The sequence below is a fragment of the Joostella sp. CR20 genome (assembly GCF_038433465.1).
Taxonomy (GTDB): domain Bacteria; phylum Bacteroidota; class Bacteroidia; order Flavobacteriales; family Flavobacteriaceae; genus Galbibacter.
Window position 1 is genome coordinate 1 of record NZ_JAESVF010000012.1, and the last position, 57,671, is coordinate 57,671.

A 57,671-nucleotide genomic window follows, 5' to 3' on the forward strand; every position below is an offset into this window, starting at 1 on the left:
AAGAATATAAAAAAGGGTAGCAATTAATTTTGCTACCCTTTTTGTTTTGTGTTACTTCTTCATCAATTATTTCCCAAAATCTCAACCTTTCGTCAAACTGAACTTGATTCAGTTTCTCATCATAAATAAAGCTAATTTTTGAGATTCTAAATTAAATTCAGATTAACGATAATTATGTGTTTTTCAATCATTTCATTTTTGTCTTGACACAAAAACGAAGCAAAAAACTCAAGACTGATTTAAAAAGTATCAAAAAATCTACGGAAACAACCTCCACACATTTAAAGAACTCGCTTCGCTCAAAAAGCTTTTCGTCAACCTGAACTCGATTCGGGTTCACACTAATATGATGAGATTCTGAATCGAATTCAGAATGACGTTTTTACATCCCCCTAGCCCCCTTCAAAGGGGGAGTTTGTTGTTCGTTGTTCGTTTTTTCGCTTATCCCTTATGGCTTATTACCTTCTAGCTCCCATAAACATATAATTATTAAAATCGAATCGAACTCAGATTTATAGGATAGTGTTTACTCCATTTTCAGAATAATAAATTCGGAACGACGGTTAATATCGTGTTGTTCTTCTGTACAATGTACACCATTGCTACACTCGTTTAACAACCTCGATTCTCCGTATCCAATTGCACTTTCAATACGTGTTGAAGTAATTCCTTGAGAAATAATATAGTCTCTAGTGGCTTTGGCTCTTTTGTCTGAAAGCTCCATATTATAAGCATCGGGACCTCTAGAGTCGGTATGCGATTCAATTTTAATAACCATTCCAGGATATTCCTTCATTATTCCAACAACCTTATCGAGCTCTACAGTAGCTTTGTCGGTGATATCCCATTTGTCAAAATCAAAATAAATAAGTCCGATTTTAATTTTCAATAAGCCATTTTCTTCCACAATTAAATTATGTTTTATTTGAAGCGGAATTTCATTTACAAAGGCATTTTCGTTGGGTGTAATAAACGCTTTTTCATCGCCTTCATAATCGTCTTTTGTAACCGAAACTCTATAAGAAGTTTCACAAGAAATTGGCGTTTTAAAAGTATATGCTCCTGTCGTTGTAGATACAGTGCTATCCAACACTTTTTCTCCCATGTATAATTTAACTGTTGCGTTTGCTTCTGGCGTGCCATTGGCAACATTTACAACCGTTCCTTGCACTGTTTGCGCACATTTTTCATCTCTTTGGAAAGAATATATATCGTCGTCTCCTGCGCCTCCTTCTCTGTTGGAAGACACATAACCACGTTGTGTTTTTTCATCTACAACATAAGCAAAATCATCAGCTTTACTATTTAATGGTCGTCCGAGATTTACAGGTTTTGAGTAATTTTCTTCTGAAATTTTTGCTTCAAAAACATCGAGACCTCCATAACCTAAATGTCCATCAGAAGCGAAGTAAATTTTATTTTCAGTAACAAAAGGAAACATTTCACGACCACTCGTATTAATTTCACTGCCTAAATTTTTAGGTGCAGAAAAAGTTCCGTCACTTAAAATATCAACCACATAAATATCCGAACCACCAAGTGTTCCTGGCATGTCTGAGGTAAAATATAATTTCTTACCATCGGGACTTAAACTTGGGTGTCCTATCGAATAATCGTCGCTGTTAAATGGCAATTCTTCAATATCTTTCCAACTGTTATTATGAGATACAGCACGGTAAATTTTAAGGTTATTGCTTCCGTTAGCATCACGTTTTAAACCGTCTTTTAAATAATTATTTCTGGTGAAATAAATTGTATCAAATCCACGTGTGAAAACTGCTCCGGCCTCATGATATTTACTATTAATAGCTTTTGAAAACGATTTTACATTGACTAAATCTGTGCCCCCAGGAACCGTATCTGCAATAAATAAGTTGAGATAAGGTTGGTCATTCCAATGGTATTTGCGAGTCGTAAAAATACTTGAATCTCTCGTAGATGCAAAAACCACATGGTTGCCATAAAAAGCAGCTCCAAAGTCTGAAAACTTGGTATTGCTCGACAAATTCGTCACATAAAACTGAGGTTGTAAATTACGAAGTGCATCAATAAGTTTATCGTTATCCTTCAATTGATCAACATTAAAAGAAGAATCGTTTAACTTTTCAGCATAAATTTTCATAAGTCCTTTTGCAAGTAGGTAATCGCCTGTTCCTTCTAAAGACTGAATGTATCGAAACGCATAAACAGGCTCGATTTCATTTTCATACTTCGAGAACAATTCTTTATACCACTTGGCAGCGTTTTCCATATCCGAATTAAAAAAATACGAATCGCCTAAACGCATTAATGTTTCTTTTGAAGTATCTCCGTGTTTCACCGCATTTTCATATTGCTCTGCAGCTTTTTTATACCAATACCTATCAAAATTTTTATCAGAAGTTCTACTTTTTTCTTGCGCAAAAGTTAGTGCACTTACAAAAGTAAAAAAGGTAATTACTATTTTATTAAAGTACTTCATACTTAAAAGAATCGAGGTGATTTTAATTTTTCTTTATCTGATTTAAACTCAAAACGAACAAATATTTCATGTGTTCCAGAGCTATAATTTTTTAAATTGGTGGTCGTCATATCGTAGGCGTAACCTAAACCTATTCCGTCGGTAATTTGTATTCCGAACAAGCCACTAAACGAATCGCCCCAACGGTATGCTGCTCCTAAGCTCAAACGCTCGTAAAACAAGAAGTTCGCTGAAAAATCGGCAATAACAGGGGCTGCAGGCACATATTTCACCATAAAAGCTGGTTTGAATTTTACGTTGTAACTCAAATCGAAAATACGTCCTCCAATTAGATAAAAATGAATACGCTCTACTCCTATTTCTTCCTCAATATCGTCGTAATGATCTTCAGCAAAAAAGTTTGGAACCGAAAGCCCTAAATAACCTTTTGAAGTATGATAATACACTCCTGCCCCAATTGTTGGATAAAACTTATTGATATCACCTTGAAAAGCAACATCTGGATTTTGGTAATTTCCTTTACTAAAATCGGCATCGAAAAATCGACCTCCTGCTTTTAATCCAAAAGATAAACGCTGATCGTCGTTATTTAAACGTACAGTATATGAGAAATTAGCATCGATATACAACTCGTTCGTAGGCCCTAATGCATCGTTGATAATATTAAGTCCTAAGCCAACATTTTTTCCAACAGGCGTATCAAACCCAAAAGTTTGCGTTTCTGGAGCACCTTCGAGTCCAACCCACTGTGTACGATACAAACCTATTAAAGACATATGTCCGCGAGAACCTGTATACCCTGGGTTAATTGTTGTAGTGTTGTACATGTATTGTGTGTACTGCGGTGTTTGCTGCGCAAATGTTGCAGCACTACAAAATAAAGCTACCGTTATAAGTATATATTTAATATTTTCCTTCATTCTAATGCTTGTATTGTTTGGCACTTATTATTGTCTATTTATTAATGTATAACCATCCAGAGATAGGTTCTGAACCATCTTTTAAATCTAAAATATAATAGTAAGTTCCTATCGGAAGTACTTTATCTGTAGATTTTCCATCGGTTGTTCCGTCCCAATCATTATTATAACCATCTTCTGCGTGTACTAAACTACCCCAACGGTTGTAAACTTCAAGGCGGTTTCCTGGATACTGATTAATACAATCAATATAGAAGAAATCGTTTACACCATCTCCGTTTGGAGAAAACTCATTGTAAATAGTTAAACAGTTTGGATCGATAGTAGCCTGTGCGCTATCGTTATCTGGATTGATATCTAATTGATCTAAATAAGCCAGTGATACTACGTTTACATAATCGTTTACATCGAGTACTGTAGCGGTAATTGTTAAGGTTGCACTTGCATTTCCGGTTAACGAACTTATAGTCCAAATGCCTGTACGCTCATCGTAAGTACCAGAAGTTGCCGTAGCATTTACAAACTCATAACCGCTTGGTAAGTTATCTTCAATTCCTATATTGGTAGCTTCTGTTGAACTTAAATTACTAGCCACCATGGTAAAGACAACATCCGAACCAATAGTTGGTTGGGTTTTGTCAACCGATTTTTCTAAACCAATATCAACACTCATTACATTTACCACAACACTTGCTTCATCGTCGTCGGCAATGCCATCATTTAAATCATCTACTGTTTCATCTGAAGTTACATCACTGTCTGGATCTTCAGTATCACTTGCAGTAATAAGTGCCCAGTTGGTAAAGTCTTCTACATTTCCTGTAGGTTCGTTTACGGTAGCCGAAATGGTTAATACTTCTGTATTTCCATTCACTAAAGTTTGGTTTAATGCCCAAACTCCTGTGTTGGCGTTGTAAACTCCCGCAGTTGCAAAAGATTCTACATAGGTAAATCCAGCTGGTAATTTATCGGTTACTTCAATCCCCGCAGCATCGCTTTCGCCACTATTGGTAACTTGAATTGTAAATCGAATTGTTTCACCAACATTTGGCATACTGTTATTCACTTCTTTTGTAAGTGAAAGATCGGCTTTAGCTGTTGCAAACGGACTCACAGATGCTTGGTCGTCTTCCTCAGGATTGTTATTATTTGGTGTTGAATCTGGATCGAAAGTATCTAAACCTACCAATTCGGCAGTGTTTGTATAACGCCCACTGCTTAACACTTCCGCAGTAATCGATAGCGTTTCAATCGCTCCATTTAACATTTCTCCAATCGTCCAACTTCCTGTATTGGCATCGTAAGTACCAACGGAAGCTGTCGCGCTAACAAAACTATATCCAGAAGGTAATAAATCGTTTACTACCACACCTGTTGCAGTACTTGGCCCATCATTAAGCGTCGTAATTGTAAATTCAATTTCATCGCCCACAGCTGGGTTTGTATTGTTTACTTCTTTTAATACTGAAATATCCGTTTCAACTCTGGCAACTATTTGCGCTTGATCTTGGTCGTTTTCATCAGGATCGTTGTTATTTGGTGTTGAGTTGATATCTTCTTCATTGGCAGCAGTTACTTCCGCAGTATTTAAATACGTTCCTTCAACTACTTCCACCGTAATATTTAATATAATTTCAGCATCACTTGCCAAACTTCCTACTGTCCAAATTCCGGTAGTACTGTCGTAAGTTCCTCCACTATCATCAGAAACATATACATATCCGTCTGGCAACATATCGGTAACTTCTACCCCGGTTGCTTCGCTAGGACCAGCATTGGCAAGCGTCAATGTAAACACAATTTCTTCTCCCGTATTGGCGAGTAATTTACTAACCGATTTTTGTAACGAAAGATCTATCTGCGGAACTGGAGTTACCAATACTTCAGCATAATCGTCTTCTGATGTTTCTCCATTTGCTGGCGTTGAATCTGGATCGTTATTTGCTGAAGTGCTAACTTCCGTAGTATTTAAATACTCATTGGTAGTTCCTGATGAAGGATTTACACTCGCAACGATTGTTAAAGATTCTGAAGCGCCACTGATGATAAGTCCGCTAAGCGTCCACACACCTGTTGAAGCATCGTAACTTCCATTTGTAGCTGTGCTTCCGATAAAAGTAAATCCTGCCGGAAGCATATCGTTAACAGTAACTCCTGAAGCAACTCCAGGGCCATCGTTGGTAAGTGTTAATGTAAATTGAACATTTTCTCCCACGTTTGGCATATCGTTATCTACTACTTTGATTAACGATAAATCGGCTGCACCTACAGGAACAATTGTAACTGTAGATTGATCGTTTTCGCTTTCTATACCATTATCTGGCGTAGAATTCGGATCGGTATTATCTAAAGCAGTTAATTCTGCTGTATTGGCATAGTTTCCAAGTATGCGTACTCTTGCTGTGATGGTAAGCGTTTCAGTAGCACCATTTGCTAAATCGCCTACTTCCCAAACTCCAACAGTTTCATCATAAGTTCCAACAGATGTTGTTGCGCTAACAAAATTCAATCCGCTAGGTAAAACATCTGTAACGATAACTCCTGTTGCATCGCCAATATACATTCCTCCGTTTGGATTGTTGTATACTGAAATTGTATACGTAACCTCGTCTCCTACTGTTGGATTCATATTATCTACCACTTTTTCAACTTCGATGTCTACTGGTGTTCTTGGTACAATTGTTTGTTGCGAATAATCATCTTCATTTACATCGCCATTTGCTGGCGTAGAATCGGTATCCTCTTGATCGGCCGCAGTAACTTCAGCAACATTTAAATAGGTTCCAGAAGTATTTACGGTAACATTTATTTGCATGTACACTGTTTCATCTACAGCAACAGTTGGAATTGTCCATGTGCCTGAAGTTTCATCATACGTTCCGGTTCCGGTAGCAGAAACAAACGTATATCCACTTGGCAATGCGTCTGTAACTTCTACATTTGTAGCTTCATTTGGACCATCATTTGTAATGGCTAAAGAGAAATAAATTTGCTCTCCAACATTTGGCACCAACTTACTAACTAATTTTTCTAAAGAAAGATCGATTAATGAATTCGGTGTGATTTCGGCACTATCAGAATTGTTGGTTAAATCTGGATCTGTTTGATCGGTTGCAGTAATTTCAGCAACGTTTACATAGTCTCCAGTAGCCTGAACTCTCGCTACAATAGTTCCGTTAATCGTACCTCCAACAGGAATTTCTTCTCCTAAAATCCAAATTCCCGTAGTATCGTCAAAAGTTCCTGTTCCTGTTGCTCCAACAAATTCATATCCGCTCGGAAGCATATCGGTGACTTCAACTCCAGTAGCAATAGCCGGACCGTTATTTGTAACACTCACGGTAAAACTCACCAATTTCCCAACATCTTGTGTCGTTACATTAACCGTTTTGGTTAAGGCAACATCCGCAGGGAATTCTGGAGTTACAATTAAAGTATCGTAATCGTCCTCGGTATCGTCGTTATTTGCAGGTTTCGAGTCAACATCATTTTGATCTTGATCGGTAACTTGTGCGGTATTCGAATAATTTCCAGTAGTGTTTACAGTAGCTTCGATAATTAAAGTTTCTGTTGCGCCTGCTGGTAAATCTCCAACAACCCACGATCCTGAATTCTCTTCGTAAGTTCCTACAGATGGCGTAGAACTCACATAAGTAAATCCTGAATTTAACTTATCTGAGATTACAACTCCTGAAGCATCAACAATAGTTTCTGTTGAATTTACATCGTTGTTAGAAACTGTAACCGTAAATGTAACCGTATCGCCAACTGTTGGCATTGGGTTATCAACCGTTTTAGTAACTTCTAAATCAATCAACGTTGGATTTGGTGTTACTTGTACTTCCGCGTAATCATTCTCTGTAGTTACACCGTTATTTGGTGTCGAATTGATATCATCTTCATTTACAGCATACACCTCTGCTTTGTTTAAATAATTTGCAGAAACTAAAGGATCTTCATATAAAAGTACTTTTGCTGTAATTTCTATTGCTGAAGCTGTTCCTCCAGCGGTTAAAGTACCAACAGTCCAAATTCCTGTGGAAGCATCATAGTTCCCTCCGCTATTATCTGAAACATATTCAAATCCTTCAGCTAATAAATCTTTAACAGAAACATCGGTAGCATCGCTTGGTCCAGCATTTGTAACCGAAACTGTAAATACCACTTCATCTCCAATATTCGGCGTAGCGTTATCGACAGTTTTTGTTAATGAAAGATCTACTAACGGAATTGGCGTAACACCAACTTCTGCATAATCATCTTCACTTGTATCAGCATTATCTGGTGTAGAGTCGCTATCTGGAAAATCGGATGCAGTAACTTCGGCAGTATTTAAATATTCTCCCGTAGGGTTTACAGTTGCAGTAATTTGTAAATATTCCGATTTGTTCACTCCTAAATTGTTGGACAATGCCCAAACACCAGTTGCATCGTCGTAACTTCCATCGGTAGTTACAGCGTTTACAAACGTATATCCGCTAGGTAAAACATCGGTAATTTCAACACCAGGAGCAGTTGTTACTCCTTCGTTTAAAATAGTTAAGGTAAATATTACTTCGGAATTAACTTCTGGATTAGCAACATTTACAGTTTTTGATAAGTTTAAGTCAACCAAAGGCTCAACAGAAGGATTCACTTCATCTTGATCATCCTCTGTTGGATCGTTATTTCCAGGAGATGAATCGATATCTGTTTGATCTACGTCTGTTAATCTTGCAACGTTTACATATTGTTCTTCATCAGCAACAGCCACTACATCTACAGTGATAGTAAGTGTTTCAACTTGTCCAATTGCCAAATCTCCAACCAACCAAGCTCCATTAGAAGTATCGTAAGTACCTTGACTTGCAACTGGTGCTGTTGCTGAATACGTATACCCTGCTCTTAATTGGTCGGTAACTTCTACTCCTGTTGCATCAATAGTTCCTGTATTTGTAACAGAAACCGTAAAAGTAACTTCATCTCCAGGATTCACTGGAGTATTTGTAGAAGTGTACGTTTTGGATACTTCGATATCTACATAATCACCAACAAGGCTAATTTGTGCAAAAGCAAAGTCGTCTTCTAAAGGTTTATCGTTATCTGGTGTAGAATCTGGATCAAACTGATCGCTCGCTGTAACCTGCACTCTATTATAATAATTTAGTAAACCTCCATTTCCAGGCTCAACAGTTGCTTCATAAGTAAGCGTTTGACTTCCTCCGTTTACAATATTTAGATTTGTCCAAATTGCTGAATTTCCAGACATACTACCTCCGTTGTTTACAGCAGTAAGTGTATATCCTGCTGGCAGATCATCTTGAATAGCTACCCCTGTGGCATTGCTTGGACCATCATTGGTAACAACTACGGTAAAAGTAACAGTATCGCCTATAGAAGCACTTGTTGGAGATACGCTTTTCGTAACACTTAAATCGGCCATTTGAGGCGTCACCACTGCACTATCTTCATCATCCTCACTTTGATCTCCATCGTCGTTATCTGGTGTACTATCACTATCCAATTGGTCAGCTGCTACTACTTGAGCTATATTTAAATATTCATCTAAACCACCAGTTGGCGCTAACACTTCAGCAGTAACAGAAGCTGTCAATGAATTTCCTGCTGGAACAGCAAAGTCTCTCCAAATAATTGTATTTCCTTGTTTTAAACCACTATTATTTATGGTTTTAACAGCATAACCTGCTGGAATATAATCTTCCACAGTAACGCCTGTAGCATCTACATCACTTTCGTTTGTAATAGTTAATGTAAAAGTTATAGTTTCACCTACATTTGGTGTGGTGGTATTTACAGTTTTCGATAAACTTAAATCGGTTAACGCAATTGGCACTGTCAAACTAGCTTCATCGTCGTCGTCAATTCCATCGTTTAAATCATCTTCACTAGAATTCGACGAAGGATCACTATCTGGATCGGCACTATTAGAAGTTGTAATTTCAGCAACATTGGTATAATTAGTTCCTGTACTATTTGGTGATGCCGAATAAGTTAAACTATTTGTAAATCCATTACTTACAGATAAGTTAGACCATGTAATTGTTTTATCTCCAGCATTGTAAACTCCATTATTAGAAGCTGTTCCTGTTATAAAATCATATCCATCTGGAATGGTATCTTTTACTGTAATATCACTTGCATTACCCGGGCCGTTATTTTTCACAAACAATCTAAACCCTACGCTTTCGCCAATATTAGCTTGTGTATGCGAAGCAGATTTTGTGAGTTCTAAGTCGGCTTGAAGAACAGAAATAGTTACGGTATCTTCATCATCATCGGCAATTCCATCAGCTAAATCATCTTCAGTAAAACCAACCTCAGGATCACTATCTGGATCTACTTGATCGGAACCAGTAATAAGCGCTTTATTTTCGTATGGCCCAGTTTTATTGATAGTAGCATCGAAAGTTACTGTTTTTGTTTCTCCTAACGGAACAGAAAGTCCTTCCCAACGAATTGCAGAATTTCCTGAATAATAAATTCCACCATCTGAAATTGTTCCTGAAACTACATCATATCCTGCTGGTAAAGCATCGGAAACTTCAACATTGGTAGCATCGGAAGTTGACCTTGCAGGATTGTTAAACACTTCAATAGAAAAAGTTACCACTTCCCCTGGAGAAACCATTGTTTTGGAAGCCGTTTTGGTAAGTTCTAAATCGGCACTTCCAATAATTTCAACTCTTACAATATCTGAAGCGTCTTCACAAACTCCGTTTGAGATTGTCCAAACGAAATAATAGATTCCTTTTTCTGTACCTGTAACTGTGGTATTTGGATTATTAACACCCGTAAATACAGCTTCATTTGGTCCCGAAAGTTGAGACCAAGCGCCTGTTCCAACTGTTGGTGTATTTGCTGCCATTACTAAAGTTGTAAACTCTGCAACAGTTTGATTTGGGCCAGCTTCTGCTGCCGTAGGGCTTGCAGAAACTTCAACTATTACGGTATCACTATCTGTACAACCTCCACGCTCGGTAGTCCACATAAACTCATACGTACCTGCAACCAAATTTAATACCGAAGTATTTGGGTTGTTTTCATTTCCAAAAGTTGGAGTATTTGGTCCACTAACAACACTCCAAGTTCCTACGGTTGTAGTATCGTCAACTGGAAAATCGGTAGCATCTAGGTTTGTTGTGGTTGTAGTATTTGGTGCTTGTAAACACAGTTCTTGATCTGGTCCAGCTTCCGCAGTAAAAGGAGGTTCGTCTACAAAAGTAATATCGACTGTATCTTCTGAAGGCGCACAGCTAGTTCCTTCGCCTGAAGGAATTGTAGAAACTGTCCACTTTAGAGTATACGTTCCTAAAACAGTAATATTTGAAATTGTAGTCGTTGGAGAATTCGGACTGTCGATAACTGCTTCTCCGCCAGAAGGATCAACTTCAAACGTCCACAATCCCACTCCTGCTGTTGGTGTTGTAGCACTCATTTGCGCTGTAAGCACACAAGCATCGTCTTGATCGGCACCTGCATTGGCTGTAGATGGCGCTGGAAAAACTGTTAAACGAATAATATCTGATTCTGTAGTACAATTTCCAACACTAAAATTCCATTCTAAAATATAAAACCCTGGAACATCTAAACCTGTAATTGTTGTATTTGCTGAAGAAGCATCTGTAAAACTAGCAGAAGCTCCATCGGGCTGAAACGAAATTCTCCACTCGGCAGTAACTCCATCTGGTGGTGTATTTCCGTTTAAAGTATATGTATTTACAGGAGATAAATCTGCCTGACACACTTGATCGTCTGCTCCTGCATCTGGAGAGTATTCTGGCGAACCGCTATTGGTAACTGTAATTTGGTCTGAACTTATACATCCTTCAATATCGGTTGTAAATTCAAAAACATATTCAGTTCCAGGTTCAATTTGTGCATTGGCAAGGTGACTATTAAACGGACTTTGAATAATAACAGCATCATTTCCTGTTGTTGAAACCTGTGTCCAAGTTCCTGTAGAACCTGCTTCCGCTTGTAATAAAACATTGGTTGCATTACACAATTGCTTGTCTGAACCTGCATTGGCTGGAGTCCCTATGGTAACAGTAACATCATCAGTACTAGCAGGACAGTTAGGGTCTCCTTTAATAGACCATCTAAAAACATACACGCCAGTTATCAACCCAGTAATAGTTGTAGAAGGATTGTTAACATCGGTTATTGTTGGGCTAACAGCTGGACCAGAAACAAGTGTCCAACTACCAATTTCAACATCTTCGTCAAAACTATTTGCTGACATTGTTACTGAATTACCTCCGTCGCAAACTGTTTGATCTTCACCTGCATTTGCTACTGTTGGCGGAATTCCAACATTTATTGTTACTTGATCGGAAGCTGTAGAACAGTTTCCTGATGCTACTGTCCATTCAAAAACATAAGTTCCTGAATAGGTAAAAGTTACTTCGGAAGTCGGACTTGTTTCATCTGAAAAAGTATAACCTCCAGATCCGTAAACTTGCGTCCACTGCCCTTCTCCATTTGAAGAAGTAGCTGCCATTGTAAATGTTGTTGCACAATCTTCTTGATCGGGTCCAGCATCGGCACTTGCAGCGTTATCAATTGTTATTAAAACATCATCAACTGTTGGCGCGCATCCAGTAGCTGCACCTATTGTCCATGTAAAAGTATATTCTCCATTTTCGGTAACAGTAACTGTAGCACTCGGATCGTTTACATCTGAAATCGTTGGGCCAGCTGGTGAAACTGTCCAAATACCTGTTTCTCCAATTCCTGGAGTATTTCCTTCTAATTTAAAACTTTCGGTTCCTGCTTCGTAACATCTATCTTCTCCTGCTACTGCTTGAGTCGGACTCACACTATCTCCAGTTGAAATTTGTACTTGATCTGAGCCAGAACTAATACAAGAACTACTGTTATTGGCTACAGTCCACTCTAAAGTATAAGTTTGATTGGTATCGTCAAAACCAGTGGCTGTTGTATTTGGATCGTTTACATCAGCAAAAACAACTGTCTGTGGTGCTCCATCATCTACTTGCGACCAAGTTCCTGTTTGTCCAGCATCTGGCTCACTCCCCGACAAGGTTACTTTTACACCCGTACATATATCCGATTGACTTGCGCCAGCATCTACATCTTCATCGATAATCGTATCAGAAACAATAACTTCTACATCCGATTGAGAAGATTCATCTGGATCGCATGCTCCTCCTGCCGAAGCCACCAAATATCTAAACACATATTTCCCTGGTTCTAAACCAGAAATAGCTGTAACTCTCGCAAACGGATTCAAAATATTTGCTTGGTTTGGTCCGCTTACCTGCGACCATACGGATTTACCTGATTCAATTTCATTTCCTGTTAAAGCTGTGGTGGTTACCCCACAGTCTAAAATTTGCCCTGTACCACCATTTGAAGGCGTAGGAGCTTTGGAAATGGTTACATTGATTTCATCTGTAACAATATCACATTCAGATAAAATATTTCCTGTTACTCTTCTTCGTAACGAAATTGTATAAGTCCCAGATTTTTCAAAAGTCAACTCCAAAGGAGAAGAATCAGAAAAACTTTGATAATCGGTTGGATAGTCAAAAGCCAATAAAGGTCCGCTTACTATACTATATTCGTTAGAACCACTACCCGTAACCGTAAAAGGTATTTCAACAGTTTCTAAACCGCAGGCAGCAATAATATCCATACCTCCGTTTGCTTCAATCGACAAATTGTTGTCATTATAACTTACCGTTACAGTGCTCGATGTACTACAACCCGTATTATCATTATTAATTATATATCTAAATCTATATGTATTGTTGTATGACAAACCTGTTACCAAAGTAGTAGGACTATTTGGATCGGTTATAGTTGCATCTGGCCCTTCTATTTGAACCCATTCTACAGTTTCTCCAGCAAAGTCAGGAGTATTTCCAACTAAAGTAGTTTGTGTAACGCCTGTGTCACAGAACACTTGGTTTCGATTTTCAGCAGAAGCTTGAGTAACATCTTGCGTAGCTCCTTCAACTGTAATAGTTACCATATCCGAACCAGAAACACAAGGACCATCTACAGTCCATCTAAAAACATAAGTCCCTTCAAAAAGTCCGTTTACCGTTGTTGTGTTACTATTTGGGTCGACAATATTTGGCTCTCTAGTACCACTTACAAACGACCAGGTCCCTTGTTGTCCTCCAAGTCCGTTTCCTGCAAAACTCCCTTGAAGATTAGTCGATTGAGATACTGTATAACAGCTATTTAAAACTTGATCTGGACCAGCATCAACTGGTTCCACACCACCATAATTAACAATTGTTATTTCGTCGTAAGTTTCACAACGCAATCCTGGAGCATATTCAGGACCTGTAATTGTCCATCGTAAAGTTGTAGATCCAGCACTTCCTTGTCCAAGCGTAATCGTTGTATTTTCATCATTTGTATTATTGATAGTAACTCCAGCATCATTCCCTCCAACAACACTCCACTCTCCTACTTCTCCAACATTGGCGGGTGCATTTCCTGTAATAACAATCGAACCAGAACTATCTGGACATGATTCTACATCGCCTCCAGCATTGGCAATAGTTATATTTTCTACTGAAATTGTAATTTCTTGAAAAACGTCATTTCCATCGCTACATGTTGCACTGTATCGAAACACATAATCGTTTCCTCCCGTCATTCCCGTAATAGTTGTATTTGGGTCGGTTGGATCTGTAATTACTACGGAAGGTCCTCCTGCTTGCGACCACACTGCACTATCGCTTAAATTTCCTGAAGACGATCCCGATAATTGATACGATGTAGCATCGCCACAAATAGTTTCATCGATACCAGCATTTACAGAACAATCTTGAGCAGACGCTGTAAATACAGAAAAGAAAATAAAAATTAATGAAATTATTCCGTTAGAACATTTAATACGTTTTTCAAACATTAAAAATAAATACGAAATCAAAGAGTAGAATTTAACCATATAGCTAGTATTAATCTATCCGCTAGAATTTATATTACTGAAATTAATAAAATAATTATAATCTTCTTACAAAAAACACATTACTTTCTATGATATATGCAATCAACGTTCAAAAATGCTGATTATATATCAAAAAAAGTGTTTATAGTTTAGGGGAGGAAATTATTTTGCAGGTATAAATTTAGGTAATTTTAACATCTTATTATAATTTCGAGTCGTTTTTTAAGTATTCTACATTATTATATTTGAAAAATATTCAACGCTAAACAAATTATCCTAACATGAAAAAAATCTTTTACGCGGGGTTAGCACTTACATTTGCTTGTAACAGCGCCCAGCAAAACAACAGTAGCACCAACAATAACACTTCCGAAGAAGTTTCGGATAGAGTTGGTTATGAAAAAACAATTACAGAGCAAGAACTTAAAGACCATTTATACATCTATGCTTCCGATGAGTTTGAAGGAAGAAACACAGGAGATGAAGGTCAGAAAAAAGCTGTTGAATATCTAAAGAAAGAATACGAAGCGCTAGGCATCCCTCCTGCGCAAAGCAATGGGAGTTATTTTCAAAAAGTACCGCTTGAGGTGAGCGGAGCGCCATCTGGTAGCATCACTGTTGGCAACAACACTTTTAATTTAGGTGAAGGTGTTATTACATTTTCTTTAGTAACAAATCAATCGTACGACATTGTTTATGCTGGTTACGGTATTGATACTGAAAAATATTCAGACTATAAAAATATCGATGTAAAAGGAAAATACGTACTTATAAAAATTGGTGAACCGCAAACAGATTACGGAAACTACATTTTAACAGGTACAAAGCAACCAAGTGTTTGGTCTAACTGGAGAGAAACTTTAGCTAGCAGAATTGAAATTGCTACTGAAAAAGGTGCGGAAGGAATTATTTATTACGATGATGCTTTTTACGACCGTGCGATTAGAAGATACCAACACTCATTAGAAAGTGCAGGAAACGGACAAATGTCTTTAAAAGCTGACGGAAAGAAAATCCCAACACTATTTGTAAATAGTAGCGTTGCGAAAAGTTTGCTATCTACTATCGAAACCGATTTTAAAGCGCAAAACTTAAATGAAGCTATTAAGTTGGATATTGAAAATGCAACAAAAGATATCGAATCTGAAAATGTTGTAGCCATTATCAAAGGAAAAACAAAACCTGAAGAATACGTAGTTATTTCGGCTCATTTAGACCATGTTGGTGTTGATGGCGACGGAAACGTATTTAACGGTGCCGATGACGACGGAAGTGGAACTGTTGCTATTTTAGAAATCGCAGAAGCTTTCAAAAAAGCAGCTGACGAAGGAAACGGTCCTGATAGATCGATTGTATTTTTACACGTTACAGGAGAAGAAAAAGGTCTTTTAGGTTCTGAATACTATTCTGAACACCCTGTATTTCCAATGGCAAACACAGTAGCTGACCTTAATATCGATATGATTGGTAGAATTGATCCAAAAAGAGAAGGTAACAGAAATTACATCTACCTTATTGGTTCAGACAAATTAAGCACCGAACTACATGAACTTTCTGAAGAAGTAAATAAAAAGTATGCAAATATTGAGTTAGACTACACTTATAATGACGAGAACGACCCAAATCGTTTTTACTACAGAAGTGACCACTACAATTTTGCAAAACACAATGTGCCAATTATCTTTTATTTTAACGGGACACATGCCGATTATCATAAAATATCTGACACTCCAGACAAAATTAACTACGACTTGCTTACCAACAGAGCGCGTTTAGTATTTCAAACTGCTTGGGAAATCGCAAACAGACCAAATAGATTGGTTGTAGATAAAGCTACAAAGTAATTCACATAGCTTATAAAATAAACAAAAGGCGAACATTTTCATGTTCGCCTTTTGTTTTTGTGTTCACCTTTTTTTAACCAAATAATAAGGCACAAAAAAAGCTTCCAAAATTGGAAGCTTTTATTTTTGGGTGGAAGACCGGTTTCGAACCGGCGACCTCTAGAACCACAATCTAGCGCTCTAACCAGCTGAGCTACAACCACCGTTTAATTGCGGATGCAAATGTAAGTCATTTTATCACTTCTGCAAAGAAAAAATGATGTTTTTTACAATAAATTTCCTAACTCATTAACTCCCAGCAATCTTTCAACAGTAAAACCTTCGGCGTGCTCTACTCCTATCAATCTTCCTAGGTCTCTTGCACGATAATCTACACTATCAAAAAAGTTTTTACTTGTTATTGGAGTTTCTGGTTCTTTACTTTTTGGATCGAAAAATTGAGAGCTATACGCTTTAATTGCTTCCATCTTCACATCCATAAAACCAGTAACATTTACCACAAAGTCGGGTTCTATATTTTTCCATTGAATATAGTGATACACCAATTTAGGACGCCATGCTTCTTGTACTACTCCATCCTCGGTAGTTTCAATCTTTTTTAATCCGCTTAAAAAACAAGCATCGCTAACCAATTTACTTCCTTTTCCGTGGTCAATATGTCTATCGTCAATAGCATTGCAAAGCACAATTTCTGGTTTGTACTTTCGTATCTTTTTAATCACTTCTATTTGATGCGCCTTATCATTTACAAAGAAACCATCAGCAAAACTAAGATTCTCACGAACAGATGCTCCTAAAATTTTAGTAGAGGCTGTAGCTTCCATATCTCTTATTTCTGCTGAACCACGTGTTCCTAACTCTCCACGGGTTAAATCGACAATCCCTACTGTCTTTCCTAATTTTATTTCTTTTGCTATAGTAGCGCCACAACCTAACTCTACATCATCTGGATGTGCGCCAAAGGCAAGTATATCTAACTTCATATTGAATGCTCTTATTTACTTCAAAAGTACATAATACTATTGATAAATTCCTTCGGAAGACAATTTTCTAGAAGAAGTAATCTTCAACACGACTGAAAATAAAAAAAGCTTCAGTAAAAAACTGAAGCTCTAAATTGTGTTTTTATCAGAAATAATTACAAAACAAATTTCAATAATTTTGCTTTTGTTTTAAATGGTCGTAATTTTTTCTTCATCGATTTTTTATATTTTTTGAAGTTATCTTCACCTAAAATATCGATTCCTTTCTTTTTTGTGTCGTTTTTCAACAATTTTAAATCGGCAATTTTCTTGTCTTTGTCTTTATCGCTTTTTAAAATATCTGAAACATTATCTACCAAGTTACTATTTAAGTCTTTTAATTCGCTCGACTGACTAGAAGAAAGGTTTAGCCCTATATCGTCAAAGCTATTCATAGTACTTAAAAAATCGGCTTTGGGGAAATCTTGTGCTGTAGCTGTATTTATGAATACAACGCCCATTACAAAGGCTAAAAATAGTCCTAATTTCTTCATCATAATTATTTTTACGTTTATTAATACGTAATAAATATACAACAATAAAAGATTATTCCCACAAAAAAATAGCAAATTAACGCTATGGTAAACTTGTTTGATCTTATTTATTAATCTTTTTGTAGCGCCAATAACTCACTACTGCAAGCACAGCAACAAAAGCAACTGCATAATACACAAAAGTTGGCGTGATTACTTTATCTCCGCTAGCGTATGAGTGTAACCCTGAAAGGTAAAAATTCACTCCAAAATAAGTCATCATAATACTTGCATAAGCAACAATACTCGCGAAGTTAAATGTCCATTTGCCACGAAGTCCTGGCACTAAACGCATATGGATAACAAAAGCATAAACCATAATACTAATAAGTGCCCATGTTTCTTTAGGATCCCAACCCCAATAGCGTCCCCAACTTTCGTTAGCCCATTGCCCCCCAAGGAAGTTTCCAATGGTTAGCATTACCAAACCAACAGTTAGCGCTAGTTCATTAATTATAGTGAGCTCTTGGATACTCAAATCCATTTTGGCTTTATTTTTCTTATTTGTAAAAACCATTAAAAACAAGGTAACGACTCCTAAAATCATTCCTAAAGTAAATGGTCCATAACTACCAACAATTACAGCAACGTGAATCATTAACCAATAACTATCTAAAACAGGTTGCAGATTTGCAATTGCAGGATCCAACCAGTTCATGTGCGCTCCAAAGAGAATAATTGCGGTAACAAAAGCCGTTGCAGCAACTGTTAGGTCACTTTTTCTAGCAAACAACAACCCTAACCCCATTGTACTCCACGCTACATACAACACACTCTCGTAAGCGTCACTCCACGGTGCATGACCACTTATATACCAACGCGCAGCTAAACCAGCTGTTTGTAAAATAAACATCAAGAAAATTGCTATTTTACAAACTAAAATTATCTTTCTTAAAACTTTAGAATCATTAAAAATCTGGATAATTATTGCAGTAAACATAACTATTCCGACAATAAGATACCAAATGAGTAATTCTTGAAATATATTGACTTTATTATACAGAATTTCAGTTTTTATTTTTGTTGCTGAAGGCAATACTTCGGCTCCGTAATTTTGTTGATTTTGCTTGAAAGCTTCTACAATTTTATCTGCTTGCGAATAATCTCCAGTGCTCTTGGCTTGTTGCAAGGACATTACATAAAACGATAAAGACTTGTCAACAAAGTTGGCATACAAAGAATCTTTTATTTTGTATTCTCCCTTTTGGAAAGCTGTAGCCGAAATCCACTTATGATTTTCGTCGTTAGGCAACGGAAAAATTTGAAGCACTTCGCCTCCTAAAGCTTGATTTATTAATCCTAATTTTAAATCGAATTCTTTAAATCCTTTTTGAAATTGATTTGGAGTATTGGTTGCATACGCATCTTGAAGGTATGGTGATAATTTATAATTTACCCCTTCAAAAAAGTCGACTGCTTTTACATATCCTTGATCTTTTGGCACACCTATTACTGTACGAATACTATCATTTTTACTTGTAATATAAATCATGTCTACGTTATACCACAACGCAGGATTTTGAATCATAGACAGCAACACTTGGTTTGCATCTAAACCTTCAAACGAATCGGATTTGGTAAGTTTTCTAACAAGTTCAGAAGCAAATGTATTTACAGGCTTCATTCGCCCTTGGCTATCTTGAATAATAAGCTCTCCAAACTTTGTTGCATGCTCTTTAGGTACAATTGTAGATTTTAAAATTGAATCTACTTGTTGTTTTGTAGGCGCGGTAATATGGATGTGCTCATCTTCACCATCTGTATGCACATGCTCCTCTTCTACTTGTTGTTCTTCAGGATGCTCAATAGTTCCATGCATCGGAATGTTTTGTGAAAAACCGTAGCTAAAACTTAAAAACAACACCAATACAGTTAAGTTTGCTTTTTTGGCTCTTACTTTATCCAACATTTCGCCTAAATTTTTAAAGCGTGTTTTTCCGAAGAACATAATCCCCATTAAGCCTGCATAAAGCAAAAAGTAACCAATATAGGTAATCCAAGTTCCCCAAAAATCATGGTTTACAGAAAGGATTGTACCTTGTTCATCTGGATCGAAACCAGATTGAAAAAAGCGATATCCTCCATGATCTAAAATATGATTCATATAAATATCATAATCAAAAGAACGCTCATCGTTTACGGTAACTTTACTCATAAATGAAGAATATCCTTTTTCGGTTCCTGGATATTTTTCAGCTACAAAATCGTTTAAAGTAACGCTAAATGGTAAATCTTTTTTAATCGACCCAAAAGATAAGTGAAACTCTAAATCTCCAATCTTTACAGTTTTAGGCTCGTTTAAGTGTCCTACTCCACCTAATACTTTTACTTGTTTGGTTTCGTTGTTTGCAGTAATATTTAAAATGATAGCATCTTCGTCGTTTGGTGTTTTCACCTCTTTTTCCACAACTCCATATTCACCTTTAATTACAGGGTCTGGAAATACAAACTGCATCCCAGCTGTGTTGTATAAAGATCGATACATTAAAGGCTGTAAACTATCTTGTACTAAAGTGCCTTGAAATTGATCGGCCATACGCATAAAAGAACCATCAAAAGGAGATTGAATAGTGCTTATACTATCTTTAATTGTGATATTGATAGCTCCGTCGGTAGGTTTATTTAAAGCGAATAAAATATTGTGAATACTTGAAACTTCGCCACTTTTAAGGTAATGATCGTGACGGTTTCCGCCACCAGCTTCAACAATTTTTAAATAAGTCTCTCCATCTTCAGAAGCAATAAGTCCTTCTTCTGCACCCTCAATAAAACCAGCGTACGAAACCGTAAAAGGGTTTCCGTTAAAATCGGATTTCCAAGGTAAAGAAGTTTTAACCGCTTCTTTACTTATCATAATTTCATCTTGAAGAGCTTTACGTCTTGGCTCTCCATTAATTTCTCCATCAACAAAAACCGAAACATACTTTTGTTGTGTTAAAATATAATCTGCAGTTTCACCTTCTCTAATTGGCATGGCTCCTTCAAAACCAAAATAACGTGTTACAAACGCACCACCTATTATTAAAATAAACGACAAATGGAGTAACAACACTGGCCACTGCTCTTTTCTAAACAAACGATAGCGTTTAATATTTCCGAGGAAATTTATCATAAATAATAGCATGATTATCTCAAACCATCGTGTGTTGTAAATCCAAATTTTGGAAGTTTCTGTACTGTACGAATTTTCAATAAATGTTCCAAGTGCCATTGCTACTGCAAAAACAACAAAAAGTATGGCCATTAATCGAGTGGAGAATAAAATTTTCTTTAGGGAGTCTAACATTGGTCTTAAAAGATTTTTCTCAGTATGAGTTTAAGCTTAAAAACAAAGCCATATTTATATTTTCTATCAAACAACTCTTAAAAAATAGCGAAGTTTAATATGATTATTTTTCAGTTGGCAAAAATAAGGTGTTTTTATTATTTTTTACGTTAAAAAAGCATTTTCTTAACCAACGTTTCTTTCCGTAAATCAACAGGGTTAAATGCTTCTATATTTTAGAAAATTCCGTTATTAAAATCGCTTTCAATTGTGTATTTTAGCAAGATGTTAAAAATTGTACTTCTTGGTGGCGGAAATGTAGCTCAGCATCTTTTGGAGGTGTTCTCCAAAACTCCAACTACAACAGTTGTTCAGTGCTACAACAGAAACCTATCTACTATTGAAAACTTTCAAAAACACACCGAAATCACTAATAATTTAGAGCAATTAAAGCCTGCCGATGTTTACATTATTGCCATTAAAGACGATGCAATTGCTGATTTTTCAAGAAGTCTGCCGTTAACAAACAAACTGGTGGTGCACACTTCTGGAAATGTACCTATGCTTACTTTAGCTGATAAAAACAGACGCGGTGTATTTTACCCGCTACAATCATTTTCAAAAGAAAAAGAAGTAAACTTTAGCAAGATTCCTATTTGTATTGAAGCTGAAAATGAAGCCGACTTAAAAACATTACAAACCCTTGCTGAAGCTATAAGTCAACATGTTTACACTATTACTTCAGAACAACGAAAAACATTGCATGTTGGAGCTGTTTTTGTAAATAATTTTGTGAATCAACTATATCAAATTGGGAGTGAAATATGTGAAGAAAACAAAATTCCTTTTGAAATTTTACAGCCACTTATTAGTGAAACTTCAGAAAAAATAAAAACACTCACACCGCTAGAAGCGCAAACAGGACCTGCAAAAAGAGAAGACACGGCAACGATTAATTCGCACTTAAAATTATTAAAAAACGAAGATTTTAAAGATATTTACAAACTCATAACAAAAGTTATTATCAAAACGCATGGAAGAGAAAAGTTATAAAGAATACCTCGAGCATATTACCACTTTTATTTTTGATGTTGATGGCGTTTTAACCGACGGAACCATTACCATTACAACCGACGGACAATTATTACGAAGCATGAATGTAAAAGACGGTTATGCACTAAAAACGGCTTTAAACAAAGGCTATAATGTGTGTATAATTTCTGGCGGAAATAACGAAGGCGTTCGCGCCCGACTACGCGGATTAGGAATCACCGACATCCATTTGGGAGTTCATAACAAAATTGACACCCTCGACGAGTATTTTGATATTTATAATATTAAAGCTGAAAATGCATTATATATGGGCGATGATATCCCAGATTACCATGTTATGAAAATGGTTGGAATGCCTTGTTGCCCAAATGATGCTGTTGCTGAAATTAAAGAAATATCGAAGTATATTTCTCACAAACAAGGTGGAAAAGGTTGTGTTCGTGATGTAATCGAACAAGTTCTTAAAGTTCAAGGAAAATGGAACGATAGCTTTGACGCCAACTATGATTGATACAGTAACTAAATTTTAGTTTTTAAATCGTAATAAAACCAAACATACACCATGATTTTAAACGAAAAACTTAAAAATTACAACCTTATTTTAGCTTCTGGTTCTCCAAGAAGACAACAGTTTTTTAAAGATTTAGGATTGGAATTTGAAATCCGTTTAAAAGAGGTAGATGAAGTTTACCCAGAGCGTTTATACAAATACGAAATCTCCGATTATTTAGCGCAACTAAAAGCGCTACCGCACAAAGAAGAACTCAAAGAAAATGATATTTTAGTTACTTCAGACACTATTGTTTGGCATAACGAACAAGCGTTAGGGAAACCTAAAAACAAGGAGGAAGCTATTGCAATGTTAAAGTCTCAGTCTGGAAAAATGCACGAAGTGGTTAGTTCTGTTTGCTTTACAACAACCAAGCTCGAAAAAACTATAAACCACACTACAAAAGTATTTTTTAAAGAGCTTACCAACGAAGAAATAGACTATTACGTTACCAACTTTAAACCCTACGACAAAGCTGGTGCCTATGGAATTCAAGAATGGATTGGACAAATTGGTATTGAAAAAATTGAAGGCTCTTATTTTAACGTTGTGGGCATGCCTGTTTTTGAAGTGTATCGCACTTTAAACTCCATCATCGAATCCTAATTTTATCATAATAGTTTCGCTTCTGGTAAATTCCATTTGGAAGTATCTTATCTTTGTTTTTTTAAATATGTAAATTTTTTATGACAGAATATATCAGTATTTACAGAGAAGAAATTATAAAAACGCTAATCGCGATTGCCATTTTATTTTTAATTCGTTTTTTATTGTTTAAAACAGTTAAAAAAGTTGGTAAAATTGGTGATATCGACAGAAATAGAACTCTTCTTATTTTAAAATATTTCAACGTTTTTATTTTCACTATCGGCGCCATTGCAATTAGCTTTTTATGGGGTGTCGATTTTGAAGATTTAGGGCTACTCTTCTCCTCTGCTTTTGCTGTTATTGGAGTTGCCTTTTTTGCTTCTTGGTCTATTTTGAGCAATGTAACTGCAGGGATAATTTTGTTCTTTTCATTTCCTTTTAAAATTGGCGACCGCATCCGTATTCAGGATAAAGACTTCCCTTCAGAAGCAATTATTGAAGACATAAAAGCATTTCATTTACACCTTCGTACCGACGACGGCGAACTTATTACCTATCCAAACAGTTTAATGCTTCAAAAAGGAATTGTTGTAATCGACAAACCTCAAAGAGAAGACGAAGGTACAAGTACACTATAAGTTTGACTTCTTCTAAAGTTTGAATTGACCAACACTTCTATTTTTTCTGAAGAATATACTTCTAGGTAATTGACTAACTTCAGAAATTCTATCAATTATATTATTCAGTATATAAATTGTAAAATTCTACTGTAACTAACACTTAATCAAAAGTATTAGTAGCAATAAAAAATTGCACACATCAAAAAATGTACATATATTTGTACATCATAAAATACATTTATTATGCAAATTACAACTGTATCCGACTTTAGAAAAGATATCAAAACTTATCTGGATAGAGTCGTAAAAAACTTTGAAACCTTAATTATCAATCGAGGTAAAGATTCAGGAATAGTGGTAATGTCATTACAAGAATACAATTCATTAATGGCTACAAACCATGAACTTTCCTCAAGGAAAAATGAAATGAGGTTAGATGCTGCCATCGAAAAACTCAAAAAAGGAGAATCTTTCGCTAAAGACCTTATCGAAGACTAAAACTATGAAATATGTTTTTGTAGATGAGTCTTGGGAGGATTATCTGTACTGGCAGAAAATAGATAAAAGGAAATTGAAAAAAATCAATGAACTTTTAAAAGATATAGCCCGTAACCCTTTTGACGGAATTGGAAAACCAGAAGCTTTAAAACATAAGTACGCAGGATTCTGGTCTAGACGAATTGATAGTGAACATAGATTGATATATCAATACAAAGAAGGGGAAATCTTAATTGCAAAATGCAGGTTTCATTACGACTAAAATACTATCCTTAAAAATAAACAAGTAATGTAAATTTTACTTCTTCTAAAATTTGAATTGCACCAACATTTCTATTTTTTCTGAAGAGTATACTCCTAGGTAATTGACTAACTTCAGAAATACTATCAACATTGTATAGTGAATAAAAGTTTTTTCACGAAGAAACACAATTCGTTATATTTGATTTTTCTCAACCTATTTACTCATCATACATGAAAAAAACAATACTCCTAAACCTCCTACTCCTTACTTGTTTAAGCACTTTTGCACAACAAAACAATCAATCACCACTTAGTATTCCGCAAATTATGCAGGGCGATGATTTTGTTGGAAACTTACCCTCCAATGCGTATTGGTCGTTAGATGGGAAAACAATCTACTTCGATTGGAATCCAGAAAATGCGTTTAGTGATTCGCTTTATAGCTACGCTGTTTCTTCCGAAGAAATAAAAAAAGTTTCGTTTATAGATGCCTATCATTTACCGTCTGCTTACGGAACTTTCAACAGCAATCGCACTAAAAAAATATACACTAAACACGGCGATTTATTTTTAGCTGATATTCCTTCAGGGAAAATTATACAAATTACGCAAACACAAGAACGCGAGAGTAATGCACACTTTACGCAAAACGAACAAAAAATTGCTTTCGTAAAAGATAAAAACATCTACACTTGGGATATTGCCACTGGAACAACCAAACAAATTACTGATTTTTCAGAAAAAAAAGCACCAAAAGAAGTTAAAAGAGATACGAAAGATGAATGGTTGTATCAAGACCAAATTGCGCTTTTTGATGTTTTAAAAGAACGCAAAGCGAAAGAAGAACAAGCTGAAATTTTTGAAGAAAAAGAATCATTGTTAAATCCGCTACCAATTTATACTGATGGGAAATTAATTTTCAATCAACAAATAAGTCCCGACGGAAGGTTTGTAACCTATTTAACAGTAAAAAGAGAAGACAATAAAGGAACTATTACACCTCATTTTGTTACCGAATCGGGTTATACCGAAGACCAACACACCCGTTCTAAAGTAGGAAACACACCAGATACGTACGAACTTTTTGTATACGACACCAAAACTAGAAAGAATTATCCTGTCGCACTCGACAATCTAGAAGGACTTGATTATATACCTGAGTACACCAAAGATTACCCAGACAAGCCTTATGAAAACGAAAACCGAATTGGATATATTAGTGGTCCTAATTGGAATTCAGATGGAACAAAAGCAGTTTTAGATATTATCGCCAACGATTACAAAGACCGTTGGATTGTGCTTTTAAATACTGAAGATGGTACGGTAACAAACTTAAATCATCAACACAACAAAGCGTGGATTGCAGGCCCAGGAATTGGTGGATATAGAGGTGGCGACCTCGGTTGGATGCCCGACCAAAAAAGCATTTGGTTTCAATCGGAAGAAAGTGGATATTCTCATTTGTATACGCTCAATGTAAATTCTAAAAAGCAAAAAGCGTTAACATCGGGAGCATTCGAAATTTACGACCCACAAATTTCTTCTGATAAAAAACATTGGTATTTTTCTGCAAATAAAAACCATCCTGGAGACCGACAATTTTACAGAATGCCACTCCAAGGCGGAAAGTTTGAACAGCTTACAGAAATGTCTGGAAGAAACGACGTAGTACTATCGCCAGACGAAAAGTTAATGGCAATTCTATACTCGTATTCTAACAAACCAACCGAGTTGTTTATTCAAGAAAATCCTGTATTTAATCAAAATTCAAAGGCTAAGCTACTTACACATTCTACCACCAAAGCTTTTAATACTTACGCTTGGAAAGCTCCAGAAAACATCACTTTTAAAGCCTCTGATGGCGCCGAAGTGCATGCGCGTTTGTACCAACCAAATACCGATGTGAAAAACAACGCCGCAATAATTTTTGTTCATGGCGCTGGATATTTACAAAATGCGCATAAATGGTGGAGTTCGTATTTTAGAGAGTACATGTTTCACAACTTTTTAGTGGATAATGGTTATACCGTTTTAGATATCGATTACCGAGGAAGCGCAGGCTATGGTGCCGATTGGCGTACAGGCATATATCGACACATGGGTGGAAAAGATTTAAGTGACCAAGTGGATGGTGCTAATTTTATGGTGAATACACTCGGAATTGATAAAGAAAAAATTGGAATTTACGGAGGTTCTTATGGTGGTTTTATTACGCTTATGGCAATGTTTAACGAAGCTGAAACTTTTAAAGCTGGTGCAGCTATTCGTTCGGTTGGAGATTGGGCAGCTTACAACCATGGTTATACCGCACGCATTTTAAACACTCCTGCTACCGATAGTTTGGCATACCGAAGAAGTTCGCCTATTTATTTTGCTGATGGTTTAAAAGGCGATTTGCTTATTTTACACGGAATGGTAGACGACAATGTTCATTTCCAAGACATGGTTCGGCTATCTCAACGTCTTATTGAACTCGGGAAAACAAATTGGGAAATGGCTGTATATCCTGTCGAAAGACATGGATTTACAAAACCGAGTAGTTGGACAGACGAATACTTGCGCATCTATAAATTGTTTAACAAAAGTTTACTAAACAATTAGCAGTTGCCCACTCGAGCTACCAACAATTATTTTTATATTTGATTTTATACCTAAAACACAAAGCATGCAAAAAATAGTAACCTTTCTTTTTATTGGATTGGTATGTACATTTTCGACCTTTTCTCAAAAACCTAAAACGTATGCTAGTACGGATATCTATGAGGCGGTACAAAAGCTAAACTTTTTGGGTACAGCACTATATATTGCAGCACATCCAGACGATGAGAATACACGTTTAATTTCGTATCTCTCAAATGAAGTAAAAGCCCGAACAGCCTATTTATCACTAACACGAGGTGATGGCGGACAAAATTTAATCGGTGCCGAATTAAGAGAGCTTTTAGGAGTTTTAAGAACACAAGAACTTCTGGCTGCAAGACGTGTAGATGGCGGCGAGCAGTTTTTCTCGCGTGCCAACGACTTTGGGTTTTCAAAACATCCTGACGAGACTTTAGAAATTTGGAACAAAGAAGAAGTCCTTGCTGATGTTGTTTGGGTTATTCGAAATTTTAAACCCGATGTAATTGTCAATCGGTTTGACCACAGAAGTCCTGGAACTACTCATGGCCATCACACTTCGTCGGCGATGCTAAGTGTTGAAGCTTTTGATTTGGTTGGTAATAAAAACAGCTATCCGCAACAATTGCAATACACCGATGTTTGGCAACCTACACGCTTATTTTTTAATACCTCGTGGTGGTTTTATGGAAGTCAAGAAAAATTTGAAAATGCCGATAAGTCAAAAATGTTGGGCGTTGACATTGGTACCTACTACCCTACACGCGGACAAAGCAATAACGAAATAGCATCCATTGCTCGTAGCCAACATTTAAGTCAAGGGTTTGGAGGTATTTCGGCACGTGGTTCGGAAATGGAATACATCGAATTATTAAAAGGAAGTCTTCCTGCGGATAAAAATAACATCTTTGATGGCATAAACACTACGTGGACACGTGTTGAAGATGGTGTCGAAATTGGTGAAATTTTAAATGAAGTAGAAACAAACTTCAATTTTAAAAATCCATCGGAGCACCTTCCGCAGTTGGTTAAAGCTTATCAGTTGATTGAAAAGTTAGATGATGCATACTGGCGCGCTGTAAAATCCGAAGAAATCAAAAAAATTATTGAAGCCTGTAGCGGACTTTTCATTGAAGCTACAACCACACAAGCTTCTGCGGTTCCTGGAGAGCAAGTTACCATTGAAACTTCTGTTTTAAATCGTTCGAATGCAGTGATTTCACTTGATAAAATTGAAGTTCAGCCTGTAAAATCAACCGAAAATATTCAGAAAAAACTTAACAATAATGAGTTTTTAAAAGAAAGTATTTCGATTACAATTCCTGAAAACAGCAACTATACGGCTCCATATTGGCTAAAAGAAGAAGGAAGTTTGGGTATGTACAAGGCACCACAATTGTTAAGAGGCAAGCCAGAAACACCGCGTTTGGTGAAGGCTACTTTTTATACCACAATTGAAGGCGTTGTAATTCCGTTTGAAAAAGATATTGTTTACAAATATTCTAAACCCGATAAAGGCGAATTGTACCAACCTTTTGAAATTCTACCAAAAGTTTCAACCGCGGTTGCCAATAAAGTGGTTATTTTTTCTGAAGAAAATGCCAAGGAAATTCCTGTTACAATCACGGCAGGGACAAATAATATTTCAGGAAGCATTCATTTAAACGCTCCTAAAAACTGGAATATTCTTCCGAAGGAAATCGATTTTTCCATTGAAAAGAAAGGTGATACTAAAACTGTGTTTTTCACGGTCGCTCCACCTTCCGAAGAAAATCAAGCAACGCTAACCCCTACGGTAACAATAGGAAATAAGGTTTTTGATAAAGAACTCGTTACCATTGCTTACGACCACATTCCTACGCAATCGGTTTTACTTCCTGCAAGTTTTAAAGCGGTACGTTTGGATATTCAGAAAAACGGAGAAAACATTGCATATGTTGCTGGTGCAGGCGACGAAGTGCCAGAAAGTTTACGTCAAATTGGCTACAAGGTAACTGTTATTCAGCCAGAGAGCATCAGCAGTAGTTATTTAGCAAATTTTGATGCTGTGGTAATGGGGATTCGTGCCTACAACATCCATGAATCACTTCAGTTTAAACAACCTATTTTATTAGATTATGTAAAAAACGGCGGAAATTTGATTGTACAATACAATACTGCTAGCAGAAGCGGGTTCAAAATGGAGCATTTGGCACCTTATTTGTTGGAAGTTTCGAGAGACCGTGTTACCGATGAACATGCTGAAGTGAGTTTTAATGCACCTGAAAATCCGTTATTAAACACGCCAAACAAAATTTCAGCATCCGATTTTGATGGTTGGGTTCAAGAACGCGGATTGTACTTCCCGAACCAATGGGGAGATGAATTTACCGCTGTTTTGTCGATGCACGATAAAGGCGAAAGCAAAAAAGACGGAAGTTTACTCATTGCGCCCTACGGAAAAGGTTACTATATTTACTCTGGATTAAGCTTTTTTAGAGAACTTCCTGCTGGAGTTCCTGGAGCTTACAAAATATTTGCCAATATGCTTTCGGTAGGAAAAGAAAGTGACACCAACATAACGCCCATAAAAGGATAAAAATGCAAGGTAAATTTGAATGGAAAAGAGCGTACACAATTGTGTTGATTATGAACATGATTTACATTTTTATTTTTTATCTAATCATGATTTCAAACCGATAACCTATGGAAGTAATTGATTGGATTGTACTTATTGGCACCCTACTTTTTATAGTTGGTTATGGGTATTTAAAAACAAAAGGAAGTCAAAATGTATCCGACTATATTCTGGGAGGAAAAGAAGCCAAATGGTATACCGTTGGTTTATCGGTAATGGCAACTCAAGCCAGTGCCATAACGTTTTTATCGACACCTGGGCAAGCTTTTCACGACGGAATGGGCTTTGTGCAATTTTACTTCGGGCTCCCGCTCGCTATGGTTATTATTTGCATTGTTTTTGTCCCAATTTACCATAAATTAAATGTTTACACTGCTTACGAATTTTTAGAGACTCGCTTTGATGCCAAAACACGCTCGCTAGCAGCTATATTGTTTTTAATTCAACGCGGATTAGCTGCAGGGATTACCATTTATGCGCCTTCAATTATTTTATCGGCAGTACTTGGTTGGGAAACAAAAACTCTCAATATTGTCATTGGGATATTGGTTATCATTTACACCGTTTCTGGAGGTACAAAAGCGGTAAGCGTTACCCAAAAGCAGCAAATGTTTGTAATTATGACTGGAATGTTTACAGCATTTTATTTGGTAATGAGCTACCTTCCAGACGATATAACTTTTGGAAAAGCATTAAAAATTGCTGGCGCCAACGATAAATTAAACATTTTAGATTTTTCATTAAATCCAAAAAGTCGATATACCTTTTGGAGCGGGATTACAGGCGGATTGTTTTTAGCACTCTCCTACTTTGGTACCGACCAAAGTCAGGTGCAACGCTATTTGTCGGGAAAATCTGTTAGGGAAAGTCAGTTAGGACTTATCTTTAACGGACTTTTTAAAGTTCCAATGCAGTTTTTTATTTTATTGGTTGGGGTTATGGTTTTTGTGTATTACCAATACAATCATTCTCCATTAAATTTTAATCCTGCTGCTGTCGAGGCCGTCGAACAATCTGATTATGCCGAAGCGTATAAATCTTTAGAAGAAAGTCATCTTCAGCTAGAAAAAGAAAAGAAAATTGCACAAGATAGATACTCTGCTGCCTTAGATGTAAAGGATTACGAACTGATTATGTCGGCCAAAAAGAACATTCAAAACATCAATCAACAAGAAATAAAAAGTAGACAAGAAGCCAAAAAACTCATTCAAAAAGTTGATGAAGACCTCGAAACCAATGATAAAGATTATGTGTTTATTCATTTTATTCTGAATAATATTCCAACGGGATTAATGGGCTTGCTCCTGGCAGTAATTTTTTCGGCAGCAATGTCTTCTACGGCTTCAGAATTGAATGCTTTAGGAACTATTACCACCATTGATATCTTCCGAAGAAAACAAAAAACAACACGCGATGAAAAGTATTACTTAAAAGCATCGCAGTGGTTTACATTTGCTTGGGGAATTATCGCTATTTTATTTGCAAATTTTGCATCGCTACTCGATAATTTAATTCAGCTTGTAAACATTATCGGTTCTATTTTCTACGGAAATGTACTCGGAATCTTTTTAATTGCATTCTTTATCAAATTCATCCGTGGAAATGCTGTTTTTATCAGTGCGATAATCACTCAAATTGCGGTGATTTTAATTTATTATTTTGCCATTCATCAATACGAAGCAGGAAACGAAAAGCTAGGTTACCTATGGCTTAATTTTATAGGATGTGCGCTAGTTATTTGTATCGCGTTGCTTATTGAACTTATTAACAGAACACCGCATGCGCTCAAGAAATAAAAAGGTAAAATGGGGAATTTTAGCCCCAGGACATATTGCTCATAAATTTGCAAAAGATTTACTAACCGTAAAAGAAGCCGAATTGTATGCCGTTGCCTCCAGAACTTTGGAAAAGGCTACCGCTTTTAAAGAACAGTACAATGCAAAAGTTGCCTACGGAAATTACTTAGATTTAATTACCGACCCACAGGTTGACGCCATATACATAGCCACACCACACACGTTTCATAAAACTTATACAATTGATTGTCTTCAGCATAAAAAAGCAGTATTGTGCGAAAAACCATTGGCGCTAAATAGTGCCGATGTAGATTTGATGATACAAACGGCAAAGCAAGAAAATGTACTTTTAATGGAAGCTTTGTGGACTTATTTTTTACCACATTACCAATTTGTGCTTGAGTTTATTCAGGAAGGAACTTTTGGAAAAGTAACAGCTTTGGAAGTCGATTTTGGATTTCAACCAACATACAACCCCAACTCAAGGTTGTTTGACAAACAATTGGGAGGTGGAAGTTTATTAGACATTGGAATTTACCCTATTTTTTGTGCGCTCTCTATTTTAGGCAAACCAGAAAAAATAAATGCAAAAGCAACTTTTTTTGAAACAGGAGCCGATTCGTCTTGTTCTATGGAATTTACATATCCCGATGGTGTTACAGCCAAACTCTACTCTACTCTCTTAGAAACAACGCCTACGGAAGCAACAATACATTGCGAAAAAGGAACCATACAGCTACATACTAAATTTCATAAACCTACCCCCGTTACACTAACCGATTTAAACGGAAAACAAACCGTTAAAGACTTTGGTGTTACTACCGAAGGCTACAGTTTTGAAATTGCTCATTTCAATAATTTGGTGCAAATGGGAAAAACTGAAAGTGATATTATGACGCATCAGTTTAGTCATTCGCTCATGGAAACTATTGATAAAGTCAAAGAAGAAATCGGACTTAGTTATTGTTATTAGTTGGTAGTTGGTAGTTGGTAGTTGGTAGTTGGTAGTTGGTAGTTGGTAGTTGGTAGTTGAAAATACTATTTAAAGATTGAATAATTGAATTATTAAAAGATTAAACTCTGTCACCTCGAGCTTGCCTTTGTCGGTAGACAGGCGGAGTCGAGAGGTCTAAACTAATTGATTCAAAGATTCAAAGATTAAAAAATTAAAAAGATTGAATGATTTAAGAATTAAAAGATTAAATTACTGTCTGTATTCCTATACAAAGTTCTGTCACCTCGAGCGAAGTCGAGAGGACTATAACAGTTAAACAATTCCACACTTTAACGTTTCAACAAAACAACAAAACCTTACGCGTTGGTGTGTTCTATTTTCTTGTAAGAAGCAATAATTTCTTTTACCAATCTGTGGCGAATTACATCTTTATCATCTAAATATAAAATCCCAATTCCTTGTACATCTTTCAGCACTAAAATCGCTTCTTTTAACCCTGATGTAACACGACGCGGTAAATCTATCTGTCCAGGGTCTCCAGTTATGATAAACTTTGCGTTTTTCCCCATTCTGGTTAAAAACATTTTCATTTGCGCATGTGTTGTATTTTGAGCTTCATCCAAAATTACAAACGCATTATCTAACGTACGCCCACGCATAAAAGCCATTGGCGCAATTTGTATCACTCCAGTTTCTATGTAATTTGCTAATTTTTCCGCAGGAATCATATCGCGTAAAGCATCATAAAGTGGTTGCATGTATGGGTCGAGTTTTTCTTTTAAATCGCCCGGAAGAAACCCAAGACTCTCCCCTGCTTCTACCGCTGGACGGGTTAAAATAATACGACGTACTTGCTTTTCTTTCAACGCTTTTACTGCCAATGCAACACCTGTATACGTTTTTCCTGTTCCTGCAGGACCAATAGCAAAAACCATATCGTTTTTCTTCATCAACTCTACTAAACGCTGTTGGTTTGCTGTTTGCGCTTTTATCAAACGTCCGTTAACACCGTGCAATAGAATTTCGCCATTTATTTTGGCATCAATTTCTTCTTGTCCGCTATCGCTAGTTAAAATACGCTCTATGGTATTCTCATCGAGTTTGTTGTATTTCCCAAAGTGAGAGACCAGCATGTCTAGTCTTTTATCAAATTCTTCCAAAAGTTCTTCATCACCAAAAGCTTTAATTTTATTTCCTCTGGCAACGAGTTTCAATTTCGGATAATACTTCTTTAATAATTCAATGTTTACATTGCTAGGTCCAAAAAAGTCTTTCGGATTGATTTCTGTAAGTTCGATGATAAGTTCGTTCAAAAGCAAAATTTTAAGTGAGTATTCAGCTAAAATATAGTCGTATAAAAAGTACGCATAAAAATGGAAAATCTATTACTTTTTAGTAGGTTTGTGCTAAACATTTTTTTAAACCTATTTTTGTTACCATTTCTAACAAACTTAAGGAAAAAAACACTTTCTTAAATTAAAAAAATATCAACATTTTTATAAATGGCTATAATAACTTTAACTACAGATTTTGGTGAGCGGGATCACTTTGTAGGCGCCATAAAAGGGTTTATTTATAGTGAAATTGAAAATGCTACAATTGTTGATATCTCTCATTTAATTAGTCCGTTTAACATTGTTGAGGCCTCCTACATTTTAAAAAATGCCTACAAAACCTTCCCAAAAGGTTCTGTACATATTATTGGTGTAGATTCTGAGTTAACCCCCATCAACAAACACGTAGCGGTTAAAATTGACGGTCATTATTTTATTGGCGCCGATAACGGAATTCTCTCTTTATTGGCTAGTGAAATAAACCCCGAAAAAATGGTCGAAATTAATATTCACGACCGTATTGAAAGTGTTTTCCCTGTACTTGACGTTTTTGTAAAAGTAGCAGGACACATCTCTAGGGGCGGAACTCTTGAAGTTATCGGAAAGCCTATTAGCGAATTAAAAATGTTAAAAGGACTTTCGCCAATTGTTAACAACGAAGAAAACCAAATTATAGGTACTGTAATTTATGTTGATAACTACGGAAATGTGATTACCAATATATCGAAACAAATTTTTGAACGCTACAAAAGAGGTCGCGATTTCGAACTTTGGGCTCGTAACCATAAGTTTTCTAAAATTTATTCGAAATACAGCGATTGTATTAATTTTGATGCTGAAAGTGTAACGAATAAAGATGGTGAAAAACTGGCGATTTTTAACTCTGCTGGTTTAATCGAAATTGCATTATACCGCAGTAATCTCGATACGGTTGGTGGCGCTTCTACCCTTTTAGGATTAACATATAGAGATACGATTAAAGTTAGTTTTATATAGATGCAAAAGGGAAATGGGATTAGGGAATGAGACACTAGAGATTAAACTTATATAAAAACAAAAAACATACGTGACAGCAATTATAAAAAGAGAAATAAGTAGTTTTTTTTCAACCCCTATCGCCTATTTGGTTATTGGGTTGTTTTTAGTTTTAAACGGTTTGTTTTTATGGGTTTTTAATGGCGATTTCAATATTCTTGAAAGTGGATTTGCCGATTTACATCCGTTTTTTCAATTGGCGCCTTGGATTCTAATTTTCTTGACTCCAGCCGTTACCATGAAAAGTTTTTCAGAAGAAAAGAAAACAGGAACATTGGAACTCCTCTTAACACGCCCCATTACTAAAACTCAAATTGTACTCGGTAAGTTTTTTGGAACTTTTATATTAATGCTTCTAGCGCTTATTCCAACACTATTATACGTTTTTACACTTTGGCAACTTGCCAATCCTGTTGGAAATATCGATTTAGGAAGTATTATTGGTTCTTACTTCGGACTTTTATTTTTAACTTCGGCTTATACAGCTATTGGCATATTTACATCGTCTTTAACCGATAATCAAATTATCGCTTTTATCGGTGCTGTTTTCATCTGTTTTATTGCTTACTACGGATTTTCAGGTATCGAAAGCGCCACATTCCTCGAAGTTTTCAGCTTAAAATATCATTTCGAAAGTATTAGTCGTGGAGTTATTGATGTTCGAGATATTATTTTCTTTTTAAGTGTAAGTACTTTCTTTTTAATTCTAACAATTTTTAAACTGAAATAACTTGAAAGCACTAAAAAATACCACTATAAAAATTGTTGTTTGTTTTCTGATATTATTCGGAATTAACTACGTTACTTCGTTTATGGTATTGCGTTTCGACCTCACGAAAAACAAACGTTATACACTTTCGGAAGCCTCAAAGGAAACAGTTACCACCAACCAAGCTATTATAATTGATGTGCTTTTGGCGGGAAATCTTCCTACGGAATTTAAACGCATTCAGACTGAAACAAAACAACTTTTGGAAGAATTCGAGCAGGTAAATAGCAACATTCAGGTAAATTTTATCGATCCGTTAGACAATAACAATTCGAAGGAGCAAAACATACAAGCATTACAAGAACTCGGCCTAACCCCTGCTTCGGTAACTATCGAGCAAGGAAATAGCATGTCGCGTGAAGTTGTATTTCCGTGGGCGCTTGTAAATATGGGCGAAAAAACCGTAAAAGTATCTTTGCTTCACAACAAATTGGGCGCCAATAGCGAGCAACGCATTAACAATTCGGTGCAACAGTTAGAATATGCTTTTGCCGATGCTTTTAAACAACTAACCATTACCGATAAAAATAAAATTGCAGTTTTAAAAGGGAATGGAGAAATTCAAGATAAATATTTAATTGATTTTTTAATCACCCTAAAAAACTATTATCAGTTAGGTGAATTTAACCTCGATTCGCTTAAAAACAATCCTGAAAAAGTCCTCGAAAATTTAAATCGTTTTGATGCTACCATCATAGCCAAACCCACAGAAGCTTTTTCGGAAAACGAAAAATATATCTTAGACCAATACATTGTAAACGGCGGAAAAACCCTTTGGATGCTCGACCAAGTAGTGGCCGATTTGGATAGTTTGCAAAACGAAAATTTCTCGTCTTTTGCCTACCCACTCGAATTAAACATAGACGATATGCTTTTTCGTTATGGTGTTCGTGTTAAAAAATCGATGTTGCAAGATTTAATTTCAACACCTGTAACTGTTACCGATGCCAACGGAGAAATTCCGATAAATTGGTTTTACTCGCCCATGGTTGCTTCTCCCGACAATCACCCTATTAACAAAGGAATTAATGTGGTGAAAATGGAATTTGCCAATGTTATTGATACACTCCCAAACGAAATTAAAAAAACAGTTTTGCTTGAAAGTTCGCCACAATCTAAAGAAGTAGGCGTTCCGCGAACATACAGTTTAGACGAATTTGACACCCAACAAGATATTGCTTCTTTTAACGAGGGGAATAAAACAGTTGGTGTGCTTTTGGAAGGAAACTTTACTTCAGCTTTTAAAAACAGAGTAAAACCGTTTCCCTTCAGCAAAAATAAAGACGAAGCTACTTCAGTAAATAAAATGATTGTTATTGCCGATGGCGATGTGGTAAATTACAATTATGTAAATAAAAAACCTTTGATAAACGGGGTTGACAAATGGACAAAACAAGTTTACGGAAATAAAGATTTCTTGATAAATAGCGTTAATTACCTTTTGGATGAAAACGGACTTATAAACATTCGCGCAAAAGATGTGTCGCTAGCATTTTTAAATAAAGAAAAAGTATATCAAGAAAAAACCTTTTGGAAGCTAGTAAACATAGCGTTTCCCGTAATTTTAATCATCGTGTTTGGTGTTTGCTTTGCCTACTTTAAAAAGAAAAAATATACGCTTTAACTGTTAATAAGTTATTTTTATAAAAAACATCAATTAAGATATATTTGTAAGTGTTAGAAAACTGAGAATTCAATGAAATTTATAGTATCAAGTTCATATTTATTAAAACAACTTCAAGTATTGGGTGGCGTTATTAACAACAGTAACACTTTGCCTATACTCGATAACTTTTTATTTGAATTAAAACAAAATCAACTTACGGTTTCTGCTTCCGATTTGGAAACAACTATGAGTGCCGTTTTAGAAGTTGATTCGGATTCTGAAGGAAGTATTGCTGTACCTGCAAAACTACTTTTAGACACTTTGAAAACTTTTCCTGAGCAACCACTTACATTTGTAGTTGAAGGAAACAATACAATAGAAATTAGCTCTAACCACGGTAAATATGCGTTGGCATACGCTGATGGTGCTGAATTTCCAAACTCTGTTGAATTGGCAGACGCTAGCTCTACCACTATCTTAGGAGATATTTTAGCAACTGCTATTAGCAAAACTATTTTTGCCTCTGGTAACGACGATTTACGCCCTGTAATGAGTGGTGTGTTTTTTCAGTTTTCTCCAGAAAACTTAACGTTTGTAGCTACCGATGCGCATAAACTTGTAAAATATCAACGTCATGATGTTACAGCTTCTCAAGTAGCAGAATTTATCATGCCTAAAAAACCTTTAAATCTTTTAAAAGGAATTTTAGCAGGAAGCGAAAGCGATGTAACTATTGATTATAACGAGAGTAACGCAAAATTTACTTTCGACAATATTGAATTGGTTTGTAGACTTATCGACGGGAAATACCCAAATTATGAGGCTGTAATTCCAAAAGAAAATCCTAACAAATTAACGATAGACCGTTCTCAATTTTTCGGTTCTGTAAGAAGGGTTTCGATTTTCTCAAACAAAACAACACACCAAATTCGTTTAAAAATTGCTGGTGCCGAGTTAAATATTTCTGCGGAAGATGTTGATTATAGCAACAAAGCGGAAGAGCGTTTAACTTGCGACTATCAAGGAGACGATATGGAAATTGGTTTTAACTCTAGGTTTTTAAATGAAATGCTTAACAACCTAACTTCAGACAATGTTTCTCTGGAAATGAGTTTGCCAAACAGAGCAGGTATTTTAACGCCAATCGACGGGTTGGATGAAGGTGAACATGTAACAATGCTCGTAATGCCTGTAATGCTTAATAACTAAAACAAGCAACAAACTACTTATATTAATTACCCCATCTAAATTGTGTGTTAATTTAGTATGGGGTTTTTTATTGCTTTTTCTGAAATAACTTTCTACTTGATAAGTTGTAAACTTAGCGGATAATTGACTTCATCTCCATTACTTACTCTAATTGCATTTACAATAGGAAATACAAAAGCTATAATTCCAATTGCGATAAGTGTTATAATTCCTAATCCGAAGAAGAAAATAAGTGGAATACTAATCAAAGAATAAATAATAATACTTAGTTGAAAGTTTAAAATAGACTTTCCGTGTGTATCCATGTTTATTACAGATTCTTTGTTTGAAAGCCATAATACCAAAGGCACTATGAGTCCGCCAAAACCAGTTACATAATCTAATAACTGACTTAAATGTGTAATGACTAATAATTGATTGTCTGTTCGTTGCATAATTTCTAGATTGATGGTTTATACTTAAAAGACGACTCAATTTATAAAATGTTACAGCAACCTATTCTTTTTCTGAAAGAATTAATCCTCGTGAGCTGTATTTCCTTCTGAGTTTTTAGCATCAGAAATACTTTTAACTCCCAATTGATTTGAAAAGTCGATGGTACGAATAGGAAATGGAATTGTAATTCCGTTAGCATCAAAGGCTTTCTTAATAGCTATAATCGCTGTACTTTTGGTTCGTAAAATTTGTAATGCCGAAGTGGAATCCATCCAAAAGCGCACTTCAAAATTAATAGAACTATCGGCAAATTCAGTATAAAAGAAAATTACGTCATCTTGATTTTTCACCTCTTTAAACGTTTCGGCTACAGTTTCTTTCACCAAATTTTCTACAAATTCTAAATCGGCATCGTATGTAATTCCGCAGGTAAGCATCACCCGAGATTTTGTTGTAATGGCGTAGTTTTTTAATGGATTTTCAATTACCATTTTATTCGGAATGGAAACAATATTATTGTCTGCCTGCTTGATGGTTACGGTACGTAAATCAATATCTATCACCTCTCCTGCATAGCCGTTACTTTCAATCCAATCGCCCATCTGAATATACTTTACAAACGAAAGTACAATTCCAGAAAAGGTATTTGCCAAAGTTCCCTGCAATGCCAAACCAACAGCCAAACCAGCAACTCCTGCCCCAGCCAATAGTGAAGTAAGCACTTTGTTTAAGTTTAAAATACCAAGTGCTAAAAATAACCCTGCGAGAATAACGGTAATCGAAATTAATCGTGCGGTGACTTTTTTTACAGTTCCTTGCATTTTAGATTTTGCAAGAATCTTCAACATTAAATTATTTACATATCGTGAGACGAAAAAAGACCCCGCAAATACCAATATAGCTAGTATAATATTAGGAAGGCTCATTACTAGAGTGTCTAGCCATGAGCCTAACTGTTCGGTCATTTTATCCCACGCAGTTTCTAAGCGTTTTTTCATTTAACTATTTTAAATTGTGATACGTGGCAATATAATATGTTTTTGTATTATTTCAAGCTTGCACTCGTTTTCATTCGCCATGCGTCGAGCATCCATGAAGTTTTTTCTAACTCTCGGATGTAAGCTCCAATCAAGTCAATTGTACCTTCATCACCACCGTTATCGGCAGTTTCTACAACTTTGCGCATTTGCGTTAAAATAATTCCGTGGTCTTCCAACAGAATTTCAATCATCTCAACATCTGTATGGTCGCTAGACGATTCTTTTACACTGGTAAGCTTCAAATAGTCTGAAAAGTTACTTACCGGCTGATGTCTTAACGTTAAAATACGCTCTGCAATTTCATCGATTTTTAATTTTGCATCATCGTACAATTCTTCAAACTTTTCGTGTAAATCGAAAAAGTTTTTTCCGAAGATATTCCAGTGAAAATTTCTAAGTTTTTGATAATATAAATGATAATCTGCCAATAATACGTTTAATTCAGTTACAGTTTCTTTTGTTTTATCGGCATCTAAATTCAAATAATTCTTCATGATATATTTTTTGGTTTTTATTTCTACCTAAAGTTACAAAATTGAAGCTTTGAAAATTTTATTTTAACAAGATTTAACTTGCATTTTTATTCAAATTAATAAGTATTTTTTTACAATGTAACTTCGTATAGTATTTGTATTTTTGCACAAATTTCTATGTATGAATATTCATGATACTATTATTGCTTTGGCCACTCCTGCTGGAGCTGGAGCTATTGCAGTTATTAGAATTTCTGGAAAAGACGCTATTTCAATTGCCGATGCACAGTTTAAATCTATTAAAGATAAAACCTTAGCAACGCAAAAATCGCACACCATTCATTTAGGACATATTGTTGATGGAGAAAAAATTTTAGATGAAGTATTAATCTCTGTTTTTAAAGGTCCAAATTCGTACACTGGCGAAAACGTAATTGAAATTTCGTGTCATGGTTCTGCGTTTATTCAGCAAGAAATTATACAATTATTTTTAAGAAAAGGATGCAGAACTGCCGATGCTGGAGAGTTTACCATGCGCGCCTTTTTAAACGGAAAATTAGATTTGAGTCAGGCTGAAGCGGTTGCCGATTTAATTGCTTCGGACAATGAAGCGAGTCACCAAATTGCCATGCAACAAATGCGTGGTGGCTTTAGTAGCGAAATAAAAAAGTTAAGAGAAGAACTACTGAATTTTGCCTCGTTGATAGAATTGGAACTTGACTTTGCTGAAGAAGATGTTGAGTTTGCCGACCGTACACAATTTAACGCCCTACTCCACAAAATACAAACCGTTTTAAAACGATTAATCGACTCTTTCGCGGTTGGAAATGTTATTAAAAATGGAATTCCGATTGCCATTGTGGGCGAACCAAATGTTGGAAAATCGACACTTTTAAACGCTCTTTTAAACGAAGAACGTGCCATTGTAAGTGATATTGCTGGTACTACGCGCGATACTATTGAAGATGAAATTAGTATTGGAGGAATTGGTTTTCGATTTATAGACACTGCAGGAATTAGAGATACTAAAGATGTGGTTGAAAGTATCGGGATTAAAAAGACTTTCGAGAAAATTGAACAAGCGCAAGTTGTGGTTTACTTAATAGATAGTACCAAACTCACTACCGATAAAAATAGCATTAAAGAAACGCGAATTGCATTAGAAAAAATAAAGAATAAGTTTCCGCAGAAACCATTGGTAATCATTGCCAATAAAAAAGACCAAATTTCGGAAGAATTGCAACAGTTTATCGCTACGGAAATAAATGACATTGCACTTACAAATGCCAAAACAAAGGCCATATTAATAACTGCAAAAGCTGGCGATGGTGTTGAAGAATTAAAATCTATTTTACTAGAGTTTGTGAATACCGGGGCGTTGCGAAATAATGAAACCATTATTACCAATGCGCGACACTACGACTCTTTACTTAAAGCATTGGAAGAAATTAACAGAGTTCAAGACGGAATGGCAATGGGGATTTCTAGCGATTTACTAGCTATCGACATTCGCCAAGCGCTACACCATTTTGGAGAAATCACTGGAGAGATTACCACCGATGACCTGCTTGGAAACATCTTTGCTAACTTTTGTATTGGAAAGTAGATTAGTAAAACAACAACCAAGCAAAGTAAACTAAAGCCTAATAAAATCAATTAGTTATGGTTTTAATCTTTTCTTTATCCTGTTTTTATTATACGCTTATTTTACTTAATTTTGTTGCAAATCTGTTGCATTAAATTTTCATGTATCAAAAGTGCAACAAAAAATTACTGATTTGGCGAAATTATGTCATACTATGTCTCAATATTTCATAACTATTCATTCTATTTCAAATTATGAGTAGTAATGTGGAAATAGAAAAGACTTGCGTTTATTGTAAAAACAAGTTTGTTGCTCGAACTCTGACTACCAAATACTGCTCTCACAAGTGTAACTCCAGACACTACAAACAGAGAAAGCGAGAAGAAAAAATCAATAATTTTAAGGAAGAGCAGATGAACAAGCCGAATGAACAGCTTGTGAAAGTGGACTTAAAACACAAAGAGTATTTAAGTGTTTCTGAAACGGCTCTTACTCTTTGTATGACTACACGGAATGTATATAGGCTGATACAAAAAGAAACGCTTAAAGCCTACAAGGTTGGTGGCAGGACATTAATTAAGAAATCGGATATTGATAAACTCTTTGAATAATGAAAGTTAAAGTAAGAATACGGGAAGGTAAAAAAGGAAAATCTCATTTGTCTTTGGATAAATACTGGGGTTCAGTAAACGGAAAGTCTCAAAGAAAAACTGAATCATTGAAGCTATGGATTTATACAAAACCGCAAACACCAGAACAAAGAACTCATAATCGGGAGCAGAAATTATTGGCTGAAAAAATTGCTACTAAACTTCAAAATGAGCATAATCATAACAAGCACGGTTTTGTGAATGATGACAAGTTGAACGGAAATTTTATAGAGTTCTTTTATTTATTAGCAGACGAAAAGAAAAATGAGAATAATGAAGGAAACTGGAAAAGTGCATATAAGCATTTGGTAAAATATGCAGGAGATAAAGTTACTTTTCGTGAGTTGAGTGTTGAGTTTGTGGAGGGTTTCAAAAATTACTTACAACAGGAAGCTATTAAAAAGACAGATGAAAAACTTTCCGTAAACACCCAAGTTTCTTACTTTAGAAAATTGAAAGCAGCTTTCAAGCAAGGCGTAAAAAGAGGCTACCTCACAGTCAATTATTCTTCACAGGTTGAAGGGATTAAAGAAGAAGAAACTTATCGAGAATACTTAACCAAAGAAGAATTTGAAAAGTTAGCCAACACCCCATTAAAGCCAGACATACTAAGGAGAGCGTTTATATTTTCGTGCTTAACTGGGATTCGTTTTGGAGATGTGAAAAAACTAACTTGGGAAGATATTGAAGAGTACAAAGAGGGTAAGTTCAGAGTTAAGTTCAGACAAAGTAAAACCAAAGGCTTGCAATATTTGATATTACACCCACAAGCAGTACAACAGATTGGAGAAAAAAAGCAATTAAGCGATAAGGTTTTCTATGGCTTAAAGTATGATAATGAACGAATAAAAACTTGGGCTGCGAAAGCAGGTATTGAAAAGAATTTATCATACCACGTTAGCCGTCATACGGCAGCAACTCTATTGATGACCTATGGAGTGGATTTATACATAATTAAAGAGATTTTAGGACACAAGCATATCCACACAACTGAGATTTACACAAAAATTGTAGATGAACGCAAAGAGGGTGCTATCGACAAGCTACCAACATTTGATATATGAGCAAGAAAGGTTTAGATTTTGAGAAGTTGGAGCAATTCCAACAAGAGAAAGAAGAAATATATACAGAAATTAAACACCAAATTGAAATCCAGTTAGAAGAGTTTGGCGATTATTTGAAGCAAAAAACTAATGTCAAACCAAATGCAAAAGCATTTACAAATTGGTTTTTTGATAACTATACCGATGAGGTTAGTAAGAAACGTAGGTTTTCATTTAAACTGGAAAGAAAATATGCTTTAGAATATTGCTTATTACTTCAAAAAGAACTTGCAGACGAACATATTGTTGTCAAGCATAATTTTAGTACCATTCCAAATGATATAGATGAGTATGAACATTTCGACACAATTATTGAATATTTGACGGAATTATTTGAAAAAGAGACATACCTAACAGAAGAAACAGTTGTGCAGTTAGCAAAAGAGGCTTCATTTATGTTGCGAAGTCAAGAACCTTTAACAGAGTTTGATAAAGTCAAAAGAAGTGAAATTAGTACAAAGCAAGAGAGTGTTCGGTATTGTTATTATAAAATGTATAATGACTTATTAAAAAAGCCTCACATAAGAAAAATACTCATCAATTACCTGCTTGAAAAATTTGATATTTTTGACGATACAGAATACGAAACTGTATATAAGCATTTCGGTACTCGACCTGATTTTTATCCTCTGTGATTTTTTATCACAGAAATCACTTTTAGTCTCATTTGTTATAAGTAATAATATTGCCTTGTAATTACATAGTAAAGTAAATCAAGGAATTGCAATTCCATTTCATTAACATTTTAATTCAGTTAGAAATGGATAAAATATTATTACAATTGGAAGAGCTAAAAAAAGTAATGCTCTTACAAAAGGAAGTGTTCACGATAGACGAGTTGTCGTTATACACAGGATACACAGTAGATTATATCTACAAAATGGTACATCAAGGGATAATCCCTTATAGCAAGCCAAATGGTAAAAAGTTATTCTTTGTTAAAGAAGAGGTTGTTAGTTGGCTATCTGCTAACAAACATAAATCTAACCAAGAGCTGGAAACCCAAGCCGATAGTTATTTAATGTCTAAAAAGTTTGGGAGATGAGAAAGAGCGATAACACATTAGATAACAAGGTAGATTTGTTGCCAATATTTAGCAACATTATAGGAATAGACAAACTAATTGTAGAAATACCAAGAGAAAGTTGTAAAGCTATTGACATAGTAGAATGTCCTATGCTTGTTGGTTATTCCGTAACAGTAGAATTTCTATACGCAGGCAAAGTATGTGAGGGAGTAAGTATTAGAGAGTATCCAGAAAATATTAGGCTTACTATTAACCCAGCTATATTTCTTTACGGCAACAATTTTGTAACTATTGGCTTACCTCATATTAAAGTGATAGTAGATAAGTTAGAGGAAGAGTATAAATTGGATATTAAAGGTGCAATAATAAGAAGATTAGATTTGCAATGCACATTAAAAACCAGTTTAACACCAATAGCATATTACAGTATCTTGGGAGGTTTTAAGAGTTTCAATAGAAATATTGTATCGTCCACTTTGTATTACAATTCCAAAGCAGCTAAAAAGTATAAAACAGGATTGTTTTATGATAAGATGAAACAAGCCAGTCCAGAAGTCCCAAAAGAATACTTTTATGGTGAATATATGCGGATTGAATGGCAGTATTTTAATCGGTTCTTGAAGGCTCAAGCCCAAAAACTTAATCTGGGAAGAATCAGAGTAAGACACTTGCTAATTTCAAGTATTTATCAATCTATGATTGATATTTGGTATTCGGATTTTAAAGCTATCTATAAAGAACCTGTGAAAATTGTTGATATGAGTTTGATTAACAAAATATCAGATATGGATAATATGTTGATTAATCAAGGTGTAGAAAACATAGGTGGATTGATGGTTCTGGAAAACATGATTAATGATTCCAGACATTTTAAAGACAAGCCACGAGATTTTTACAGTAAAATGAAGAAGCGATACAGAGATAAATCCAAACTTTCAAAGTTCACTTATGCAAGCCCATTAATTGATGAACTAAACGAGAAAGTAGGACTTGCTTATCAAAATACGATTAATTCTCTTTAAGATTTCTGATAGGTTCAATTCAAGCCGTCCTTGTGGCGGCTTTTTAACTTTAAAACAAGACAAAATGAGACACTTAAAAAAGAACCTAGATAATACAAATCCGACACCTATAAAAAAGGGAAAGAAATTTAAGTTTTCATACCAAGAAGATAGATTTTTGAAAGCAATATCAAAAATGAATTTTGATGAAGCGATTAAACAAAGTAACTGGTCAGAAGAAGAATTTATTGATGCTTGTGAAGTTGCTGAATTTAACCACGCTTATCAAAAAGCAATCGGGTTGTCTGATAAACAAATACGATTCCTAAAGATATACCCAAATAAAATGGCGAATGTTAAGCAAACGTGTAAAGCTGTATTGATTCATAGAAGCACCTACTACGACTGGGTAAAGAAAAGCCCTGTATTCAAACAAGAAGTCCACGAAATAAGAGAAGGGTTGTATGATGATGTAGAATCCATATTGAAGCAAAAAGTATTGATTGAAAAGGATACTTCTGTACTAATCTATTTCACGAAAACTCGAATGAAGCATAGAGGCTATGTTGAAAGACAAGAACATAATGTAAATGCCAATGTCAAGGGGCAAATGGAAGTGAAAAGCAAATACGCAAATATGAGTATCGCTGAATTAGATGAGATTGAAAAAGACCTACGAAAGAAAGCAGGGTTACTTTAATATGAAATGTATTGATATCCTAAAAGTTAAAATCTTGTTTCAAGCAAAAATTTAGAGGTTAAACGCTGGGTCAATTGTAAAAACCAGAATAGATTTACACTATAATTAATTGACAATCAACATTTAATGATAGAAATTTTCACAATCGGAATAGGCAATCAGCCGATACAAGATTTTATCCAAAACCTCAAAAAGTATAATATTCAAGCGGTTATAGATATTCGTAGCAAACCTTATTCACGCTACCGTCCAGATTATAACCGCCCGACTTTACAGAAACACTTATTAGCCAATAATATTGGCTATAAGTTTCAAGGCGACAAACTGGGCGGAATACCGAGTAATCCAGAATTATACACAAATGAGTTACCAGACTACAAGAAAATCAGAAAAACCATACCCTACCAACAAGGGTTGGATTATCTAGAGAAAGGTTTAGAATTTGGTTGTAGAATGGTTCTCTTATGTGCTTGTTCTGATTACAGCAAATGCCACCGCTACAATCTTGTAGGACAGGATTTAGAGCGAAAAGGCTACAAAGCGATGCATATTCTTAAAGACGGAAGCAGAACGCAATACAGGGGCTTATTTTAAGCCTCTTTTTTATTTAGAAATAGTATAACGTTTCTTAAACCAACATTTAACAAAAGTTATAGAATGAAATATATAGGATACATAAGGGTTTCAACCAAAAAACAAGGGAAATCTGGTTTAGGGTTGGAAGCCCAGAAAAGAGCCATTAGAAACTTACTCAATGAAGATGATATTTTGATTGCTGAATTTGAAGAAGTAGAAAGCGGAAAGAATAAAGAACGTCCCAAACTATTGGAAGCAATCCAAAGATGCAAAGAAACTAATGCTACTTTAGTGATTGCACGTCTTGACCGTTTAAGTCGTTCGCTTAGTTTTATTTCTCAACTAATGGATAGCGGAATTGAATTTGTAGCGTGTGATATGAAGCATGCCAACCGATTTACTATACAAATTTTTGCAGCATTGGCGGAACAAGAAGCAAGATTTATCAGTAAACGGACTAAAGTAGCTTTAGCCGAATTAAAGGCAAAGGGTATAAAATTAGGAAGCCCTCAAAATCTTACAGACAAATCCAGAAAACGAAGTTTAGAAGTTAGGCGGTTTAATTCCATATCAAATGAGCATAATCGAAAAGCAACTGCTTTGATTGCATCCATGCGAAACGAGGGTAAAAGTTATTTGAAAATTGCCCAAGAGTTAAACCAATCGGGATTTAAAACACGTAGGAACAAAGAGTTTTCTGCAATGACCGTAAAACGCCTGTATTGTAGGTACACCGAATATAATAAAGAGCATACCAAATAAAATATTTATCTTTGAACCAAAATTATAACGTATAAGAAAGTAATAAAATTTAGATATAAATAATACAATAAAGCGTTAGCTTTTGAGGGTTACCAGAAATCGCCAGTTTCAATTAAGCACCTATTCAAAAAGCAGACGCTCACGTTTTGGCGTGGGCTCTCTTTTCTCGGTGCTTGGTTCTGGCGAGCCACTGGTAACGGATTAGCTGAGTTCCACGCTTTTCATTTTAATAAAATTAACCGCTTTCTTGGAACTGGAGAGCAACAAAATTCAGTTTTAACATGAAAGTAATTAAGTACATTGCATCCGTCTTATTAATCATTTCGGCATTAGGAGGAATCTCCAAAGGAGATTTTCTAACAGGTTTATTATTCCTCATTCTAGGAATTATTATTTTACCACCAGTTTCAGACATTCTTAAAGAAAAATTCAAACTCTGGCAAAATAAAGCTGTAAGATATATTACCTACATAACTTTCATTTTGATTGCAGGAGCAACTATTGATAAACCAGAAATGAATGATTCGAGTAGTAGTCAAGAAGAGCCTAGAGTTGTTGATAAAAACACGAAAAATAAAGTTAGATATATCAATCTGGATAAAACCTATTATGATGAAAATATGAAAAAGGTTGAACCAGATGATAATGATGTTATCTATAGAGTGGTTGAAGAATTAAAACACGACAAAAATAAAGGACGTGTTAAAGGTGGCGACAATGAAGTCATTGCACTTTTGGTAGAAGTGGATAGTTATGATGAACAAGATTTGAAAAAAATTATCAAAGACCTCAAAAAAGAATACGCACAATTCACTCCAGATAATTGCTTTTTAGATTTATGGGATGATAAGAAAGCCTACGAAACATATTTAGCAAGAGAGGATTACATCAAGAAATCTTTTAATAAATTGATGGATGAGTATCAAAAGACAGCCGTACCCATTGGCGACAAACATAGTAAGTTGAAAAGGAAATGGGATGAGAAAAATTATCCATTCATTGCAGACCATAATATAGCAAGTTCCGATTTTACAGGACTATACTCTTATTTCCCATTGCAGGATGACTATTACAAAGAAATTGGCGGAGAAAAATATAAGAAGTAAGGTTCTTAAGGTGTAGAACAAGAGACCATGATAGTTGTATTGATTAGATACATAGAAGAGTTCAACGCTACAGTTGATAATTTAGATAGACTTCATTTAGCAGGGGAAATTTCTAACAGAAACCTAAAGTATAGGGGCTTTTTAGATGAAGTTATGGAGAAAATAGGATGTTTTAAAAATTGAAAGTAAGTTATTTTAATTATATTTGTGGGTTAGAACTTTCTCATTTAAACTGACAAATGAATAAATTAAGGGCTGTAGATTTTTTTTGTTCCGGTGGTGGAATGAGTTGTGGTATGCAAGAAGCAGGTATACAAATTGTTGCTGGAATAGATTTTGATAAAAACTGTAAACAAACTTACGAAGCCAATATTGGAAAAGGAAAGTTTATCCATGAAGATGTATGTAAATTAAAAGAGGAACAGATTGAAGAGAAATTGTCATTAAAAAAAGATGATGATAATTTGATTTTGATAGGGTGTAGTCCGTGTCAATATTGGAGCATAATAAATACCGATAAAAAAAAGTCCAAAAAGTCCAAAAACTTACTAAAAGAATTTAGGAGGTTTGTAGAGTATTTTAATCCTGGTTATGTAGTTGTAGAAAACGTTCCTGGAGTATTGAGAAGAGAAAAAGAAAGCGGGCTAAAATCTTTTATCAAATGGCTGAAAAAAAATGGATACCATACACATTGTGAGATACATGAAGTAAGTAATTATGGTGTGCCTCAACATCGCAAAAGATTTACCTTAATAGCAAACAGAATAACGGAAAAAGAACTCGCTCCTATTCCAGTCATTGGGAGAAAACTAAATGTCGATGATGTAATAGGCAAGAAAAACGGCTTTCCAGAAGTGCAACAAGGGCATAAAGACGGTACTGATTTTATGCACACTGTCGCAGGGTTAAGAAAAATAAACCTTGATAGATTGGCACTTACTCCAAAAAATGGAGGAACACGGTTGGCTTATGTGGACAATGAAGAATTAGCACCTCCTTGCCATAAAGGAAAAAAAGATGGATTTAAAGATGTGTATGGCAGAATGTGGTGGGATAGACCTGCTCCTACAATTACAACCAAATTTTTTAGTTTGTCGAACGGAAGATTTGGTCATCCAGAAGAAGATAGAGCAATATCTTTGAGGGAAGGGGCTGTTTTACAATCTTTTCCGAGAGATTATAAATTTAAGACAACAAGCATAGCAGAAACAGCACGAATGATAGGAAACGCTGTACCACCAAAATATGCAGAGGCTATTGCTAAATCAATTATAGAAAATCATAAGAATGCAATTCAGAACCAAAGCGAGAGCAGTTGATTTATTAGGTAAAGGACAGATTGCCGATTTACCAACCGCTATTACCGAATTATGGAAAAATGGCTATGATGCCTATGCAGATAATTTAAATGCGGATTTGTATAAAAAAGGCTTCAAAGGAATTAATAACTCATATTTTGTTTTGTCTGATGATGGAAAAGGAATGTCCGAAACAGATATTTTAGATAAATGGCTAGTACTTGGAACAGACTCCAAATCTCGTGCGGAAATGGATGTTGAGTCGGAAGAAACTTTATGGAAACGTCCTCGAGTTAAAGCTGGAGAAAAAGGCATAGGACGGTTGTCTGTAGCATTCTTAGGGAATCCTATGTTGATGTTAACAAAAAAACAGGGATATCCTTTACAAGCGGTTTATTTTGATTGGAGGTTGCTGGAAAATTACAATCTATTTCTTGATGACATAACAATACCTATAACTTCTATAGATAAATTATCTGATTTACAAACTTCTCTTGTAAATTTGAAAGAAAAGTTCTTAAAGAACTTCGATAAAGAGTATGATGATAATGACATTCCTATATGGACTGGTAAACAATTGGAATTAAAGTTTGATATTATTTCTGAGACAAAGTCAGCAGATATAGAAGAACCTATTAAACAAGACATAAACAAATTCTTTAGTTCGGAAGATGCTCACGGGACACTATTCTTAATCTTTAATCCTTTAGACCAAATTATAGAGCTATTGGAAAAAGATGATGACGGTTTAGAGGATAGGGAGTTTGTAATTTCCAGTTTAACAGGGTTTACTAATCCATTCAAGGAGAATCATATTGAAATTTCAACAAAATTTAATATTCATAAAGGTTTTGAGACATATGATTTGTTAACAATACAAGGGGATTTTTTTAGTCGAAATGATTTCGAGCTGGCTGATGTGTTTATAAATGGAGAATTTGACGGGAACGGAAGTTTTAAGGGAAAAATAAGAATTTATGATGAAGTTATAGACTACACATATACCAATCCTAGAAAGAAAGATAAAAGAAGTTTTTACGGGAGAATACCGATTAAATTGGGTTACAGTCAGGGAGAGGAAAAGTCATCTTTATTGACTGAAAATCAATATAAAGATATTTCAGATAAGGTTAAAGAATATGGAGGGTTGTATATTTATAGGGACGATTTTAGAGTTTTACCTTATGGTAGAGAAAATGCAGATTTTTTAACATTTGATAAAAGGAGAAATTTAAGGGCAGGAACATATTATTTTTCATATAGAAGGATGTATGGTTATTTAGATATAACAAGAGATAGGAATCCGAACCTGAAAGATAAGTCAAGTCGTGAAGGATTAATTAATAATGCTCCTTATAGAGCATTTACAAATGATGCAATTAACTTTTTTATCACTTTAGCGCAAGATTATTTTGCTACAAAACCGAAGAATTCATTATTCAAGGATAAAAAAGAGCAACTCAATCAAGAGTTTGAAGCTATTAAAGCTGATAAAGTCAGAGAAAAGGTAGAAAAAATTGCATTCACAAAATCTTTAAATAATTACCCTAAAAGGTTGAAAGAACACCAAGAGAGGTATGAGGATTTGCTTACTCTCTTGGATAATAAATTAAGTAGCATAAATGTAACGTATTCGGAAGTTGAAGCAATTTTAGATGAACTTCAAAAACTTGATTTGGAGTGCAAAAATTTAATTCCCAAAGTTCCTAAAAGATATAAACCAACACCAACACAAGAAGAGCGTTTGTATAAATATGAAGATAAATTAAACAGTTATCTTGAAAATATTTCTGCTAAACGAGAAAAATTAAATAAAAAGGCACAAGATAAATTAGAGATTAGAGACTTAAAAATTGATTTCACTAAAAAATACAACGGCTATATTTCGAATCTCGAAAAAACGATTAATCGGAACAAGCAACTTCTTACCGAAAAAAGCAACGCTCTTTTAAAAAATTATAATGAACGTGGTAAGAAAATAATCAATGCTCTTGTTGAGGGGAAAGATAAATTAATTGAATCTATTACATCAAAACAGCAGGTTTATGACTTAGGCTTATCAATCGAAAAAAAGTACAGCAGTTTACTTGAAGAAGCGGAACATACATTATTTCCCTTAGTAGAGCATATTAACCGTTTGTCTTTCGATATAGATGAAGAACAAGTACAAGGAGCATATAAAGCACAATATGACCAGATGAAATATCAATGGGAACAAACCCGTGATACGGCACAATTGGGAATAGCGGTTGAAATTATAGACCATGAGTTCAATCAATTGTATGCAAAAATAAACAATCAACTACATACATTACATTCGAATGAAGAAGTTCAAGCCATAAAAGAATTTCAGTTTTTAGAGAAGAATTTCAAGCAATTGGAAGATAAATACGCCCTCCTTTCTCCGCTGTATAGAATATCTGGAGCATTGTTAAAAGATGTGTCTTGTGATTCCATATATGAATATTTGAAAGAGTTTTTTGAAAACCCAATAGAAGAATATAACATACGTTTTGAGGTGTCGGACAGCTTCAAAAATCATAGTATTCACATAAAAGAACCTGTAATATATACGGTATTCATAAATATAATTAACAATGCTATTTATTGGATGCGTAATAAAGAAGAAAGGCTAATAAAACTGGATTATCAAGAAAACACGGATGAAATAATTATTGCTAATTCTGGAGAGAAAATACCGGATTACAGATTGGAGAAAATATTTGAATTATTCTATTCACAACGCCCTAATGGAAGAGGTATCGGCTTGTATTTGTCTAAGCAAAGTCTTAACGATTCGGGTTTGAATATATATGCAACAAATGACAAAAAATATAATTCCTTAAATGGGGCTTGTTTTGTAATCTCTAAAATTATTAAGGAAAATGTATAATCAAAAAGCGTTCGAAATATTAAGTTCTTCAATATCATCTGCTGTTTTTATTGATGAGAAAGCCAAAGATTTTTTTTCGGAAACACCAGTAGATTCCCAAATCCCAGAAGAGCAGCTATCAGTTGATTTATTCAATACATTTAGAGATAATGGTAAAAGTCTAATGGTGCATAAGTTTCAAAAAGAAAATTTGGACAACCCTAAGACTATTGAATATTTGTTTTCTGGTAAAGATTTAATATTACTTGATTGGGAGTTGGATAAAGTTACTGGGCAAGAATATTCTCTTCAATTATTATCAAAATCCATAGAACTTCCATATATCAATTTTTGCTGTATATATTCCCGTTCAACAAACTTTAGTGAAATACCTCTTTTTTTAACAGCATATTTTTCTGGATTAACAAAAGGCGATTTTAACACATTGAAAAATACTTATGAGTATCTAACAATAGAGGAAGTTCAGGGGAGATGGAATAATTCTGAAAATGATATTGATAATTTTTTCAATGAAAACGAAATTGATATTCAAAACCTTCCAATTGAAGGTTTGGCGGATAAATCTAAAAAGGATATTCTTAAGTACATTTATATCGCATTGAACAGTGAAAAATATATCATTTTGGAAAATGATGTTAACAATCACGAAATTATCCATTTTGATAAAGACTCATTTATTATCAACAACACGTTTGTTTTAGTATTAAAGAAAGAAGAGGAAACTGATAAGTATTACGAAAAATTAATTAGAAGAATATCAGATGCTATTGTAAAAAATAAGAGTAGCTTTTTTCAATTGTTGGGATTAGAAATGCAAACTGTTTTTAATTCCAATGAACGATTTATTGATGAAACAATATTGAAATCATCCACAGAGGCATTATTTAGCTTTAGAAACTATATAAATGACGATAAAATATTCGGTACAATTATAAAGAAACTACTTTTAGAACAAGCGACACTCAATTTAAGAACAGCTAAACTTAAACTATTGGAATCTGATTTTTTAGAAGAGTATGGGGAGACATTGATAAATGATATTAACACAGATGATTTAATGCGACTCAATACTTTTTACAATGCTGTATCAGTCAAGAGTCTAAATGAAGAAGATATTCCAAATTTAAACTTTGGGGATGTTTTCAAAGGTACTAATAACGATTATTACTTGTGTGTTACAGCGCTATGCGATTGTTACTATCCAGATAAAATAGAAAACAACTACTATTTTGTTAAAGGTAAGGAGTTTAACGATACTGAACTTGCAATCCTTCTTGGAGATACAGCCTTTATTAGTTACTTACCCAATGGTAAAGCTGTTTTTTGGGGTCAACCAGAAAATCCCAGTTTGAAAAAGATTAAGCAAAGAAATAAAATAGTAGATGAGGAAAATGTTAATCTTTTAAAGCAACGTCTTAACGAATTGGGTAAAGACATAGAAGGTCTTTCTAAAAATATTTCCAAATTAAATAAATTTCTTTACAAGCCATATTATATAAAGCCAAAGACCTATTATGTTGAAAGCAATAAAATGACTGATGACAAAATAAAAATTTGGGTATTTACCAATAAAAATGGAGATACGGATTTTAATGACATTGAAATTAAATATATTACTACCTTGCGTAATGATTATGCTCAGAGAATAGCCAATCACGCTTTCGGGCACCCTGCCCGTGTTGGTGTAGATTTTGTAAAACTTAAACCTTAATAAGATTCTCAAAATAAAAATAAGCGTTATCTTTGTGATACTATCAAATGATATTATCATAAAATGAAGCCACCTTATCAAATAACCGATAACATACTGCAATTAGTCGCTTCCATTTCTGAGAAATTGGGGGAAATCAATGCCGTACATCTACACAAGCCACCAACAGAACTACGGAAAAAGAATCGTATTAAAACCATTCAATCTTCATTAGAGATAGAAGGTAACACCTTAACCGAAGAGCAAATTACCGCTTTGTTAGAAAACAAAAGAGTGATTGCTCCGCAGAAAGACATTCTGGAAGTACAGAATGCCATAAAAGTGTATGACCAACTCCAAAATTTCAACCCAAACAATTTAAAAGATTTAGAAAAAGCACACGGAGTTTTAATGCAAGGATTGATTGATAATGCAGGAAAACTTCGTACTAAAAATGTTGGTATTGTACAAGGCTCAAAAGTAAAGCACGTAGCACCAGACGGTACAATGGTCAGGGGCTTAATGAATGATTTGTTTACTTACCTAAAATCAGATAATGATATATTGCTAATCAAAAGCTGTGTGTTTCATTATGAGTTTGAGTTTATCCACCCGTTTATTGATGGGAACGGCAGAATGGGTAGATTGTGGCAGACTCTAATCTTAATGCAGAAATACCCAGTTTTTGAATTTCTACCCGTAGAAAGCCTTATCAAAGAGAATCAAGAAGCCTATTATAAAGTATTAGAGCAATCAGATAATATAGGGCAATCTACACCATTTATTGAATGGATGCTCAACATTATACTTCAAGCATTAGAAAACCTCCTTAAAACACAAAACAGAACCCTCACAGTTGAAGATAGAATTGAATTATTCAAAGATAAAATCGGAAAGCAGGAATTTAGCCGTAAAGACTATCTACAAAACTTCAAGGAAATCAGTCAAGCCACCGCAAGTCGAGATTTAAAATGGGCGGTTGAGCAAGGAGTTTTAATTAAATCAGGCGATAAAAGACTAACAAGATATAACTATGCTAATTGACCTTATTTGGTGTTGTGTTTACCCTATTTTCCTAATATTTGTTGCGCACTTGTTACTTAAATTACATAACTAACTATTAATCAGCATCTGTTTACTTTCTGTATTGGAAAATAAACTATGAAAATATATGAAATCAAAGCGCTACTAAATACCACATATACAGCACATTGCTAAAATAAATCATTTCTTTTATTTTCCTATATTTTTACATTTTTTTACTTTTATTACCAAGTTTTTACAAAATCAATTTAATGGTTGTAAAAATTGTAAAATTATATTGTAATGAAAGTCAAATTAAGTGAGCGTAAAATAAAAAATGGAGTTTCTTTATTTTTAGAAATATATTGGGGTTACACAAAAGATAAAAATGGTAAAATAAAACATCAACGAGAATATGAAAAGTTGAATCTATTTTTACATGATAACCCAAAAAATAGAGATGAAAAAAGGCATAATAAACAAGCAAAAGAAACTGCTGAAAAAATACGCTCAAAACGTGAGATAGCTATTCAAAGCGGTAAATATGGTTTTATAAATCCTAACCAACGAAAAATAAAATTACTTGATTACTTTGAAAAACTAATGGAAGAACGCAAAGAGAGTAAAGGTAATTATGGTAGTTGGGATAGTGTACATAAACACTTAAAAAAATATTGTAGAGAAAATACGCTTTTATCAGATGTTAATGTTGAATTTGTTGAAGGATTTAAAAAGTTCCTGCTTACTGAAAAATTAACCAAAGGCAGTAAAAGATTGTCTACTAATTCTGCTAGCTCCTATTTTAATAAATTCAGAACTTGTATTAATACAGCTTATGAAAATGAACTAATTACGAAGAACCCTATACAAAAGGTTAAAAGCATCAAAGGTGAAGAAACAAAACGAGAGTATTTAACTGAAGAAGAAATACAACAACTAGCTATAACAGATTGTAGATATCCAGTTCTAAAAAGAGCATTTTTATTTTCTTGTTTTACTGGATTACGTTGGAGTGACTGTAATAAATTAGTTTGGAGTGAGGTACATGATGAAAAAGATAGTTCTAAAATTATTTTTAAACAGAAGAAAACCAAAGGACAAGAGTATTTAGAAATATCAACACAAGCAAGAGAATTACTTGGAAAAAGGACAGAACAAAACAGTAGAGTCTTTATTGGTTTACGTTATTCAGATTATATGAATACAGCTTTAGCTAGGTGGGTTTTAAAAGCAGGTATAACAAAACATGTTACTTTTCACGTAGCTAGGCATACACATGCCACCTTACTTTTAACCAAAGGTGTTGATTTATTTGTAATTATGGATATACTAGGACATAAAGACATACGTACAACTCAAATTTACACGAAGATTGTAAACGAAAAAAGAAAAGAAGCGATTAATAAACTTCCTAAATTTGAATTAAATATAAGTTTTGATGATTGATTTAAAACATATTGCTAAAGACGTTTTTGAATCAATCGTAAAGGTTAGTTCAAATAATATACTTGTCATTCTTCCTAACTGGAAAAATACTATCATTGAAAACATAAACTTAATAGAGTCAAAAATTGAAAAAATCTATTTTTTAGATTATCTCTACTCTCATTTCATTTACAACATACCCAATCCATTTGATGATAATTCAGAATATCAACTATCTGATGAAACTTTTGAAAAGATTGAAGACATCAAAAAATTTCTTCTTTCAGAAAAGAAATTACTAAAAATTCTAGAGTATTCACTAACAGAAAAAGAGTTTTTAAAAGAAGTAGTTCTGCCAGACGAAGTTAATAAATTTATAGAGTTCGAAGAGTTACTAATAGATAACAAATACTTGAG

The 57,671-nt window shown here is 34.8% G+C and carries 42 protein-coding genes and 1 tRNA gene (1 of these 43 running past the window's edge); 32 read left to right on the forward strand and 11 right to left on the reverse strand.

Translation table 11 applies throughout. The features are described 5' to 3' along the window. Window positions 1–526: 526 nt before the first annotated feature. Genes JMA43_RS12475 through JMA43_RS12485 form a run of 3 tightly spaced genes read right to left on the reverse strand, consistent with a single transcriptional unit; the run spans window position 527 to window position 14,311 of the window. Complete coding sequence (locus JMA43_RS12475; RefSeq protein WP_342156975.1) at window positions 527–2,461, reverse strand: OmpA family protein; 1,935 nt, start codon at window positions 2,459–2,461, stop codon at window positions 527–529. A gap of 2 nt (window positions 2,462–2,463) precedes the next feature. Beyond that, window positions 2,464–3,381 carry a PorP/SprF family type IX secretion system membrane protein gene (locus tag JMA43_RS12480; RefSeq protein ID WP_342156976.1) on the reverse strand — a complete coding sequence of 306 codons (918 nt, stop codon included), beginning with the start codon at window positions 3,379–3,381 and terminating at the stop codon, window positions 2,464–2,466. A 34-nt stretch (window positions 3,382–3,415) separates the two neighbouring features. Beyond that, window positions 3,416–14,311 (reverse strand): PKD domain-containing protein, encoded by a 10,896-nt coding sequence (locus JMA43_RS12485; protein ID WP_342156977.1) that lies wholly within the window; start codon window positions 14,309–14,311, stop codon window positions 3,416–3,418. A gap of 281 nt (window positions 14,312–14,592) precedes the next feature. On the opposite strand from JMA43_RS12485, the gene JMA43_RS12490 reads away from it, so the two are divergent. Then, window positions 14,593–16,155 (forward strand): M28 family peptidase, encoded by a 1,563-nt coding sequence (locus tag JMA43_RS12490; protein ID WP_342156978.1) that lies wholly within the window; start codon window positions 14,593–14,595, stop codon window positions 16,153–16,155. Between the two features lie 128 nt (window positions 16,156–16,283). Here JMA43_RS12490 and JMA43_RS12495 read toward each other — a convergent pair. From JMA43_RS12495 to ccsA, 4 genes are all read right to left on the reverse strand, one after another. After that, a tRNA-His gene (locus JMA43_RS12495) sits at window positions 16,284–16,359 on the reverse strand. Window positions 16,360–16,421: 62 nt separating this feature from the next. Beyond that, a complete protein-coding gene (bshB1, locus tag JMA43_RS12500; RefSeq protein WP_342156980.1) occupies window positions 16,422–17,138 on the reverse strand; it encodes a bacillithiol biosynthesis deacetylase BshB1 in 717 nt (238 codons plus the stop codon). Between the two features lie 155 nt (window positions 17,139–17,293). After that, window positions 17,294–17,674, reverse strand: coding sequence for a hypothetical protein (locus JMA43_RS12505; protein ID WP_342156981.1), 381 nt, complete (start codon window positions 17,672–17,674; stop codon window positions 17,294–17,296). A gap of 100 nt (window positions 17,675–17,774) precedes the next feature. Continuing rightward, on the reverse strand, window positions 17,775–20,996 hold the full coding sequence (gene ccsA, locus JMA43_RS12510) for a cytochrome c biogenesis protein CcsA (protein WP_342156982.1): 3,222 nt from the start codon (window positions 20,994–20,996) through the stop codon (window positions 17,775–17,777). 264 nt (window positions 20,997–21,260) lie between these two features. Between ccsA and JMA43_RS12515 the strand changes: the two genes are divergently transcribed. The 10 genes from JMA43_RS12515 (at window position 21,261) to JMA43_RS12560 (ending at window position 32,532) form a co-directional block, all read left to right on the forward strand. Beyond that, on the forward strand, window positions 21,261–22,028 hold the full coding sequence (locus JMA43_RS12515) for a Rossmann-like and DUF2520 domain-containing protein (RefSeq protein WP_342156983.1): 768 nt from the start codon (window positions 21,261–21,263) through the stop codon (window positions 22,026–22,028). Beyond that, window positions 22,009–22,539 carry a KdsC family phosphatase gene (locus JMA43_RS12520; RefSeq protein WP_342156984.1) on the forward strand — a complete coding sequence of 177 codons (531 nt, stop codon included), beginning with the start codon at window positions 22,009–22,011 and terminating at the stop codon, window positions 22,537–22,539. The genes JMA43_RS12515 and JMA43_RS12520 overlap by 20 nt, the downstream gene beginning before the upstream one ends. 51 nt (window positions 22,540–22,590) lie before the next feature. Next, a complete protein-coding gene (locus JMA43_RS12525) occupies window positions 22,591–23,184 on the forward strand; it encodes a Maf family nucleotide pyrophosphatase (protein ID WP_342156985.1) in 594 nt (197 codons plus the stop codon). A gap of 80 nt (window positions 23,185–23,264) precedes the next feature. Then, complete coding sequence (locus JMA43_RS12530; protein WP_342156986.1) at window positions 23,265–23,804, forward strand: mechanosensitive ion channel domain-containing protein; 540 nt, start codon at window positions 23,265–23,267, stop codon at window positions 23,802–23,804. A 225-nt stretch (window positions 23,805–24,029) separates the two neighbouring features. Continuing rightward, window positions 24,030–24,284 carry a type II toxin-antitoxin system Phd/YefM family antitoxin gene (locus tag JMA43_RS12535; RefSeq protein WP_342156987.1) on the forward strand — a complete coding sequence of 85 codons (255 nt, stop codon included), beginning with the start codon at window positions 24,030–24,032 and terminating at the stop codon, window positions 24,282–24,284. A 4-nt stretch (window positions 24,285–24,288) separates the two neighbouring features. Next, entirely contained in the window at window positions 24,289–24,546 is a 258-nt protein-coding gene (locus JMA43_RS12540) for a Txe/YoeB family addiction module toxin (protein ID WP_342157030.1), read from the forward strand. Between the two features lie 212 nt (window positions 24,547–24,758). After that, the gene (locus JMA43_RS12545; RefSeq protein ID WP_342156989.1) at window positions 24,759–27,128 is read left to right on the forward strand and encodes a prolyl oligopeptidase family serine peptidase; all 2,370 of its coding nucleotides are present in this window, start codon (window positions 24,759–24,761) and stop codon (window positions 27,126–27,128) included. Between the two features lie 64 nt (window positions 27,129–27,192). Further along, the gene (locus tag JMA43_RS12550; RefSeq protein ID WP_342156990.1) at window positions 27,193–29,724 is read left to right on the forward strand and encodes a PIG-L family deacetylase; all 2,532 of its coding nucleotides are present in this window, start codon (window positions 27,193–27,195) and stop codon (window positions 29,722–29,724) included. A 107-nt stretch (window positions 29,725–29,831) separates the two neighbouring features. Next, the gene (locus JMA43_RS12555; RefSeq protein ID WP_342156991.1) at window positions 29,832–31,559 is read left to right on the forward strand and encodes a sodium:solute symporter family transporter; all 1,728 of its coding nucleotides are present in this window, start codon (window positions 29,832–29,834) and stop codon (window positions 31,557–31,559) included. After that, window positions 31,543–32,532 carry a Gfo/Idh/MocA family protein gene (locus JMA43_RS12560; protein WP_342156992.1) on the forward strand — a complete coding sequence of 330 codons (990 nt, stop codon included), beginning with the start codon at window positions 31,543–31,545 and terminating at the stop codon, window positions 32,530–32,532. The genes JMA43_RS12555 and JMA43_RS12560 overlap by 17 nt, the downstream gene beginning before the upstream one ends. Window positions 32,533–32,870: 338 nt before the next feature. Here JMA43_RS12560 and JMA43_RS12565 read toward each other — a convergent pair whose 3' ends face one another. Beyond that, window positions 32,871–33,827 (reverse strand): PhoH family protein, encoded by a 957-nt coding sequence (locus JMA43_RS12565; protein ID WP_342156993.1) that lies wholly within the window; start codon window positions 33,825–33,827, stop codon window positions 32,871–32,873. 189 nt (window positions 33,828–34,016) lie between these two features. Between JMA43_RS12565 and JMA43_RS12570 the strand changes: the two genes are divergently transcribed. The 4 genes from JMA43_RS12570 (at window position 34,017) to dnaN (ending at window position 38,467) form a co-directional block, all read left to right on the forward strand. Beyond that, entirely contained in the window at window positions 34,017–34,844 is an 828-nt protein-coding gene (locus JMA43_RS12570) for an SAM hydrolase/SAM-dependent halogenase family protein (RefSeq protein WP_342156994.1), read from the forward strand. A 70-nt stretch (window positions 34,845–34,914) separates the two neighbouring features. Next, on the forward strand, window positions 34,915–35,613 hold the full coding sequence (gldF, locus tag JMA43_RS12575) for a gliding motility-associated ABC transporter permease subunit GldF (protein ID WP_342156995.1): 699 nt from the start codon (window positions 34,915–34,917) through the stop codon (window positions 35,611–35,613). A gap of 1 nt (window position 35,614) precedes the next feature. Next, window positions 35,615–37,276: a gliding motility-associated ABC transporter substrate-binding protein GldG gene (gldG, locus tag JMA43_RS12580; protein ID WP_342156996.1), complete on the forward strand. Its 1,662-nt coding sequence runs from the start codon at window positions 35,615–35,617 to the stop codon at window positions 37,274–37,276. Window positions 37,277–37,348: 72 nt separating this feature from the next. Continuing rightward, complete coding sequence (gene dnaN, locus JMA43_RS12585) at window positions 37,349–38,467, forward strand: DNA polymerase III subunit beta (protein WP_342156997.1); 1,119 nt, start codon at window positions 37,349–37,351, stop codon at window positions 38,465–38,467. Between the two features lie 92 nt (window positions 38,468–38,559). Here dnaN and JMA43_RS12590 read toward each other — a convergent pair whose 3' ends face one another. From JMA43_RS12590 to JMA43_RS12600, 3 genes are all read right to left on the reverse strand, one after another. After that, window positions 38,560–38,901, reverse strand: coding sequence for a DUF4870 domain-containing protein (locus tag JMA43_RS12590; RefSeq protein ID WP_342156998.1), 342 nt, complete (start codon window positions 38,899–38,901; stop codon window positions 38,560–38,562). A gap of 81 nt (window positions 38,902–38,982) precedes the next feature. Then, window positions 38,983–39,900: a mechanosensitive ion channel family protein gene (locus JMA43_RS12595; RefSeq protein ID WP_342156999.1), complete on the reverse strand. Its 918-nt coding sequence runs from the start codon at window positions 39,898–39,900 to the stop codon at window positions 38,983–38,985. Between the two features lie 47 nt (window positions 39,901–39,947). Continuing rightward, window positions 39,948–40,436 carry a Dps family protein gene (locus tag JMA43_RS12600; protein ID WP_342157000.1) on the reverse strand — a complete coding sequence of 163 codons (489 nt, stop codon included), beginning with the start codon at window positions 40,434–40,436 and terminating at the stop codon, window positions 39,948–39,950. A gap of 160 nt (window positions 40,437–40,596) precedes the next feature. Here JMA43_RS12600 and mnmE point away from each other — a divergent pair, with 160 nt between their 5' ends. The 17 genes from mnmE to JMA43_RS12680 all read left to right on the forward strand — a co-directional run. Continuing rightward, on the forward strand, window positions 40,597–42,021 hold the full coding sequence (gene mnmE / locus JMA43_RS12605; RefSeq protein ID WP_342157001.1) for a tRNA uridine-5-carboxymethylaminomethyl(34) synthesis GTPase MnmE: 1,425 nt from the start codon (window positions 40,597–40,599) through the stop codon (window positions 42,019–42,021). 392 nt (window positions 42,022–42,413) lie between these two features. After that, window positions 42,414–42,611, forward strand: coding sequence for a helix-turn-helix domain-containing protein (locus tag JMA43_RS14060; RefSeq protein ID WP_446719410.1), 198 nt, complete (start codon window positions 42,414–42,416; stop codon window positions 42,609–42,611). Further along, a complete protein-coding gene (locus JMA43_RS12610) occupies window positions 42,611–43,714 on the forward strand; it encodes a site-specific integrase (RefSeq protein ID WP_342157002.1) in 1,104 nt (367 codons plus the stop codon). Before JMA43_RS14060 ends, JMA43_RS12610 begins: the two co-directional genes overlap by 1 nt. After that, window positions 43,711–44,388, forward strand: a complete 678-nt coding sequence (locus tag JMA43_RS12615) for a hypothetical protein (RefSeq protein WP_342157003.1) — start codon at window positions 43,711–43,713, stop codon at window positions 44,386–44,388. Before JMA43_RS12610 ends, JMA43_RS12615 begins: the two co-directional genes overlap by 4 nt. A gap of 146 nt (window positions 44,389–44,534) precedes the next feature. Next, window positions 44,535–44,798 (forward strand): helix-turn-helix domain-containing protein, encoded by a 264-nt coding sequence (locus JMA43_RS12620; RefSeq protein WP_342157004.1) that lies wholly within the window; start codon window positions 44,535–44,537, stop codon window positions 44,796–44,798. Continuing rightward, complete coding sequence (locus tag JMA43_RS12625) at window positions 44,795–45,802, forward strand: hypothetical protein (RefSeq protein ID WP_342157005.1); 1,008 nt, start codon at window positions 44,795–44,797, stop codon at window positions 45,800–45,802. The genes JMA43_RS12620 and JMA43_RS12625 overlap by 4 nt, the downstream gene beginning before the upstream one ends. A gap of 64 nt (window positions 45,803–45,866) precedes the next feature. Then, window positions 45,867–46,481 carry a hypothetical protein gene (locus JMA43_RS12630; protein WP_342157006.1) on the forward strand — a complete coding sequence of 205 codons (615 nt, stop codon included), beginning with the start codon at window positions 45,867–45,869 and terminating at the stop codon, window positions 46,479–46,481. Window positions 46,482–46,607: 126 nt separating this feature from the next. Next, entirely contained in the window at window positions 46,608–47,075 is a 468-nt protein-coding gene (locus JMA43_RS12635; protein WP_342157007.1) for a DUF488 domain-containing protein, read from the forward strand. A gap of 63 nt (window positions 47,076–47,138) precedes the next feature. Beyond that, on the forward strand, window positions 47,139–47,819 hold the full coding sequence (locus JMA43_RS12640) for a recombinase family protein (protein ID WP_342157008.1): 681 nt from the start codon (window positions 47,139–47,141) through the stop codon (window positions 47,817–47,819). Between the two features lie 281 nt (window positions 47,820–48,100). Then, a complete protein-coding gene (locus tag JMA43_RS12645; RefSeq protein ID WP_342157009.1) occupies window positions 48,101–48,925 on the forward strand; it encodes a hypothetical protein in 825 nt (274 codons plus the stop codon). Window positions 48,926–48,952: 27 nt separating this feature from the next. Further along, complete coding sequence (locus tag JMA43_RS12650; protein ID WP_342157010.1) at window positions 48,953–49,108, forward strand: hypothetical protein; 156 nt, start codon at window positions 48,953–48,955, stop codon at window positions 49,106–49,108. A gap of 56 nt (window positions 49,109–49,164) precedes the next feature. After that, window positions 49,165–50,244 (forward strand): DNA cytosine methyltransferase, encoded by a 1,080-nt coding sequence (locus JMA43_RS12655; protein WP_342157011.1) that lies wholly within the window; start codon window positions 49,165–49,167, stop codon window positions 50,242–50,244. Then, window positions 50,213–53,116, forward strand: coding sequence for an ATP-binding protein (locus JMA43_RS12660; RefSeq protein ID WP_342157013.1), 2,904 nt, complete (start codon window positions 50,213–50,215; stop codon window positions 53,114–53,116). The genes JMA43_RS12655 and JMA43_RS12660 overlap by 32 nt, the downstream gene beginning before the upstream one ends. After that, complete coding sequence (locus JMA43_RS12665) at window positions 53,109–54,827, forward strand: response regulator receiver domain (RefSeq protein ID WP_342157015.1); 1,719 nt, start codon at window positions 53,109–53,111, stop codon at window positions 54,825–54,827. The genes JMA43_RS12660 and JMA43_RS12665 overlap by 8 nt, the downstream gene beginning before the upstream one ends. Window positions 54,828–54,890: 63 nt before the next feature. Beyond that, the gene (locus tag JMA43_RS12670; protein ID WP_342157016.1) at window positions 54,891–55,850 is read left to right on the forward strand and encodes a Fic family protein; all 960 of its coding nucleotides are present in this window, start codon (window positions 54,891–54,893) and stop codon (window positions 55,848–55,850) included. 282 nt (window positions 55,851–56,132) lie between these two features. Beyond that, the gene (locus tag JMA43_RS12675) at window positions 56,133–57,275 is read left to right on the forward strand and encodes a tyrosine-type recombinase/integrase (RefSeq protein WP_342157017.1); all 1,143 of its coding nucleotides are present in this window, start codon (window positions 56,133–56,135) and stop codon (window positions 57,273–57,275) included. Beyond that, on the forward strand, window positions 57,268–57,671 hold the 5' portion of the coding sequence (locus JMA43_RS12680; RefSeq protein ID WP_342157018.1) for a hypothetical protein. The gene runs 247 nt beyond the window's last position; only the first 404 of its 651 coding nucleotides appear in the window; its start codon is at window positions 57,268–57,270; its stop codon lies beyond the right edge, outside the window. Before JMA43_RS12675 ends, JMA43_RS12680 begins: the two co-directional genes overlap by 8 nt.

Bases quoted from the DNA above. Each gene is read 5' to 3' on its own strand.
- JMA43_RS12655 (WP_342157011.1), top strand. From the start codon at position 49,165: ATGAATAAATTAAGGGCTGTAGATTTTTTTTGTTCCGGTGGTGGAATG.
- JMA43_RS12515 (WP_342156983.1), top strand. From the start codon at position 21,261: ATGTTAAAAATTGTACTTCTTGGTGGCGGAAATGTAGCTCAGCATCTT.
- JMA43_RS12630 (WP_342157006.1), top strand. From the start codon at position 45,867: ATGAGACACTTAAAAAAGAACCTAGATAATACAAATCCGACACCTATA.
- JMA43_RS12660 (WP_342157013.1), top strand. From the start codon at position 50,213: ATGCAATTCAGAACCAAAGCGAGAGCAGTTGATTTATTAGGTAAAGGA.
- JMA43_RS12545 (WP_342156989.1), top strand. From the start codon at position 24,759: ATGAAAAAAACAATACTCCTAAACCTCCTACTCCTTACTTGTTTAAGC.
- JMA43_RS12625 (WP_342157005.1), top strand. From the start codon at position 44,795: ATGAGAAAGAGCGATAACACATTAGATAACAAGGTAGATTTGTTGCCA.
- JMA43_RS12600 (WP_342157000.1), bottom strand. From the start codon at position 40,436: ATGAAGAATTATTTGAATTTAGATGCCGATAAAACAAAAGAAACTGTA.
- JMA43_RS12475 (WP_342156975.1), bottom strand. From the start codon at position 2,461: ATGAAGTACTTTAATAAAATAGTAATTACCTTTTTTACTTTTGTAAGT.
- JMA43_RS12590 (WP_342156998.1), bottom strand. From the start codon at position 38,901: ATGCAACGAACAGACAATCAATTATTAGTCATTACACATTTAAGTCAG.
- JMA43_RS12635 (WP_342157007.1), top strand. From the start codon at position 46,608: ATGATAGAAATTTTCACAATCGGAATAGGCAATCAGCCGATACAAGAT.
- JMA43_RS12675 (WP_342157017.1), top strand. From the start codon at position 56,133: ATGAAAGTCAAATTAAGTGAGCGTAAAATAAAAAATGGAGTTTCTTTA.
- JMA43_RS12525 (WP_342156985.1), top strand. From the start codon at position 22,591: ATGATTTTAAACGAAAAACTTAAAAATTACAACCTTATTTTAGCTTCT.
- JMA43_RS12530 (WP_342156986.1), top strand. From the start codon at position 23,265: ATGACAGAATATATCAGTATTTACAGAGAAGAAATTATAAAAACGCTA.
- JMA43_RS12540 (WP_342157030.1), top strand. From the start codon at position 24,289: ATGAAATATGTTTTTGTAGATGAGTCTTGGGAGGATTATCTGTACTGG.
- JMA43_RS12640 (WP_342157008.1), top strand. From the start codon at position 47,139: ATGAAATATATAGGATACATAAGGGTTTCAACCAAAAAACAAGGGAAA.
- JMA43_RS12595 (WP_342156999.1), bottom strand. From the start codon at position 39,900: ATGAAAAAACGCTTAGAAACTGCGTGGGATAAAATGACCGAACAGTTA.
- JMA43_RS12490 (WP_342156978.1), top strand. From the start codon at position 14,593: ATGAAAAAAATCTTTTACGCGGGGTTAGCACTTACATTTGCTTGTAAC.
- JMA43_RS12670 (WP_342157016.1), top strand. From the start codon at position 54,891: ATGAAGCCACCTTATCAAATAACCGATAACATACTGCAATTAGTCGCT.
- ccsA (WP_342156982.1), bottom strand. From the start codon at position 20,996: ATGTTAGACTCCCTAAAGAAAATTTTATTCTCCACTCGATTAATGGCC.
- JMA43_RS12570 (WP_342156994.1), top strand. From the start codon at position 34,017: ATGGCTATAATAACTTTAACTACAGATTTTGGTGAGCGGGATCACTTT.
- JMA43_RS12560 (WP_342156992.1), top strand. From the start codon at position 31,543: ATGCGCTCAAGAAATAAAAAGGTAAAATGGGGAATTTTAGCCCCAGGA.
- bshB1 (WP_342156980.1), bottom strand. From the start codon at position 17,138: ATGAAGTTAGATATACTTGCCTTTGGCGCACATCCAGATGATGTAGAG.
- JMA43_RS12610 (WP_342157002.1), top strand. From the start codon at position 42,611: ATGAAAGTTAAAGTAAGAATACGGGAAGGTAAAAAAGGAAAATCTCAT.
- JMA43_RS12615 (WP_342157003.1), top strand. From the start codon at position 43,711: ATGAGCAAGAAAGGTTTAGATTTTGAGAAGTTGGAGCAATTCCAACAA.
- JMA43_RS12665 (WP_342157015.1), top strand. From the start codon at position 53,109: ATGTATAATCAAAAAGCGTTCGAAATATTAAGTTCTTCAATATCATCT.
- JMA43_RS12550 (WP_342156990.1), top strand. From the start codon at position 27,193: ATGCAAAAAATAGTAACCTTTCTTTTTATTGGATTGGTATGTACATTT.
- JMA43_RS14060 (WP_446719410.1), top strand. From the start codon at position 42,414: ATGAACAAGCCGAATGAACAGCTTGTGAAAGTGGACTTAAAACACAAA.
- mnmE (WP_342157001.1), top strand. From the start codon at position 40,597: ATGAATATTCATGATACTATTATTGCTTTGGCCACTCCTGCTGGAGCT.
- JMA43_RS12485 (WP_342156977.1), bottom strand. From the start codon at position 14,311: ATGGTTAAATTCTACTCTTTGATTTCGTATTTATTTTTAATGTTTGAA.
- JMA43_RS12535 (WP_342156987.1), top strand. From the start codon at position 24,030: ATGCAAATTACAACTGTATCCGACTTTAGAAAAGATATCAAAACTTAT.
- JMA43_RS12555 (WP_342156991.1), top strand. From the start codon at position 29,832: ATGGAAGTAATTGATTGGATTGTACTTATTGGCACCCTACTTTTTATA.
- JMA43_RS12480 (WP_342156976.1), bottom strand. From the start codon at position 3,381: ATGAAGGAAAATATTAAATATATACTTATAACGGTAGCTTTATTTTGT.
- JMA43_RS12650 (WP_342157010.1), top strand. From the start codon at position 48,953: ATGATAGTTGTATTGATTAGATACATAGAAGAGTTCAACGCTACAGTT.
- dnaN (WP_342156997.1), top strand. From the start codon at position 37,349: ATGAAATTTATAGTATCAAGTTCATATTTATTAAAACAACTTCAAGTA.
- JMA43_RS12645 (WP_342157009.1), top strand. From the start codon at position 48,101: ATGAAAGTAATTAAGTACATTGCATCCGTCTTATTAATCATTTCGGCA.
- JMA43_RS12520 (WP_342156984.1), top strand. From the start codon at position 22,009: ATGGAAGAGAAAAGTTATAAAGAATACCTCGAGCATATTACCACTTTT.
- JMA43_RS12505 (WP_342156981.1), bottom strand. From the start codon at position 17,674: ATGATGAAGAAATTAGGACTATTTTTAGCCTTTGTAATGGGCGTTGTA.